Source organism: Bradyrhizobium sp. CCGB01 (assembly GCF_024199795.1).
Classification (GTDB): domain Bacteria; phylum Pseudomonadota; class Alphaproteobacteria; order Rhizobiales; family Xanthobacteraceae; genus Bradyrhizobium.
In genome coordinates this window covers 1,995,378-2,053,048 of record NZ_JANADK010000001.1, presented here as the reverse complement: position 1 = coordinate 2,053,048, position 57,671 = coordinate 1,995,378, and the positions used below count along the sequence as shown (strand labels likewise).

At 59.9% G+C, this 57,671-nt stretch carries 38 protein-coding genes, 1 tRNA gene and 13 pseudogenes (2 of these 52 cut by a window edge); 22 read left to right on the top strand and 30 right to left on the bottom strand.

Annotated elements, in window-relative coordinates; all coding sequences use genetic code 11:
* On the bottom strand, positions 1 to 80 hold the start of the coding sequence (fliI, locus tag NLM25_RS09230; RefSeq protein WP_254116552.1) for a flagellar protein export ATPase FliI. It extends 1,246 nt beyond the left edge of the window; only the first 80 of its 1,326 coding nucleotides appear in the window; the start codon lies at positions 78 to 80; the stop codon falls past the left edge of the window.
* A gap of 414 nt (positions 81 to 494) precedes the next feature.
* Between fliI and ctrA the strand changes: the two genes are divergently transcribed.
* The 4 genes from ctrA to NLM25_RS09210 all read left to right on the top strand — a co-directional run bounded on the left by ctrA (position 495) and on the right by NLM25_RS09210 (position 3,335).
* On the top strand, positions 495 to 1,196 hold the full coding sequence (gene ctrA / locus NLM25_RS09225; protein WP_008138878.1) for a response regulator transcription factor CtrA: 702 nt from the start codon (positions 495 to 497) through the stop codon (positions 1,194 to 1,196).
* 170 nt (positions 1,197 to 1,366) lie between these two features.
* On the top strand, positions 1,367 to 1,771 hold the full coding sequence (locus NLM25_RS09220) for a DUF350 domain-containing protein (protein ID WP_254136706.1): 405 nt from the start codon (positions 1,367 to 1,369) through the stop codon (positions 1,769 to 1,771).
* Position 1,772: 1 nt separating this feature from the next.
* Positions 1,773 to 2,171 carry a hypothetical protein gene (locus NLM25_RS09215; protein WP_254136705.1) on the top strand — a complete coding sequence of 133 codons (399 nt, stop codon included), beginning with the start codon at positions 1,773 to 1,775 and terminating at the stop codon, positions 2,169 to 2,171.
* 3 nt (positions 2,172 to 2,174) lie between these two features.
* Positions 2,175 to 3,335, top strand: coding sequence for a glutathionylspermidine synthase family protein (locus NLM25_RS09210; protein ID WP_254136704.1), 1,161 nt, complete (start codon positions 2,175 to 2,177; stop codon positions 3,333 to 3,335).
* Positions 3,336 to 3,504: 169 nt separating this feature from the next.
* Here NLM25_RS09210 and NLM25_RS09205 read toward each other — a convergent pair whose 3' ends face one another.
* The 6 genes from NLM25_RS09205 to chpT form a co-directional block, all read right to left on the bottom strand.
* Positions 3,505 to 4,377 carry a protein-glutamate O-methyltransferase CheR gene (locus NLM25_RS09205; protein ID WP_254116548.1) on the bottom strand — a complete coding sequence of 291 codons (873 nt, stop codon included), beginning with the start codon at positions 4,375 to 4,377 and terminating at the stop codon, positions 3,505 to 3,507.
* Positions 4,374 to 5,576, bottom strand: coding sequence for a chemotaxis response regulator protein-glutamate methylesterase (locus tag NLM25_RS09200; protein WP_254136703.1), 1,203 nt, complete (start codon positions 5,574 to 5,576; stop codon positions 4,374 to 4,376). Before NLM25_RS09200 ends, NLM25_RS09205 begins: the two co-directional genes overlap by 4 nt.
* A gap of 75 nt (positions 5,577 to 5,651) precedes the next feature.
* The gene (locus NLM25_RS09195) at positions 5,652 to 6,017 is read right to left on the bottom strand and encodes a PleD family two-component system response regulator (RefSeq protein ID WP_007600538.1); all 366 of its coding nucleotides are present in this window, start codon (positions 6,015 to 6,017) and stop codon (positions 5,652 to 5,654) included.
* Positions 6,018 to 6,088: 71 nt separating this feature from the next.
* On the bottom strand, positions 6,089 to 6,559 hold the full coding sequence (locus tag NLM25_RS09190; protein ID WP_254136702.1) for a chemotaxis protein CheW: 471 nt from the start codon (positions 6,557 to 6,559) through the stop codon (positions 6,089 to 6,091).
* Between the two features lie 21 nt (positions 6,560 to 6,580).
* Positions 6,581 to 9,355: a hybrid sensor histidine kinase/response regulator gene (locus NLM25_RS09185; RefSeq protein WP_254136701.1), complete on the bottom strand. Its 2,775-nt coding sequence runs from the start codon at positions 9,353 to 9,355 to the stop codon at positions 6,581 to 6,583.
* A gap of 195 nt (positions 9,356 to 9,550) precedes the next feature.
* Positions 9,551 to 10,204: a histidine phosphotransferase ChpT gene (chpT, locus tag NLM25_RS09180; protein WP_254116544.1), complete on the bottom strand. Its 654-nt coding sequence runs from the start codon at positions 10,202 to 10,204 to the stop codon at positions 9,551 to 9,553.
* A gap of 171 nt (positions 10,205 to 10,375) precedes the next feature.
* Here chpT and NLM25_RS09175 point away from each other — a divergent pair, with 171 nt between their 5' ends.
* Positions 10,376 to 11,206, top strand: coding sequence for a 3'(2'),5'-bisphosphate nucleotidase CysQ (locus NLM25_RS09175; protein WP_254136700.1), 831 nt, complete (start codon positions 10,376 to 10,378; stop codon positions 11,204 to 11,206).
* Positions 11,207 to 11,214: 8 nt separating this feature from the next.
* Here the strand turns inward: NLM25_RS09175 and NLM25_RS09170 are convergent, their stop codons facing one another.
* A complete protein-coding gene (locus NLM25_RS09170; RefSeq protein ID WP_254141140.1) occupies positions 11,215 to 11,700 on the bottom strand; it encodes a YHS domain-containing (seleno)protein in 486 nt (161 codons plus the stop codon).
* A gap of 139 nt (positions 11,701 to 11,839) precedes the next feature.
* On the opposite strand from NLM25_RS09170, the gene NLM25_RS09165 reads away from it, so the two are divergent.
* From NLM25_RS09165 to NLM25_RS09155, 3 genes are all read left to right on the top strand, one after another.
* Complete coding sequence (locus NLM25_RS09165; RefSeq protein ID WP_254116542.1) at positions 11,840 to 12,445, top strand: DUF1134 domain-containing protein; 606 nt, start codon at positions 11,840 to 11,842, stop codon at positions 12,443 to 12,445.
* 119 nt (positions 12,446 to 12,564) lie between these two features.
* Positions 12,565 to 13,857, top strand: coding sequence for a hypothetical protein (locus NLM25_RS09160; RefSeq protein WP_254116541.1), 1,293 nt, complete (start codon positions 12,565 to 12,567; stop codon positions 13,855 to 13,857).
* 160 nt (positions 13,858 to 14,017) lie between these two features.
* Positions 14,018 to 14,092: transfer RNA gene (locus NLM25_RS09155), tRNA-Val, on the top strand.
* Positions 14,093 to 14,761: 669 nt separating this feature from the next.
* On the opposite strand, the gene NLM25_RS09150 is transcribed toward NLM25_RS09155, so the two are convergent.
* Positions 14,762 to 15,037, bottom strand: a complete 276-nt coding sequence (locus NLM25_RS09150; RefSeq protein ID WP_254136699.1) for a hypothetical protein — start codon at positions 15,035 to 15,037, stop codon at positions 14,762 to 14,764.
* A 263-nt stretch (positions 15,038 to 15,300) separates the two neighbouring features.
* Here NLM25_RS09150 and NLM25_RS09145 point away from each other — a divergent pair, with 263 nt between their 5' ends.
* Positions 15,301 to 15,504: a hypothetical protein gene (locus NLM25_RS09145; RefSeq protein ID WP_254136698.1), complete on the top strand. Its 204-nt coding sequence runs from the start codon at positions 15,301 to 15,303 to the stop codon at positions 15,502 to 15,504.
* Between the two features lie 127 nt (positions 15,505 to 15,631).
* Here NLM25_RS09145 and NLM25_RS09140 read toward each other — a convergent pair.
* Positions 15,632 to 16,450: pseudogene (locus tag NLM25_RS09140) on the bottom strand (IS5 family transposase); the annotation flags it as partial.
* 1,652 nt (positions 16,451 to 18,102) lie between these two features.
* Positions 18,103 to 19,302, bottom strand: a pseudogene (locus NLM25_RS09135) (ABC transporter substrate-binding protein).
* A 2,087-nt stretch (positions 19,303 to 21,389) separates the two neighbouring features.
* Between NLM25_RS09135 and NLM25_RS09130 the strand changes: the two are divergent.
* The 3 genes from NLM25_RS09130 to NLM25_RS09120 all read left to right on the top strand — a co-directional run bounded on the left by NLM25_RS09130 (position 21,390) and on the right by NLM25_RS09120 (position 25,347).
* Positions 21,390 to 22,148, top strand: coding sequence for an acetoacetate decarboxylase family protein (locus NLM25_RS09130; protein ID WP_254116537.1), 759 nt, complete (start codon positions 21,390 to 21,392; stop codon positions 22,146 to 22,148).
* 641 nt (positions 22,149 to 22,789) lie between these two features.
* Entirely contained in the window at positions 22,790 to 23,551 is a 762-nt protein-coding gene (locus tag NLM25_RS09125) for a glucose 1-dehydrogenase (protein WP_254136697.1), read from the top strand.
* Between the two features lie 32 nt (positions 23,552 to 23,583).
* Positions 23,584 to 25,347 (top strand): oleate hydratase, encoded by a 1,764-nt coding sequence (locus NLM25_RS09120; RefSeq protein WP_254136696.1) that lies wholly within the window; start codon positions 23,584 to 23,586, stop codon positions 25,345 to 25,347.
* 396 nt (positions 25,348 to 25,743) lie between these two features.
* On the opposite strand, the pseudogene NLM25_RS44400 reads toward NLM25_RS09120, so the two are convergent.
* The 6 genes and pseudogenes from NLM25_RS44400 to NLM25_RS09090 form a co-directional block, all read right to left on the bottom strand.
* Positions 25,744 to 26,142 (bottom strand): annotated as a pseudogene (locus NLM25_RS44400) (transposase); the annotation flags it as partial.
* Complete coding sequence (locus NLM25_RS09110) at positions 26,121 to 26,345, bottom strand: IS66 family transposase (protein WP_254141139.1); 225 nt, start codon at positions 26,343 to 26,345, stop codon at positions 26,121 to 26,123. The gene NLM25_RS09110 and the pseudogene NLM25_RS44400, both read right to left, overlap by 22 nt.
* Before the next feature lie 61 nt (positions 26,346 to 26,406).
* Positions 26,407 to 26,640, bottom strand: a complete 234-nt coding sequence (locus NLM25_RS09105) for an IS66 family transposase zinc-finger binding domain-containing protein (protein WP_256570888.1) — start codon at positions 26,638 to 26,640, stop codon at positions 26,407 to 26,409.
* Between the two features lie 485 nt (positions 26,641 to 27,125).
* Positions 27,126 to 27,323, bottom strand: a pseudogene (gene tnpB, locus NLM25_RS09100) (IS66 family insertion sequence element accessory protein TnpB); the annotation flags it as partial.
* Positions 27,324 to 27,469: 146 nt separating this feature from the next.
* Positions 27,470 to 27,760, bottom strand: a complete 291-nt coding sequence (locus tag NLM25_RS09095) for a transposase (protein WP_254136693.1) — start codon at positions 27,758 to 27,760, stop codon at positions 27,470 to 27,472.
* A 727-nt stretch (positions 27,761 to 28,487) separates the two neighbouring features.
* Complete coding sequence (locus NLM25_RS09090) at positions 28,488 to 29,921, bottom strand: MATE family efflux transporter (RefSeq protein WP_256570674.1); 1,434 nt, start codon at positions 29,919 to 29,921, stop codon at positions 28,488 to 28,490.
* A 1,727-nt stretch (positions 29,922 to 31,648) separates the two neighbouring features.
* On the opposite strand from NLM25_RS09090, the gene NLM25_RS09085 reads away from it, so the two are divergent.
* From NLM25_RS09085 to NLM25_RS09050, 9 genes and pseudogenes are all read left to right on the top strand, one after another.
* Entirely contained in the window at positions 31,649 to 32,320 is a 672-nt protein-coding gene (locus tag NLM25_RS09085) for a response regulator transcription factor (protein WP_254116530.1), read from the top strand.
* A 94-nt stretch (positions 32,321 to 32,414) separates the two neighbouring features.
* Positions 32,415 to 32,795: a response regulator transcription factor gene (locus NLM25_RS09080; RefSeq protein ID WP_375167882.1), complete on the top strand. Its 381-nt coding sequence runs from the start codon at positions 32,415 to 32,417 to the stop codon at positions 32,793 to 32,795.
* A gap of 637 nt (positions 32,796 to 33,432) precedes the next feature.
* Positions 33,433 to 33,747 (top strand): annotated as a pseudogene (locus NLM25_RS09075) (transposase); the annotation flags it as partial.
* A 1,652-nt stretch (positions 33,748 to 35,399) separates the two neighbouring features.
* Positions 35,400 to 35,930 carry a VirK family protein gene (locus NLM25_RS09070; RefSeq protein WP_254136691.1) on the top strand — a complete coding sequence of 177 codons (531 nt, stop codon included), beginning with the start codon at positions 35,400 to 35,402 and terminating at the stop codon, positions 35,928 to 35,930.
* A gap of 1,198 nt (positions 35,931 to 37,128) precedes the next feature.
* Entirely contained in the window at positions 37,129 to 37,257 is a 129-nt protein-coding gene (locus NLM25_RS43880; protein WP_256570673.1) for a hypothetical protein, read from the top strand.
* A 99-nt stretch (positions 37,258 to 37,356) separates the two neighbouring features.
* Positions 37,357 to 37,923, top strand: a complete 567-nt coding sequence (locus tag NLM25_RS09065) for a hypothetical protein (RefSeq protein WP_254136690.1) — start codon at positions 37,357 to 37,359, stop codon at positions 37,921 to 37,923.
* 51 nt (positions 37,924 to 37,974) lie between these two features.
* Positions 37,975 to 38,535 (top strand): annotated as a pseudogene (locus NLM25_RS09060) (S8 family serine peptidase); the annotation flags it as partial.
* A gap of 24 nt (positions 38,536 to 38,559) precedes the next feature.
* Complete coding sequence (locus tag NLM25_RS09055) at positions 38,560 to 39,084, top strand: S8 family serine peptidase (protein ID WP_254136689.1); 525 nt, start codon at positions 38,560 to 38,562, stop codon at positions 39,082 to 39,084.
* A complete protein-coding gene (locus tag NLM25_RS09050; protein WP_254136688.1) occupies positions 39,035 to 39,496 on the top strand; it encodes a hypothetical protein in 462 nt (153 codons plus the stop codon). Before NLM25_RS09055 ends, NLM25_RS09050 begins: the two co-directional genes overlap by 50 nt.
* Before the next feature lie 216 nt (positions 39,497 to 39,712).
* Here NLM25_RS09050 and NLM25_RS09045 read toward each other — a convergent pair whose 3' ends face one another.
* Together NLM25_RS09045 and NLM25_RS09040 are read right to left on the bottom strand one after the other, a co-directional pair.
* Entirely contained in the window at positions 39,713 to 40,726 is a 1,014-nt protein-coding gene (locus tag NLM25_RS09045) for an Ldh family oxidoreductase (RefSeq protein ID WP_254136687.1), read from the bottom strand.
* Positions 40,727 to 40,743: 17 nt separating this feature from the next.
* Positions 40,744 to 41,557, bottom strand: a pseudogene (locus NLM25_RS09040) (3-keto-5-aminohexanoate cleavage protein).
* Positions 41,558 to 42,152: 595 nt separating this feature from the next.
* On the opposite strand from NLM25_RS09040, the pseudogene eno reads away from it, so the two are divergent.
* Positions 42,153 to 43,443 (top strand): annotated as a pseudogene (gene eno, locus NLM25_RS09035) (phosphopyruvate hydratase).
* 802 nt (positions 43,444 to 44,245) lie between these two features.
* Here eno and glcF read toward each other — a convergent pair.
* The 11 genes and pseudogenes from glcF to NLM25_RS08980 form a co-directional block, all read right to left on the bottom strand.
* A pseudogene (gene glcF / locus NLM25_RS09030) lies at positions 44,246 to 45,605 on the bottom strand (glycolate oxidase subunit GlcF).
* 2 nt (positions 45,606 to 45,607) lie between these two features.
* Positions 45,608 to 46,792, bottom strand: a complete 1,185-nt coding sequence (locus NLM25_RS09025) for an FAD-binding protein (RefSeq protein WP_254136686.1) — start codon at positions 46,790 to 46,792, stop codon at positions 45,608 to 45,610.
* A pseudogene (locus tag NLM25_RS09020) lies at positions 46,792 to 47,523 on the bottom strand (FAD-binding oxidoreductase); the annotation flags it as partial. The pseudogene NLM25_RS09020 and the gene NLM25_RS09025, both read right to left, overlap by 1 nt.
* Positions 47,524 to 47,652: 129 nt before the next feature.
* Positions 47,653 to 48,525: a dihydrodipicolinate synthase family protein gene (locus NLM25_RS09015; protein ID WP_254136685.1), complete on the bottom strand. Its 873-nt coding sequence runs from the start codon at positions 48,523 to 48,525 to the stop codon at positions 47,653 to 47,655.
* A gap of 153 nt (positions 48,526 to 48,678) precedes the next feature.
* A pseudogene (locus NLM25_RS09010) lies at positions 48,679 to 49,612 on the bottom strand (dihydrodipicolinate synthase family protein).
* 36 nt (positions 49,613 to 49,648) lie between these two features.
* Positions 49,649 to 50,434: pseudogene (locus tag NLM25_RS09005) on the bottom strand (SDR family oxidoreductase).
* Between the two features lie 422 nt (positions 50,435 to 50,856).
* Positions 50,857 to 52,890: pseudogene (locus NLM25_RS09000) on the bottom strand (methyl-accepting chemotaxis protein).
* A gap of 112 nt (positions 52,891 to 53,002) precedes the next feature.
* Entirely contained in the window at positions 53,003 to 54,418 is a 1,416-nt protein-coding gene (gene pyk / locus NLM25_RS08995) for a pyruvate kinase (protein WP_254136684.1), read from the bottom strand.
* A 64-nt stretch (positions 54,419 to 54,482) separates the two neighbouring features.
* Positions 54,483 to 55,268, bottom strand: coding sequence for an SDR family NAD(P)-dependent oxidoreductase (locus NLM25_RS08990; RefSeq protein ID WP_254136683.1), 786 nt, complete (start codon positions 55,266 to 55,268; stop codon positions 54,483 to 54,485).
* 23 nt (positions 55,269 to 55,291) lie between these two features.
* A complete protein-coding gene (locus NLM25_RS08985; RefSeq protein ID WP_254136682.1) occupies positions 55,292 to 56,317 on the bottom strand; it encodes a TRAP transporter substrate-binding protein in 1,026 nt (341 codons plus the stop codon).
* Positions 56,318 to 56,358: 41 nt separating this feature from the next.
* Positions 56,359 to 57,671, bottom strand: partial view of a TRAP transporter large permease subunit gene (locus NLM25_RS08980; RefSeq protein ID WP_254124186.1) — the 3' portion only. Its footprint extends 538 nt past the window's final position; only the last 1,313 of its 1,851 coding nucleotides appear in the window; the start codon falls outside the window, past its right edge — the gene reads right to left on this strand; it ends in the stop codon at positions 56,359 to 56,361.

The following is a 57,671-nucleotide window of genomic DNA, read 5'->3' as shown; positions in this document are numbered from 1 at the left end:
ATCAGGCCGCGAACGCCGACCACACGGCCGTAAATATTGACGCCGTCGATATCGCCGATCTGTTCGGCAAGCGCCTTCATAAGAGAGCCTTCATAAGGGGGACGACTTCATCCTCAGGGCGATCGTGGCAAACCCTTAAGTTTCGCCATATTTCTGAACGGCGCTTAACTTCGTGTTTACCCGCATCGTTAATCATTGCGTCACTGTCTTTGTGACTGAGCGTGACTCCCCTTCAGAAGAAGGCTGAGTCGCGGGAGTCGGTTAGGCCCGTCTCTTAAAGTGGAACTTGAACGGAGCTGGGTGACGAAAGCTGCTTCACACGCAAGACCTTAGGGCGATTCGACAAAAATTGCACCGGGGGGACTTGCGTTCCAGAATCAGGATTTGTTAACCATCTGTTGTCAGGATCCGAATCAGTTGTTCAAAGGCGTTTTGTTGAGTGCCGCGAATGCGGCCGACCTGACGCCCGGGAGCGGCGACTATGGGGAACTGGCATGCGCGTTTTGCTGATTGAAGATGACAGCGCCGTCGCGCAGTCGATCGAGCTGATGCTGAAGTCTGAGAGCTTCAACGTCTACACGACCGATTTGGGGGAAGAGGGCGTCGATCTCGGTAAGTTATACGATTACGACATCATTCTTCTCGACCTCAACCTGCCCGACATGTCCGGCTACGACGTGCTCAAGCAGCTCCGGGTCTCCAAGATCAAGACACCGATTTTGATCCTCTCCGGCCTCGCCGGCATCGAGGACAAGGTCAAGGGTCTCGGCGTCGGCGCCGACGACTACATGACCAAGCCCTTCCACAAGGACGAGCTGGTGGCCCGCATCCACGCGATCGTGCGCCGCTCGAAGGGTCACGCCCAGTCGGTCATCCAGACCGGCGACCTCGTCGTCAACCTCGACACCAAGACGGTGGAAGTCGGCGGCCAGCGCGTGCATCTGACCGGCAAGGAGTACCAGATGCTGGAGCTGCTCTCGCTCCGCAAGGGTACGACCCTCACCAAGGAAATGTTCCTCAACCACCTCTATGGCGGCATGGACGAGCCGGAGCTGAAGATCATCGACGTCTTCATCTGCAAGCTCCGCAAGAAGCTCGCGAATGCCTCCGAAGGCCGCAACTTCATCGAGACCGTGTGGGGCCGCGGCTACGTGCTGCGCGAGCCGCACGAGCACGAAGAGCGCATTCCCGCCTGATCCCTGGGTTTACGTCGCGAGCCCCCGGGGCTCGCTCCTCCCAGCCTGGACCCCGCCGCAAATGGCGGGGTTTTGTTTTTTGGGGACGCGAACGCGGCCTCATCGTCCTCCCGGCATTGAACCGCTATCCTTCCCCTGCCGACGAATGGTCGCTGCACGATGGGGGAACGATGATCCTGCAATCACTTGCCGGCCTGCCCGCCTTCCTGGTCTATTTCTGCACCGGCCTGATCGCCATCGTGGCGTATCTGTTCGTCTATACCCGCATCACTCCGCACGACGAGTTCCAGCTGATCCGCGACAACGAGCCGGCCGCCGCGATTGCGCTCGGCCTCAGCCTGCTCGGCTTCGTGGCGCCGCTGGTGAGCGCCATCGCGCATTCGGCCAATGTGCTGGACTGCCTGATCTGGGCGATCATCGCGCTGATCGTGCAGATCATCGTGCTCTTCCTCGTGAAGGTGCCGGTGCCGAACCTGTCGGCGCGGATAGCCGCAGGCGAGCTTGCGCCGGCCATCTGGCTCGGGCTGTCCTCGCTCGCGGCGGGGCTGCTGAACGCCGCCTGCATGATCTACTGACATGGCCGACAAACCCTCCAAAAAGGAGTTCGGCAAGCGCCGGCTACCGGCCGAGCCGCCGCCCTTGCGGCCGCCAGTGAAGCGATCCGGCCATGTCGCGCTGCTGGTGATGGGCACGCTCGCGGTCGGCACCACCGCCTACACGCTGATGCCGCGGACGAGTTGCGAGCCCCCTCCTCCCGGGGCGGATCCGGCGGTGCAGACGAGCACCGCGTGCAGCAGCAGCAGAAGCAGCTCCTCGGGCGGCAGCGGCGGATCGGGCTCGTCGTCGCGATCGAGCTACTACAGCAGCGATTCCTCCGGCCATTCCTCGTCGAGCACGTCATCCGACTCGGGCCATAGCAGCGTGAGCCGCGGCGGCTTCGGTTCGTTCGGGCACGGCTTCTCGGGCGGCGGCTGATCCATGCAACGCATCACCTGCCTCGAGCGCGACGACTGGCGAGAGACCGCCGCGCAATGCGGCTTCGCCTTCCACACCATCGGCGGCGAACGCTATTGGGACGAGCGGGCCTATTACGGTTTTACGCTCGACGAGATCGAACGCGGCATCGAGACGCCGACCGGCGAGATCGATGCGATGTGCCTGGAGCTTGCCGGCCGCGTCATCGGTGACGAGCGCCATCTGCGTCGCTTGAAGATACCGGAAGCGTTCTGGAGCTTGATCGCCGAGAGCTGGGACCGCGACGACCGCAGCCTCTATGGCCGGCTCGACCTGAAATTCGACGGCCAGAGTCCTGCAAAACTGCTCGAATACAACGCGGACACGCCGACCTCGATCTTCGAGGCCGCGGTGTTTCAATGGACCTGGCTCGAACAGGCGATCGAACGCCGCATCGTCCCCGCGCGCGCCGATCAGTTCAACTCCATCCACGAGCGGCTGATCGCGGCATGGAAGGAGATTGCCGCGGGCCGCCATGTTCATCTCACCGGCACCACCGGCAACGAAGAGGACGCCGGCACGCTCGCCTATCTCGAGGACACCGCACGCCAGGCGGGACTCCCGACCACGCTGCTCGACATCGAGCAGATCGGCTGGCGCGACGAGGGCGGCGGCTTCGTCGATCTCGGCGAGAACGACATCGCGCTCGCTTTCAAGCTCTATCCCTGGGAATGGATGTTCCAGGACGCCTTCGGCGCCAAGCTCACGGGCGCGCCGACGCGCTGGATCGAGCCGCCGTGGAAGGCGGTGCTCTCCAACAAGGGCATTTTGCCGCTGCTGTGGGAGATGTTTCCGAACCATCCCAATCTGCTGCCGGCCTTCTTCGAGGACGATCCGCGTGCCGCCGAGCTCGGAACATCCTACGTGCGCAAGCCATTGCTGTCGCGCGAAGGCGCCAATGTCACGCTGGTCTCAAGCGGCATGCCGCTCGACGAGCAGGCCGGCCCCTACGGCGCAGAAGGCTTCGTGCGGCAGGCATTGTCGCCGCTGCCGAATTTTTCGGGTTTCTATGCGGTGGTAGGAAGCTGGCTGGTGAACCACGAGCCGTGCGGGTTATCGATCCGCGAAGACGAAAGCCCGATCACGGGCAACCGCTCGCGATTTCTGCCGCATGCGATTTTGTGAGGTGCGTTCTTTCCCTCTCCCCTTGTGGGAGAGGGTGGCTCGCCGCGATAGCGGCGAGACGGGTGAGGGGTCTCTATCCTCACACACATCTCGCATTGGAGTTTGCTGAAGCAACCCCTCATCCGGCGCTTCGCGCCACCTTCTCCCACAAGGGGAGAAGGAAGAAAAATCACCTTGCAGCTGCGACCTTCAACGATGGCGGCATCAATCCGCCCATCGGACGTCCCGAGCGCGCGGGGTTGAGCTGGTAGAGGCCGCGGCGCTCAGTGATCGGGCGGAACGCATCGGTGATGCCGACGACGGATTCGGCAGCCCCCAGCAACAGCGTACCATCGGCTTCCATGCCCTTCGCCATGCGCTCGAAGATCACGGCCTTGGTGTCCTGGTCGAAATAGATCAGCACGTTGCGGCAGAAGATCACGTCGAACGTGCCGAGATGGGAGAAGTCCTGCAGCAGATTGAGCTGGCGGAACTGCACCATCGCGCGAATGTCGGGATTGAGCTGCCAGAGCTCGCCGGCCTGTGTAAAATACTTCACCAGGTGCTGGATCGGCAGGCCGCGCTGCACCTCGAACTGGCTGTAGATGCCGGCCTTGGATTTCTCCAACACCTCCTGCGACAGATCGGTGGCGACGATCTCGATGCGCCAGCCGGCGAAGGCCGCGCCCATCTCCTTCACGCACATCGCGATCGAATAGGGCTCCTGCCCGGTCGACGACGCCGCCGACCAGATGCGCAGCGATTTGCGCGCGGCGCGCGCCTGCAGCAGGCCCGGCAGGATGGTTTCGCGCAAGTGATCGAACGGGATCTTGTCGCGGTAGAAGAAGGTCTCGTTGGTGGTCATCGCTTCGACCACGTCGGTCGCAAGCCGGCCGTCGCCGTTCCTGATCTTCAGCACGAGATCGGGAATGCCGGGCAAGCTCGCCTTGCGGGCGAGCGGCAGCAGCCGGCTCTCGACCAGGTACTGCTTGTCGGCGGAGAGATCGAGGCCGGAACGCTCTTTCAGGAACTTGCGCAGATACTCGTAGTCAACCGGCGTCACGAGCGGTCTCCCGCGAACAGGCGGTTGACCTTGGCGCCGATCTGGTTGAGCGGCAGGATCGCCGCGCAGATGCCGGCATTGGCCGCCGCGCCCGGCATGCCCCAGACCACGCTGGAGGCTTCGTCCTGCGCGATCACGTTGCCGCCGGCAGCGACGATATCCTTGCCACCGCGCATGCCGTCCGAGCCCATGCCCGTCAGGATCACCGAGAGGATGTTGCCGTGCCAGATGTCGATGGCGGAAGTGAAGAGCGGATCGACCGCGGGCTTGCAGAAATTGACGGCGGGACCGTCATCGAGCGCGATCGCCGCGTCAGCGCCACTGCGCACGACACGCATGTGCTTGCCGCCGGGTGCGAGATAGATCCGTCCCGCCTTCACCGGCTCGCCGTCGACCGCCTCGGCGGCCGGCTTGCGGCTCGCGCGCGCCAGATGCTCGGCGAGAATGGTGGTGAAGGTCGGCGGCATGTGCTGGGTGATCAGCACCGGGAAGCGGTCGATCACCGGCCCGAGTTCGGTGACGAGCGCCATCAGCGCCTGCGGACCGCCGGTCGAGGAGCCGATCAGCAGCACCTTCGGTGCATGCGCCGAGAACGGGCGCGTGGTCAGCGGGCCCGACGACAGGGCATGTATGGCCGGAGCCGCTGCGGGCGTAGCAGGCCGCGCGATAGCGGGTGCACGTGCAGCCGGTGCAGCAGGGCTCGCGGGCGCCAGCGGCGGGCTCGCGACCGCGGGCTTGCGGCGCAGCCGTGCACCGAGGTGACGGATCTTCTGGATCAGGTCGTGATGAAAGATGTCCGCGGCCGACGCTTCGCGCGTCGACTCCGGCTTCGGAATGTAGTCGGCGGCGCCGAGCGACAGCGCCTTGAAGCTGATCTCCGCATTGCGGCGGGTCAGCGTGGAGGCCATGATGATGACGAGATCCCGCTTCTTCGCCAGCAGTTGCGGCAGCGCCGAGAGGCCGTCGAGCTCGGGCATCTCGATGTCGAGCACGGCAACATCAGGGTTGATGCGTTCGAGCTGGTTGACCGCTTCGAGCCCGGTGCGCAGCGAGGCCGCGACCTCCATGTCGTGCTCGGCACCGATCCAGCGCGAGATGAGGCCACGGATGACGACGGAGTCGTCAACGACCATCACTCGCAGCGGCCCGGCGTCTCGCGACGTGCCAGTGGTCGAATTACCTGCGAACGCAACACTCATTACTCACCAACTCAGACTGAAACGGTTCAGTTGAAAACAATCGCCGAAGGATCCGTTCAGCCTCCGGGAGTTCGCTCAGATAAGTCCGACTTCCTGGAATTTCGCCGTCACGATGTCCTTGTCGAAGGGCTTCATGATGTATTCGTTGGCGCCGGCATGCAGCGCGCGTGCAATATGCGCAACGTCGTTTTCGGTGGTGCAGAACACCACCTTGGGCTGGTCACCGCCGGGCATGCGCCGGAGATGGCCGAGGAATTCGTAGCCGTCCATCACGGGCATGTTCCAGTCGAGCAGCACCGCATCGGGCAAGCCGCGCTTGCAGGCCTCCAGCGCCTTCTCACCGTCCTCGGCTTCGAGGATCTGGAAGTCGAGGCCCTCCAGGATCCGGCGCGCAACCTTGCGGATGACGCTGGAATCATCAACGACGAGACAAGTTCGCATGTGAACCTCTGCTTCCTCCCCTTTGCGGGGGCACTTCCAATTGCAAGTCCGTCAACGGCGATGCCGCCGTATCAGGCGGCCATCATCTCGGGCGCGAGCTCGAGGACGCGATCGACGTCGAGGACGACCATGAGCTGGCCGTCGAGGCGATGGACGCCGCCGGCGAGCTTGGCCATGCGGGGATCGAGGTTGACGGGGTTCTCTTCCATGCCGGCCTCGGGCAGGCGCAGCACTTCGCCGATCTGGTCGATCAGCAGGCCGTAGGATTCCCCGCGCAGGTCGACGCCGACCGCCATGGGGGTCTTGCCGTCCTCGTCCCTGGGCAGGCCAAGGCGCGAACGCATGTCGACCACGGTGACGATGCGGCCGCGCAGGTTCAGCACGCCCGCGATCTCGCGCGAGGACAGCGGCACGCGGGTGACGCGCTCGGGCATGAACACGTCCTGGACGCGGGAGATCGGCAGGCCGAACAGCTGGCCGCCGATCATCGCGGTGACGTATTCGACCATGGCGCCTTCGCTGGACTGGGTCTTGTTGCTCATCTCGGTATCTCCTCGTCCCCTTTAGGCCGCGGCCCGGTTCAGCTCGGAGGCGCCGGCGGCGCCCGCGGTCTGCTCCTTCAACGCCGCGATCAGGCCGGGACGGTCGAACTTGGCGACATAGTCGTGGAAGCCGGCCTGTCGGCCGCGCTCGATCGCCGCCGGCGACACCAGCGCGGAGAGACCGATGATCGGCATCGAGCCCAGATTGTTGTCCGAGCGGATCACTTCCGCGAACTCGAACCCGTTCATGTCGGGCATCTCGATGTCGGTCAGGACCACATCGAAGGTTTGCGCGCGCAGCGCCGCCAGGCCCTCCTGCGCGGTCGGCGCGGTGCGGACACGGTAGCCGGCCGCCTTCAGCACCGGGGCCAGCATGTTGCGGAAGAACGCGCTGTCGTCGACCAGCAGCACCGACTGCGAGTGCATCGACGGCTTCATCTCCTTGCGGGTGAACCAGTCGGCGAACGCCATCGGCAGGAAGTGGCCGACGTCAATCACCTCGGTGGCCTGGCCCTTGATCACGGCCGAGCCGAGAATGCCGGAGGAGGAGCCGCCGACCTCGATGTTGAGCCGTTCCTCGACGATGTCGATGATCTCGTCGACGACGAGGCCCATGGAGCGGCCGTCATCGGCGAACACCAGGATCGGCTGGGCGCCCTGGCTCGCAATGGTGACGCTCTCCATGGCGACGAGTGGCATCAGCTGCTCGCGGTACTGCACCATGTAGCGGCCGTTGCTGAACTCGATCTTGTCGGCCGGGAGCTCTTCGAGGCGGGTGACGAGCCCGAGCGGGACCGCCTTGGGCTGCGACGAGCCGGCGCGGAACACCAGCAGCGAGGTGGTCTGCTCGCCCGATCCGATGTGGTGCGCCCCGTTCTCGTCGGCCATGTCATGGGCCGAGGAGCCGGCGGCGCCGAGCGCCTTGGCGATGCCGTTGGGGTCGATGATCATGATGACCGCGCCATCACCCAAAATGGTATTGCCGGAGAACATGTCGATGTGACGCAGCTTGGTCGACATCGGCTTGACCACGATTTCTTCGGTGTGGAACACGCCGTCGACGACGATACCGAAGGTCTGGCTGCCGACCTGGGTCACCACGATAAAACCGTTCTCGGGATCGGAGGCGGCGCCGTCGTCGATCTTGAGCAGCTTCTTGAGGTGGATCAGCGGCAGCAGCTTGTTGCGCAGGCGAAGGACCGCGGTGTCCTTGATGCGCTCGATGCGGTGCTCGGAGTTGGCGCGGGCCCGGACCAGTTCGACGACCGAGAGCTGCGGGATCGCAAAGCGGTCACCGGCGGCTTCGACGATCAGCGCCGAGACGATGGCGAGCGTCAGCGGGATCTTGATGGTGACGGAGGAGCCTTCACCGGCGACCGACTTGATGTCGATGGTGCCGCCGATCTGGTCGATATTGGTGCGCACCACGTCCATGCCGACGCCGCGGCCGGAGACCGACGTGATGGCGGCCGCGGTCGAGAAGCCCGGCGCGAAGATGAACTTGTGGATCTGGGCTTCGCTCATCTTCTCGAGCTCGGCCTCGCTGACGAGACCCGAGGAGATCGCCTTGGCCTTGATCTTCTCGGTGTTGAGGCCGCGGCCGTTGTCGGCGATGCAGATGATGATGTGGCCGCCCTCGTGATAGGCGGACAGGCGGATGGTGCCCTGCTCGCCCTTGCCGGACGCCAGACGCTCGGCGGGGGTCTCGAGGCCATGGTCGGCGGAGTTGCGCACCATGTGGGTGAGCGGGTCCTTGATCAGGTCGAGCACCTGGCGGTCGAGCTCGGTGTCGGCGCCGTGCATCTCCAGCTCGATCTGCTTGCCGAGTTCGCTCGAGAGGTCGCGGACGATGCGGGGCAGCTTCTGCCAGGCATTGCCGATCGGCTGCATGCGCGTCTTCATGACGCCTTCCTGCAGCTCGGCGGTGACGTTGGACAGGCGCTGCAACGGCACCTTGAACTCGGTGTCCTCGTTGCGGCGGGAGATCTCCAGCAGCTGGTTGCGGGTCAGCACCAGCTCGGAGACCATGGTCATCAGATGCTCCAGCGTGTCCACGTTGACGCGGATCGACTGGTTGGCGATGCTGGCGCCTTCGCCGGCGCCCTCGTCGGCCATCGACTTCTTCGGCGCGGCCTTTTCCTTGGGCGCCTTGGCTTCCTTGACAGCGGGCGCTTCAGCGACCGGCGCGGGCTCGGCCTTGACGACGGGCGCCGGCGCTTCGATCGCGGTCTCGCGGAAGGCGCGCTCGAGCTCGTCGAGCGAGACTTCGCCGGGACGCAACGGGCGCTCCAGGGTCTGGTCGATCAGCGAGCCCGTGGTCATCGCTTTTGCGGGCGCAGGCGCCGCAGCAACGGGCGCTTCCGGCACCAGCGGCGGCGCTTCGGCGACGGGAGCAGCGGCCCCGGCAGCCATGGCCGCCATGCCCTGCTCGACCATCGCTTCGAGCTTGTCGATGAGGTCGCGGTCGTTGCCTTCCGGCTCGGCTTCGGTGGCTTCGAGACCTGCGAGGATCTCCTTGATGCGGTCGATCGAGGACAGGATCACCGTCACGGCCTGCCCGGTCACCGGCATGCCGTCGCGGAATTTGCCCATCAGCGTCTCGCCGGCATGCGCCAGCGCTTCGAGCCGCGGCAGCCCGAGGAAGCCGCACGTGCCCTTGATGGTGTGGACCAGGCGGAAGATGTTATCCAGGATCTTGGCGTTGTTCGGCTCCTGCTCGAACTTCACCAGCTGATTGTCGACGGTGTCCAGGCTCTCGCTGGTCTCCGTCAAAAACTCCCGCAACAGATCATCCATGAAAACAGGCCTTCATACAGGGAGGGCGCGCACGATTTGTGATGCGCCATTTCGGAATGAGGCCAGCTTCACCGCAAAGCGTTTAATAATGGTTGAGTATGTGCAAAAGAACGGAACCAACAAAGAGATAAGGCGCTCCGGACAAGCCGAAGCGCCTCGTAAAGATTCGATTAACGTTTGAGAGCGGCGGCGCGACTACGAAGCGGTGACGGTGATGGCTTCGCCTTCGTGCGCGAGCTTCACCGTGAGCCCGCAAGCCTCCGCCAACAGCCGCGTATAATAAGGCTGGATCGCGTGCGCATCCGCGGCAGGTCCCCGCTCACCGCTCAGGAGCTCGGAGATGTTCTGCGGCAGGCGCGCATTATGTCCGGTCGCGGTGATGCGGAAGCTCATGGTCTCGCCGTCGCCGATCGGATCGACCGTCAGCATGCCGCCGCGCGGGATCGTGTGCTGGGACACAACCAGCATATTGAGCAGCAGCTTGACGCGATTCTTCGGCAGCAGGAGCCGCGGCAGGTTCCACGTGATCGAGCACTTGCCGTCCTCGATGTGGCCGCGCGCCATGGTCTGGGCATCGCCGAGATCGATCTGCGCGCCCGACGAGCCGGCGGCGCCGAAGGCGAGGCGGCAGAACTGGAGGCGGGCGGAGGCGGTTTTCGCGCTCTTGCGAATCAGGTCGAGCGCGAATTCGCGATCCTCGGGCTTGGGATCGTCGTCGAGCACCTCCAGCCCATTGACGATGGCGCCGACAGGGCTGATGAGATCGTGGCAGACCCGCGAGCACAGGAGCGCGGCGAGTTCGAGCGCATCTGGAGCGGTAGCGGTACCGGGTGACGAAGCGTCAGACATAGAGGGTTCCTGGAATTGCACGGCGCGGACGCGGCGAATCACGCATGCTTGACGAATGCCGCGGGTTCTAACATTCGCAAGCCCGTGGCAGCTAGCTTGCGATCGGTTTGAAGCGGCCATAAGGCCACGGCGAATCAGTTGCGTAGGGATGGAATTGCCGATGAATGAGGCATGCAGGTGAAGCGGATCATCGACGGGGCGGCCGCTATCGGCCTGATGGAGCCGCTTACCGCGCTGGTGGTGAAGGCGGGCGAAGCGATCCTCAGCGTGAACCGCAAGGCGATGCGGGTCGACGGCAAGCACGACGGCTCGCCGGTCACCGAGGCTGACCTTGCCGCCGACCGCATCATCGCTGACGGCCTGGCGCAGCTGGCGGGCGACGTGCCGACGCTGTCGGAAGAGCGGACCCAGCTCGCCTCGCCGCCATTTCGCGACAGCTTCTTCCTGATCGATCCGCTCGACGGCACCAAGGAATTCGTCGCCGGCCGCGACGAGTTCACCGTCAACCTCGCCCTCGTGACTGAAGGCGTGCCGCTGCTCGGCATCGTCAGCGCGCCCGCGCTCGGCCTGCTCTGGCGCGGCATCGTCGGCCGCGGCGCCGAGCGCGTCAGGTTTGACGGCGCGACCATCGGTGCTGCCGAGCCGGTTCGCAGCCGCACGCTTCCGGCGCAGGGCGAGCCGTGGATCGCGGCGGTGAGCCGCTCCCATGGCGACCTCAGAAGCGAAGCGTTCATCGATGGCCGGCCCAATGCCGTCAGGAAGACGGTCGGCTCGGCGGTCAAATTCGGCCGGATCGCGGAGGGCAGCGCCGACATCTATCCCCGCTTCGGGCCCACTTGCGAATGGGATGTCGGGGCCGGCTGCGCGGTCGTGACCGCCGCCGGCGGCAAGGTCACCGACGGCAAGGGTGGCGAACTCCGATTCGGCCAGCGCGGCGACACCGGCTTCATCATCCCGGAGTTCATCGCCTGGGGCGACCCGCAGGCGGTAGGCCGCTACTGACCGAGCTGCTATTGGCTAAGTTGTTCCTGGAGCGCCGGCCAGCGCTTGCGCACCTCATAGAGGAAGCGCTCCGGGTCGGCGGCGAAGGCATCGCGGTTGGCCTCCCGGCTGAACAGGTACAGCCGCTGCGCCGCGATCACGTAGAAGCGGGGGTTGGCGGCGACGGCGACGCCCCGGGCGATGTCGGCCGGATCATACCCGCCGAACTGCGGTCCATAGATCTCGGGATGGGCCAGGAAGGACGCCCGGTTGCCCTCGTTGCGGAAGCGCCAGACCGCGCCCCAGAGGTTGGCCTCGAACTCGGCCGTCCCCTGCAAGGCGGCGCCATCGACGAAATAGGCGACGGGGTCGAAACCCTCGATCGCCACGCCGCTGAAGCGATTGACGACGATCCGCTCGGTGGTGGCTGCCGCGGCCGGCCCCCCCGCGCAGGCAACGCAGATGCCCGCCAACAGGCAGACGAGGAAGCCGATCAAGGCAATTCCGGGGCGCAAAGGGCTATCTTCCTGCCGTTGTGCCGTCATAGTTGCTGCGGATAACATCCGAGTCGAGGGGACATCCGGCGCAACCTAGAGCCGTGCCTGTTGGCGCCAGGTTAAAGAAGCGACGGGATTCGATACCAGGGGTTCTTTTATGACTTTCGCATCACGCCTTGCTGCGGTCGCGCTTGCCGCGCTGGTCGGCTGGATCGTCCCGGCCTCCGCCCAGCAGGCGCCGCCGCCCAATCTGCCGCCGCCGCAGCGGACCCCGACGCCCAGCACCTATGGGCCGGACGAGCTCGTGACCGCCGGCCACCGCTTCTTCGGCAACGTCTCGCGCGGGCTCGCCTCGATCATCGAGAAGGCCGTCAGCCAATGGGGCCTGCCCAACGGCTACATCCTGGGTGAGGAAGGCTCCGGCGCCTTCGTTGCCGGCCTGCGCTACGGCGAAGGCACGCTCTACACCAAGAACGCCGGCGACCTCCGCGTCTACTGGCAGGGCCCCTCGCTCGGCTTCGACTGGGGCGGCGACGGCGCGCGCACCATGACGCTGGTCTATAACCTGCCCGCCACCAACGCGATCTACCAGCGCTTCGCCGGCATCGACGGCTCGGCCTATATCATCGGCGGCTTCGGCATGACGGCGCTCACCGCCAACAACATCGTGCTGGTGCCGATCCGCTCGGGCCTCGGCCTGCGGCTGGGAGCCAATATCGGCTATTTGAAATTCACCCCGCGCGCGACCTGGAACCCGTTCTAGGTCCGTCGTCCCCAGTCGATTTCCGGATTCACGTTAACAACAGGGCGGGGCTGGCTTTTTGCCGGCCCGCCATGCATTGTCTTTGGTAAATTTTTCCTTAGCTCTGGGAGTTCTGGCCCATGGTCGAACCGATCATGTACCTGGCGATCGGTTTCCTGCTCTCGATGCTGTGCGGGCTTGCCATCGTGCCGCTGGTGCATAACCGCGCGGTCCGCCTGACCACGCGCCGGCTCGAGGCCGCCACCCCCCTCTCGATGGCGGAGATCCAGGCCGACAAGGACCAGCTCCGCGCCGAATTCGCCATGTCGGCGCGACGGCTCGAGATGAGCGTCGACCAGCTCAAGAACAAGACCACGAGCCAGCTCGCCGAGCTCGGCAAGAAGAGCGACGCCATCAACCGCATGAAGATCGAGCTCGGCGAGAAGAACGCCACGATCTTCGCGCTGGAGGCGCGCGAGAAGGCGGTGAAGGAGCAGCTCCGCGCCACCGAGGAGGAATTCAACGCCAAGACCGAATCCCTGCGCACCGCCGAGATTGCGCTGACCGACAAGCAGGGCGAGCTCGCAAAAATCAATTCCGAGCTGTCCGACCGCTCGATGATGGCGGAAAGCCGTCAGGTCGAGCTGGTCGCGGTCCGCGCGCAGATCGAGGAATTGAAGAACCGCGTCGGCGACGCCGAGAAGGAGTTCGTGGCGACGCAGGCGCGGCTGACGCAGGAACGCTCGGACTCGGAGGTCGCCTCGCGCGAGCTCGGCGACGCGCGCGGCCGCGTCGAGAATCTGAGCCAGCGCGTCAACGAGCTCGATCGCCAGCTGATCGTGCAGGTGAAAGAGGCCGAGATGCTGTCGGGCCGCGTCGCCGACCTCGAAGGCCGCCTCGCCACGCAGGGCAAGCTGCTCGCCGAGCGCGACTACGAGAACAACCAGCTGCGCCAGGCCAATGAGGGCGGCGAACGCACCATCAAGGAGCTGCGCGTCGAGATCGCGGCCTTGAGCGGCGGCAAGTCGTCGGCGGCGTTCGAATCAATCCGCGCGGAAAAGACCGCGCTGGAGGAGCAGCTGCGCACCGCGCGCGACGAGCGCGGCAAACTCCAGCGCGACATCAACGCGATCCAGCAGCAGGCCGAAAGCTCCTGGGCGACCGAGCGCATGGAGAACGCGCTGTTGCGCGAGCGCATCAACGACATTGCCGCCGAGGTGGCAAAGCTCGCGATGCAGCTCGAAGGGCCGAACTCGCCGATCGAGGCCCTGCTTGCGGCCGAGGCCGGCCAGCCTCCGAAACCGGCGCCGCGCCCGGCCAATGACGCCGCCGGCAATGGCATGGCCACCCTGCCCGAGGGCGGCGGAACGCTCGCCGAACGCATCCGCGCGCTCCAGGCCCACGCCTCCCGCGCCCGCCAGCAGGGCGCGTAGCCGGGCCCAACCGCGGATTCGCCGCAGAATTACGTGACCTGCAAAAGGTTTTCCGGCCTCAAGGCGCCTGGAAACTTGACACCTTCGGCCCGCACTTCTAAATCGCGGGCTCCGATGCGCCGGCCGGCCGAAAAGGTCCGGCCGTCTGCATGATGGTCCCGGGCGCATAGCTCAGCGGGAGAGCGTTCCCTTCACACGGGAGAGGTCCAAGGTTCGATCCCTTGTGCGCCCACCATTCGCTGCTCAAGTTCAAAGACTTAGTGGGCTAATTCCCCGGGAGTGTGCCCCGAGAAAACGTGGGCACAGCGCGGGCACACGAGATCTGCCAGGAAAATTGCAGCACGGGCCACAGAGACGGCGCCAAAGTAACACCATCATGCTAGAAGAGACTGCTCGCGGTTATGAGGCCGCCATGACACGCGCCCGCACCGAGCGCAGCTCGCCGTCCTTTGGCAAAACACGTTCATCGCCCACCGCCGTCGCGGGCCGCGCAGGAAGCTTGGCATTTGTCCGCCGAGTGGAGAAATATCGAGTTCGTCTTATCCGGATGCAGACGAGCGGCACCGCCTTTATCAATCTGCCGCCGGTAGCGGGACTACGCTTCGATGCCGTAGCCCCGCGAAATGCGGGAGGTGTTGGTTGCACCGACAACTAGGTCCCCCCCGATGACGAGAACCGATCTATGGGCGATCTGGTCTCTGGGGACCGTGGTTTGGCTTTCGAATCCGCCGAACGGACCGATTAGGCCATCCTGGAGCGATGTCCTGGGGTGGTGGATGACGACTCATTGAGGTTGCGATCCTTCCGATCTGGGAAGGAAACCACGGGCAGCCTCCCCTGGACCGGGTTCTGGGCGCGTGAGCTGCTGTGCTGGTGCACAAACGACTCCTTCGTTGCCTTCTGCTCAGAACACGACTTGCTCGGTTTCGTTGTCAATCTTATGCGCCGATACCATTTCCGCAATCTCGGGCTCGAAACGCGTTTCGTCACCGGCTAAATCGCGGAAGCTGGACCGGCACGCGTGCGGCGTTATGGCCGGATAGACTGCCTCAAGGGTGTGGAGCGCGGCATTCATGCCGAGCGGCTTGGTGTGGTCCCGGCGAACATGTACGCATGGCGTTCCCAACCTCTCGTTGTCCGGACGTCGCAAGCGGTTGAGTAACAGGCGCTTCAGGCGCACGAACTCGCGCTCCGTGATAGGCTGAGGTTTCCTCGGCGGCGCAAATGGCAAGCGGATATCGTCGATTACCTACGCGCCGCGCCTCGGCGTCCGCGCCGACATCAAGTCCTCCTCACGGACCTGCTCGATCTCGTGAAACAGGGGGCCTCAAGGCGCCATCCGATTGGCTTGAACGTTGCCGCGGCGATGCGGCCAAATGGACCGCACATCATCGCGAGCAACTCGCGGCCACTGCCGGCAACGCCGCCCTGTCCCCGCTTGCGGTGCTCGACGAACTCTCGCGCTATGGCGGAGAGATCACGCTGGTCGCCGACACCGGCTACATGGCGGCCTGGACGGGCGTGCTGTTTCCGACGGTGCGCTACGACGCGTTCTTCCGCGCCGTCGGATCGCTCGGCTGGGCCCTTCCCGCCTCGCTCGGCGGTCATCTTCGGCGCCGAGCTTGCCGGGGTCTTTGGATGCCCTAACAAGCACAGCCGACGCGAGAACTGCTGCGGTCTGGAGATCCGAGCCTCAGAGCATGATGCCTAGGCCGTAGCGCGGCATCATGTCGATCTTAGAGCCTGACTCAAAAAGGCCGGCGAACGCTTCAGGGCGCGGCGAGCGCGTTGTCAGCAGCCTGAGATGGGCAACGTGAAGCCAGGCAAGCTCCGTTGCGGCGGAGCCTTCAAAGTCTCTGGTCAAGCGTCGGCAACGGCCGAACCACGCAAAGGTGCGTTCGACCACCCAGCGCTTGGGCAAGAGCTGGAAGCCTTTGACCCCTGGTGGTCGCTGGACGATCTCGATTGTCCACGGCCCGCAGGGGGACAGCGCGTTAGTCAACTGCTTGCCGCGATAAACCCTATCGGCAAAGACATGTTGGAGCCTGGGAAAGCGATCTCGCAGGTGCTCGAGCAAGGGGACAGCGCCATGAACATCCTGAACGTTCGCAGGATGGACATGGGCTGCGAGCAGAAGGCCATTGGTATCGGTAACGATGTGCCGCTTGCGCCCATGCGGGCGCTTGCCGGGATCGAAGCCGCGAGGCCCTCCGGCCTGCGTTGTCGAAGCAGTTTGGCTGTCGATGACGGCAGCCGTTGGCGTTGGCTTATGGCCGAGCTTCTTCCGTGCCCGCCGCACCAGGATTCGAACGATCCGGTGCCACCTGCCGCTGTCGCGCCAATCGTAAAAATAGCCCTGCACCGTCGAGTATTGCGGGAACTCCTTCGGCAAGGCTCGCCATTGGCAGCCGCTCGACAAAATATAAAAGATTGCCTGCACGATCTCGCGCAGATCGACCTCCCGCGGCCGGCCCAATCGGCATCGAGGCGGCATCTTCCGAGCGATCAGCGCCCACTCGGCATCGGTCAGATCGCTTGCGTAACGCAGTCCACTGCGCTGATATTGGATACGAGCGGCTTTGGTCCACGGCATGGTGTCCTCCTTCGAATCTTCGCAAATCCGAAGGAATCACAGGCCCGCCAAAACCGCTCACTTTTTTCGGTCAGGCTCTTAGGAGAATCGTACACCGGTGGAACGGACTTCAGCCAACGGTGCAACGGTTCGGGATGATCGTCAAAGCCTTCTACCGGGAGGCTTGTCTCCATCGTGGCGACGTCGAGCAGCATCGGACCGTCATTGTGTGCATAGAATCGAGGACAAGCGCCTCGTGCCCGCGCACCAAAACGTTGTTGACGTGAAGATCGCCATGAATGCGCGTGTATTTGACTGGCTGCTAATGCACATCATGAATAGTCGCTTCAGGTCTTTAAATCGTAGCTTGACCACCAGCCGAGCGCCCAGTTGACCGTCTTGCGAACGTCAGGGTCCCATCGCGCGCCCGCGCAGCGAGCGCGTCACGGGCACACGGATCGGCGATCTCACCGAGCGCCGCGGCGGCGTCCTTGCGCAGCGACGGAAGCGCATCAGCGAGAAATGGAATGATCGAGCCGACCGCATCAAGCCACTGGACGAAAGTCAACCTCATTGACTTCTGGTGCAAAATAGTGCTTCGGCATTGCAACCATGAACCGCGGAGACGTAGACCCCGCCAGAGCTGGATCTAAACTGGCCATTGCCAGTTGGAGAAAGTTCGTCAGCTCAGGTCTCACTTGAAACTAGCAGATAGGGCTGCAACAGAACATCCAAGCGTGCGTCACCTGGTTGTTCGGAAGTGTCCTCTGGTCCTGCTACATGCGTACTTCATGAGCGCCGACGGTTGATACCGGAAAGATCGTCAAATGACCTCGACCGAAACAATCAACTTTTCTGCTAGCGAGGCTACAACATCTTCATTCGGCATACTGCTTGCATCGTTTAGTGAGAATTCCCGCTGGGATTTGTTGATCTAGGTTTGTCTCGGCGGTGCTTTGAAGGGCTTCGGGTCCACCTGTTGTTTTCTTCTGCCAAATTGCAGGTGACGCCGTGTGACTGCCATGAGTTTCAAGAACGTGCAGTATCTAATGGAACCATCTCATCTCGCTAAGGTAGTGCACTCGATCGACCGGCGAGTGGTCCTCCAGACTGCAGGGTATCTGTTTGCCGGGTGCCTGTTTGTGCTGCTAGCGCAGCCCGCGCGGCCCTCGATCCGCACAACTGAGACACTCCCAGACTCTGCGACTAATAGCGCGGCGCCTACGCTGCATCACGGGCTTCCCGTCGCTCGGGACGCTCTCGACAGTCTGGACGATGAATACAAGGCGGTTGACGCACGTTCGCCTCCCGCCGAGCATTGTCGCGTCACGAAGTCAGACTTCAGTAATGTTCAGTTGGGCGCAAACTATGCAGAGGTTGTCCGAACGTTCGGCTGCGCGGGCACTCTCAAATCGAGCGAGCTCGTCGAGGGCATCACGTTTCACGTGTTTGCATGGAATAATGGAAAGGTTCTAACGCTATTTGTAAACAGGAAGCTATCGATCGCATCGCAGTCCGATCTGTAGCTGTAACGGGGACTGCGCCTCCAATAAGCTCCGGCAGTTACCCTCCGGGGTCGGTAAGATAGCAAACGGTGATGGCTATTTCTACCGCGCATTGGCTGACCTGGCCCACGATGGTCGGGCAGTTTTCGAAAGGCCGGATTGCTCCGCTCACGACCTCTTAAGAAGATCGCAGGCGCTGTCGGCGGCTGACCGCCAGGCATCTTCGGCGGGGATGGTCGCCGTGATCTCATAATAGTCATATGGGTAGTTCGACTCGCCCGGCGCCTTGATACGCGCGGCATAGAGTGGACGCATGACCTGCCCATCGGAACGGATGCGAACATTCTCCATCTCAAAATCACTAATGGGAGTGTTCTTCATGTGTTGCACGACTGCCCCGCCATCATCGGTCTGGGTCGCAGCAATCGCCTTGAGATAGTGCGTGACCGCGCTGTAGGTGCTCGCCTGCGCCTCGTTTGGGACCCGGCCGTCGAACGCCGCACCGTAGCGCTGCGAGAAGGTTCGCGTCTCGTCCGTCATGTCCCAGTAGAACGGAGTGGCTAGGCGCACATTCCGCAGGGATTCCAGGCCTACACTGTGCGTCTGATTTATCAACAAGCCCAACGGCACAAGCTGCTGATTCTTGATGAGCTCGAATTCCAGAGCCTGTTTCAGAGCATTGGCTAAGTCCGCTCCCGAGTTCGCAAAGGCGACAACCTTTGCTCCGCTCGATTGGGCGGTCAGGAGGGGCGACGAAAAATCGGAGCTATTTAGCGGATGCAGGACGGAGCCAACGACCCTGCCCCCGTCGGTTCTGATAAAGTGCGTCGCATCGGCCTGCCACACTTTTCCAAATGAGTAATCAACGGTGATAAAGAACTACGTATCTAGTCGTCGAGCGAGGAGCGTTTTCACCGTCGCCTTTGCAAGCGCATAGGTGTCCATTGCCCACTGTCTCGTCATTGGAGAGCATTTCCCATTGGTCAACACCGAGGCCGCCGTTCCAGCGAGGAGATAGGGCTTCCTCCGATTCTTCATGACGTCTTGTACTCCCAGCGCAACTGACGATGCCGAACAGCCCACGATCGCGTCCACCCGCTCATTATCCAGCCAGCGTCTCGCAATGGCGACGCCGATGTCGGGCTTATTCTGATCGTCGGCTACGATAAGTTCGATCTTGCTGCCGTTGATAGCTTCACCAAAGTCGCTGATTGCCAACTGCGCCGCGAGAACCGAACCGGTTCCGCAATTGTCAGCATAGGGGCCGCTCCGGTCATTCATGATGCCGATCTTGATGACTCCGTCCGAAATCCCCTGTGCCAGGACCGGCGCCGCGAACGGCGCTCTGACGTCGAAGAAGATCGCCATGATGGCGACAAAGGCAATCGGCAGCCGCATATGCTCACTCTCCCTCATAGTCCGGAATATATTCGATCTGACTGTTGTGGCGATTCAGTTCACGCCACGAGTCGCAAACTTCGGTGGTCAGCCTTATCGTCCTGCAAGCAAACTGACCGGTCGCCCCACGGAAGTGTGGGAAAGCCCGGGGTGATGGAGAATTGTATTTCGAGAGGTCCGGCGCCCGCACCTACCAAGACTGGTCGGCCTCCTGGACCAACGCTGCGTGGATCAATCGCCTCGCCTTCCGCAAAGCAGCTGGGCCGCGAGACGAACGCCACCGCGCGATCTACACTGTGGCAGTCAGCGTGTACGCGCACTTCCTGAAAGGGATCGCGCTGATGGAAGCATCGCCGTGGCAGCGATTCTGGAGTCACACCCAACACACCTCAGGGATACTAATGTCACGCGCATAAGTCGATGTTTGTGAGGTGTTTCTTCATCCATTGAATGATGCGGAACCAGGAGCTTTAGTCGCCCGCGACGGCTCCTGCGGGTTGCCCATCCTCCGGCTGCAGAGCGGCGCGGACTCACTGGCTCGCCCAGCTGTTGGCACATGATCTACGCCGACTGTCCGACTTCCGACTGTTTGGAGGACTTGATACGCTCGCTCGGCAAACTTCCCTTAAATGGTCAAGTTCTCGCAGTTGGCACGAGGCTTGAAGGGGAGACCTCATCCAGCGGCTACTAGCGGAGCGATGACTTAACATGGCGTCGGCCTCAATAGCACATCATGAAAGATGCTCTCGATGTGGTTCTGCCTTGGTCTGCCTCGAGTGGCATGAACGCAAAGATGAGCAGGAAGTTCAAGATCTTTGGCGCTGCTGGAACTGCAGGAACGAGTTTGTCACCGTCACCACTTCTGATGATACGGATCCTTCTGCCGCCGAAATCACGAAGCTATTCTTTACCAGCCTGCTAGTCTGATCGATGACGCCCGAATGGCTCGCAAGGATACCGTTCGATGCAATGTGGCCGGTTCAATGGGAGATCGGATCCAACGTTTCAATGGTGGATTGCCGAATGACTTACTTTCGCAAGAGCTCCGCTGGTCGGAGGACAGTGGTTCGCGCTGCTCGGCTTCTTAGTAACGGCTTGGTCGGCTCGCCGCTCAAATCGCTGGTCACGAATGCAGATTGCAAGCCGGATAGACTTGGCATTCAACTATCTCATATGTAGCCACGGCTGAGGGCCTCATGCAACGCCTCAACGGAGTGCGGCGGCACCCACTAAGGTCCCGGCGCCAGCGGCACCACCTTACTCAAAGGCTTCAGCAGCGTACGGCGCAAGTTCGACCAGCCGCGCAGAACACCTGAACATCGAGATTATCCTAGGTCGTTGCACTTTCGGACCCCGTAGCCTTCATGAGCGTGCGGCGTGAGGGCGCGCCACCAGCGCACGCCTTCCGGCGGTCTTTACGGAATGCCGTTTCCGATCCTGAGTCTACTGACGATAACACCATGTTCATGAATGAGGCCATGAAAGTGTATTGCGAGCAGCTGGTATTTATGGGCGCGGTAAGCTCATAGATGTCGATAGCGATTGCCTCCCCACAATGAAAGCACCTCCAGCCGTACTGTGCCCCAATCGGCCGTAGCAAAGGTATTTGGTTTCTGACCGCGCCGCCAATTTGTGTAATTGGACATTTAAACCCTAGGTAGCTTTCTACTCCCAAAGCTATCCGGATAGGGCCAGCTGGCAAGCGCTTAATCGCGAACGATGGCACGCAACTTGCTGCGCTATGACAACATCGCTGAATTCGGTCCAACTGCCTTCCTCCCAGATGTCGAGCGGGCTCATGGCCTCGAAGGAGACACGCCCGGTCAACGACGCATGTTGGTGTGTTGCTCTGCAGCTGCAATCGCATTTGCGCACGGTCTTCGCCGCCAGCTTGTGAGCGTCTAGAGTATGAAACTCTTGGCTACAGCAGAACAGGTGTCTCCGTAGTCGGAAATTATGCAAACGGATTCGACTACGATCACAACTGTTGCATCATCAGTGGCCGTGCTCTCGATTTTCACGAAGCGCCCACAGGATGCTCAACCGGAGGGTAAATTATGATGGAAATCAGAGGCATTCCGTTCGACGCGCCCCTTTATCATGGGGATGAAGAGCATGGTAGCGCGTTTCTTAGCTGCCAAGCCGTGCAAGCCATCTTCACAATTGCAAGCGACGTAGGGCCTTTATTACCAAAGCAGCTCAGACCTGCCGCAGATCCCGCGGTCGGAGTCGTAGGTATAGCAAGCTACGGCTCAAGCATTGTCGGACCATATCTGGAGCAGTATTCTGGAATCGAAGTTCGTGATTCCGGTGGGGAGACTGGCTTCTATATTCCTTACATCTATGTGACTGCGAACGATGCGGCCCTCGCCTCCGGACGCGAGGCGCTCGGTGCTCCCAAAAAGTTTGCGCACATCGCATTGACCCGGGAAAGTGGCCTAATTCAGGGGACGCTTGAGCGTCCAGCAGGCAAGCGTCTCCTAACCATCACGGCTCAACCAGACACGCGCCTGAAAGCAACTGCACGACAGATGTATTCGACGCACAACAACTTCTATTCGCTTCGGCATCTGCCTCCTATTACCAAATCCGGAAAAGGAGCCGCAACACAGCTCGTAAAGTGGTGCACGGACCGAGCGTTTCGACGAGATGAGTCGGGCGAAGAAGTGCTATTCACGGGCCTCATTTCACTAACTTACGACTCGCCGTCAGCCATCGATCCCGTGCACAATTTGGTGGTTGGCCAAATCATCCTTGGAACGTACGAGGAGTACGATTCCAGGCTCCGTGCGATCGATCTCCTTTCGGACGTGTAGGCCGCCGTCGCTGAAGAGAACTTTGGCGATAACAGCCTACGATGTTAACTTGAGACGACAGAAGTTGGAATCACCCCTTTCGTTCAAAAGAAGCTTGGAATCCGGGCAAACCGAGGCTTGCCTAAGCTGCGCTTCGCTTGTCGCCCCCTTCTCAACCTGTCTGATTGATCCCATAACGTCGGGAATCTGACACGATGTCCAACTTGATCGCTGTGACTCGGCCACAAGTCGTGGCCAAAGTCATTTAGACCACCCTGCCTGCTCCTGGCATGGGCATTGCTGGTGCTGGTTTGTCGCACGATCATGGGCAGCGCCGCACCATGGTACGAAGAGAAGAGTGGTAGAGCGTGGGAAAGACATCCCAATTGCGGCAGAACTCCGAAGTTATTCGAGGCTGCCATGTCACTGGTGGGAGCATCGCGCCGAATCTGAATTCGTCGTGGCCACCGGCCGACTACCGACTGGCTGTAACGAGCATTGTCTTCAACTATCCCGCGGGAGAACGTCATGTACTTTGTGTCTCCTTACTGCGTGGAGCAGAGCCAACTCTCACTTGCAGTAGTATCTCACCGGTGTCGCCGGCTTGGCGCGGCGCCCTCTCCACAGCTTTTAATCGATAGCCCCGGGGCGAGGACTATGTCATGGGACGTGTAAACGAAAAAGTTGTTCTGGTGACTGGTGCGGCGCGAGGTATGGGAGCGGCCCATGCCCGCTTGCTGGTTGCAGAGGGCGCTCGAGTCGTAGTCACCGATGTCCTTGATCAAGACGGCGAGGCTCTCGCTTCCGAACTGGGGAATGCCGCCATCTACGTGCACCAGGATGTTAGCGAGCCGACATCCTGGGCAACTGTGATCGCGGCAGCACAGGCCACCTTCGGTACCTTGCATGGGCTCGTCAATAATGCTGGTGTCACGAGCCGGGCTTCGATCGAGCAGTTCCCACTCGATCTATGGAACAGGACCCTGGCAGTTAATTTAACCGGCGTATTCCTCGGCATTCAGGCGGCGCTGCCAGCGATCCGGCTTGCAGGCGGTGGTTCGATCGTCAACGTCTCATCGGTCGAGGGACTGCGAGGCAGCCCTGGCCTTCATGCTTATGTGGCCTCCAAGTTCGGCGTGCGCGGAATCACCAAGTCTGCCGCGCTGGAGGGCGCAGCTTCCGGCGTCCGTGTCAACTCAGTTCATCCTGGCCTCGTCAACACGGCGATGAGCGAGCGCTTGGATCCCGCCCTCTTTCCAATTCCGATGGGACGAGCAGCCGAGCCGCTGGAAGTGTCTCAGGCGGTCGCATTCCTGCTTAGCGACGAGTCCAGTTACATGACCGGTGCTGAGATAGTCCTCGATGGTGGCTTGACAATCGGCGTCCCATATAAAGGGGCTGCGCTGGAGGAAATGTTTTCATGACATAAATGCTGGCCAAACGGAGGAAACACGCCGTGTATTACAGCAGTGGAAACTACGAAGCCTTTGCCCGTCCTCGCAAACCTGATGCTGTCGATAAGAAGACTGCTTGGTTCATCGGTGCTGGTCTGGCGGCGCTTGCCGGTGCGGCATTTCTCATTCGCGACGGGCATATGGCCGCCAACCGAATCACAATTCTCGAACGGTTGATGCTGCCGGGCGGCGCGCTCGATGGGATCAAGCAGCCCGAAAAGGGCTTTGTCATTCGGGGTGGCCGGGAGATGGAAGACCATTACGAATGTCTATGGGATCTGTTCAGGTCGATCCCATCCCTGGAATTGAAAGGCGCCAGCGTGCTCGATGAGTTCTATTGGCTCAACAAGGACGATCCGAACTACTCGTTGCAACGAGCGACGGTGAAGCAGGGGGAGGATGCCCATACCGACGGCCTTTTCAACCTAACCGGGGAGGCGCAACGGGAGTTGATCGCCATCTTTCTTGCTGACCCTCGGCAGATGGAGAACAAGCGCATCGACGAAGTGTTTGGGGAGGCCCTTCTAAGAAGCAATTTCTGGCTTTACTGGCGCACAATGTTCGCGTTTGAAGAATGGCATTCCGCGCTGGAAATGAAGCTGTACCTCCATCGATTCATCCATCACATAGGCGGACTCCCCGATTTCAGGGCACTGAAGTTTACCAAGTATAATCAATATGAATCCCTTGTTCTGCCACTGTGCAACTGGCTGGCCAAGCAGGGCGTCATGTTTCAATTCAGGGTAGAAGTCACCGACGTCGATTTCGAGATCCGGTCCGGATACAAGCAGGCCACGCGCATCAACTACCAGAGGGACGGTGTCAACGGTGGAATCGATCTTTGTGCCGACGATCTCCTCTTTGTGACGATCGGGTCTTTGACCGAGAATTCTGATATCGGCGACCATCAAACCCAGGCAAAGCTCAATGAAGGCCCTGCTCCTGCATGGGACCTCTGGCGACGTATCGCCGCAAAGAGCCCGGCGTTCGGACGCCCGGAGGTTTTCTGCGGCAACATCCAAGCGACCAAGTGGGAATCTGCGACCATCACGACCTTGGACGCGCGCATCCCAAGATATATCCGCAACGTCGCCAAACGCGATCCGTTCAGCGGAAAAGTCGTCACGGGAGGCATCGTTACGGTGAAGGATTCGAGCTGGCTGCTCAGTTGGACCGTGAACCGCCAGCCGCACTTCAAGTGTCAGCCAAAAGACCAAATCATCGTCTGGCTCTATTCTCTCTTTGTCGATAAGCTCGGTGACTTCGTCAAGAAACCGATGCAAGCCTGTACAGGCGCGGAGGTTACGGAGGAATGGCTTTATCACCTTGGTGTGCCCATTACGGACATACCGCAACTTGCCGAGACCGGCGCAAAAGCGGTCCCTGTCATGATGCCCTACGTCACCTCCCTTTTCATGCCGAGGCAGGCGGGCGACCGGCCAGACGTTGTACCAAAAGGAGCTGCCAATTTCGCATTCATCGGACAATTTGCCCAGTCGGCCGAGCGAGATTGTGTATTCACCATCGAGTATTCGGTTCGTACCGCAATGGAGGCTGCCTACACCCTTCTCAACATCGAACGGGGGGTGCCACAGGTCTTCAACTCGACCTACGATGTTCGCAAGATAATTGCCGCCATTGCTCGACTGCGTGACAACAAGGAAATACAGGTTGAAACAGCGTTCCTCCCCAAACTATTGCAGCAGGCGGTTGAGATTCCCGGACTAGCAGAACTGTTTGATGAAGATCATGTGATCTCTAATTGATGACAGAGACGGCGAGCGTTCGGCTTGAAGTCGGCCTTGGATTGTGGACCGGCCGCTTAGGTAGTGCAAATCTGCCGTGCCGTCAGGTCGATGATCTGACCTAGCACGTCCGGGATGCGATTCCAGACTCGCTTTGGAAGAGATCGATGATCGCCAACGTGTCAGCGCCGCTCTCGCGGTAATGCTCATACCAGAGATAGACCGCGCGCGGGTAGGCAGCTGCCAACAGTCGACGACCAGTATTGTGGCGACCCACGCTCGTGATTGCCGCTGATGCGACGCGGAGACCAGACTAACAGACATGGATGGAAGCGGAGCTTGCCAAGGACATTGGCGCACTCTGGGCGCGATTGTGTGAGAGCGACCTAATTTGTATGTAAGCGCTTAGCTGCCACCCTATTGATGCTGGCTTGACGTTTTGCGGGACCGCCATGGCATTGAGTCGTCGATTTTGCTTTGGGGTGGCTGGCGATGATCGCCGTGAGCGTACGGCGATGTAGGCGACCGGGTTGACGTCGTTGAGCTTACAGGTTGCCGCGATGGATGCGAGCAAGGCCCAGTTTTCGGCCCCGACCTCATGACCAGCAAAGAGTACGTTTTTCTGGTCAAGCAGATCGGCCGGATCGCGTTTTCAACCGGATTGGTGTCGAGCTCGAGCCGCCCGTCATCGAGGAAGCGCGTCAGCCCTTGCCAATGATTGAGCGCGTAGCGGATGTCATCAGCGAGCGTCGAGCCGCTGGAGATCATCGACAGCTGTTTCTCGAACCACGGATTCAACGCCTCGACGAGGGCAGCGAGTGTTTCTTGCGTGCGGCCAGCCTAATGTCCCGCGATGAACCGCGTGCCATGGCTTCGGTGCCGTATTGACCACGCCCGGGATCGAGCACCGGCGCCGTAGTTTCATCCATGAACAGGCGATCCGCCGCTGCCAGATGGCGCCGCATGCGATCGGCAACGGGTTGCAGATGGGGGCAGGCGCGGCCTGACCAGTTGCCCAGTGTCGCCCGATCAAGCCGGATCCCCTGGCGCGCATCGATCTCCGTCCTGACGGTAAAACGCTTATGGTCGCAATCTTGGGACGATCACCTGCGCAATCGCCGCTGCGGTCGGTAGTCCGCCAGGCACGACATGCTCCGGCGCTTGCGCCTGCACGACAGGGCCGGAGCAGCGGCGGCAGATGTATTTCGGGCGGCGCGTGACCAGCACGCGCCATTCTGCCGCGATCACGTCATGGCACTTGCTGACGTCCTCGCCGGTCTTCGTCATCGCGCCGCAACCGCACGGACAGAACATGCTCGCAGGCTCGAGGATCCGCTCCACCCGAGGCAAAATGGGCGGGCAAGCAGCCCCGATTGCGATGGCGGTCCTGATCCGATCCAGAAAGCGATCGGCCCGTGATGACCGGCGCAGCCTTCTCCTGGGGCCGCGTCCAGGACGCCTTGCGCGATCTCCACGTCTTCGAGCGGCAAATGATACTTGATTTGGCCGCAGCTTCTCGGAATTCTCTCCGAACTTCTCTCGGTGTAGCTCGCCGAGAATGACCTCCAACGGGCGTCGCGCTTCTCCCGACTTTGCCAGCGCCGCTTGATGTTCGCTCAATGCTGCCTGCGTTTGCGCTAAAGGCGCCCGCAGCTGTTCATTCTCGTCGCGAAGCGTCGCGGTGCTCATGCGCCATGTCGAGCCCATCTGCGCCGCCGGCGGCATGCCCAACTCGGCACAGAGTCATTCTGCCGCACTTAGCCAGCGATCTGTGGATCGCCGCGCTTCCTCCGGGCGGATCAACCGCCAATCCAGGCATTAAACAGCGCGGCGAACATCGCCGGCGATATCCGCATCACGCCGCCCGCAATCTTTGGCCACACGAACTTGCAACCCTCGAGGCGTTTGTGCACCAGCATCAGGCCCGTTCGATCCCACACCATCTTGATCCGGTCCGCCCGTTTCGACCGGAACACGCCGGCTGCACCGCTGAACGGATCGAGACCAGCATCTCCTGCACCTTCGCAGCAAGCCCATCGAGCCGTCGACGGGCCGCGTCGCGATGCAAATCTTCAGTTGGGAGCCGGGGACAATCATCGTGACGCCCGCACCGCGCGGGTCAATCGAGACAGCTGCTCCCCATCTATCGCCCGTCCGTCCGCACGGCGTCACCAATCGCGATCTCGAGCTTGACTGCCGGAGCGTGACGCTCCTCTAACGCCCCCTCCACGACCATCGGCGTGAACGGCGGCTGCGGAGCCTCGCGCGACGGTAATTCGCCGCGCTGTCGGAAGCGCCGTCGCCAATCGTAAATTTGCGAGCGCGTCGCTCCGTGCTTGCGTGCCACCTCCGCCACCTGAGCGCCGGGCAGAAGACTTTCGGCGACGATCCAAGCCCGCTCGGCCTGACCACACGCGACGCTCGGACGATCCATCAAGCACTTCAAGCCGGCTGACTGCTCCAGGCCTAACTGTTGAGCTGTCCAAATAGGCATCTTTTGCCGACCAATCCCGCCCCAAGCCTCCATTCAAGCCGGAGCTTCCTCGCACATCTAACTCAATGCCGGAGCCAGGGTATTGGCTGAGCGCTTACTCTCGTATCCGGCATACGGCAGGCGCTCGAGCCCGGCGCATACGAGGACATAGACAAAGCTTCTCAAATGCCGGGAATGCCGGTCGCTGCGCAATCGGCGCTCTGAGACTGGTGGGACATGGAGGTCTCGGCTTCTTTTCCCGACAATGCTTGTCTCAGGCATTTTGCATGGTTCGAATGCCGCATTCGCGGCGCACTGCCGTCCGGAATGCTGTCGCCTCCCGGTTTGGTCAACGGCGCGGCCGCCGACCGAATCGGGAATAAAGCGCTTCAGGCGAGATTGACCGCAAGAGATCAGATGCCCATAGCGGAGAGACGGCGGCACTCGGTCGCTTCCGCTCCCTGGAGCCAAAACGATCTGGCCGGAAGGGCGGCTTAGTTTTTTCGAGCGCCATTGCCTGATTTGTCGGCCAAATGTATAATGAATGGGTTCGATGCCGCGATAAATGCTGGACCAAATGGATAAGACAAGCCGATACTAGCATGATCTTTCGAACCGGCAGGCTCGCTTAGTAAGGGCATGAGCTAATCTGACTGTTCCAGGAATTCTGGCTGGCCAACAGCCTGACTTACGAGATTGACGGACACCTCTGAACGGCAAACCTGCTCGCGAGCAGCAGAAAACGCAGAACGAGAAGGCCGGCGTAGACGGTGGTCCCAATCGATAATCCAATCCAGATACCAATGGCACCAAGCCCAATCTTTAAGCCAAGCACGTAGCTAAGGGTGAAGCCGATCGGCCAATTGGCTATGCAACCGAACAGAAGCGGGACGCGGGTGTCCTTCAGTCCGCGCAGACCGCCCGCCGCAATGTGTTGCGCGGCGTCACTGATAAAGAAGCTCCCGCCGATCAAAAGTAGATTAGCCGCTAGCTCTGTGGTCGCACTCGCATCGATAGTCGTTTGGTCCAGAAACAGGCCGGCGATTTCAAAGCGCATCGCTACGACCGCGATCGTGAGTATCGCAGCAGCCAGAATGCCCAGCAGTAGAGCGATCAGCCCTGCCCTTTTGACGCCGGGACCGTCACCACGACCGACTGCATGACCGACGCGCACGGCCGCCGCCGTGCTGATGCCTAAGGGAACTACATACAGCATCAAGTCGATCTGAAATGCGATCTGATGGGCAGTGAGTGCGCTGATGCTGACCAGGCCTGCCAATAGCCCCGCAGCCGAAAACAATCCATATTCCAGCAAAACAATAAGCGAGATCGGAAGCCCGGTCACGATCAACCGTCGCATAATGAGCCGATCGAAATGGCACAGTTGCGCAAGCGCATGATAGTCACGGAATGGGCGGCACATTGTGGCGAAGCACAAAACGGCGAGGAACATCGTTAAGTTCACGAAGGAGCTCGCAAGGCCGGCACCGAATAGCCCAAGCGGCGGCAGGCTCATCTTCCCATAGATCAAGACATAAGCCACAAGGGCATTGACGGGGATGGCCCCAAGCGTAATCCACAAAGCCGGCTGCGGTCGGTGGACCGCGGCCATGAAGTTGCGGAAACCCTGAAACAAAAGTGCTGGCAGCGCTCCGAAAGCTAATCCGAAGAGGTATTGCTGCGCGAGCCGCGCCACGTCGGGTGCCTCGCCGAAAGCGAGCAAAATATGCTGTCCGTGCAGGGCAAACGCCACGATGGGAAGCGATAGCAGCAGCGCGGCCCAGAGTCCCATGCGCAGCGTGCGTCTTACCGCGGCAAGGTTCTGCGCCCCGAACGCCTGGGCTGCCAGGGGCGCGATCGGCGCCAGCATACCAACGCCGAGAGTGAAGCCAATAAGATAGATCGACGCACCCAGCGCTGCCGCAGCGAGGGCATCAGGTCCGATGCGCCCGATCAAGGCAAGGTCGGTCGTCATCATCGCGACCTGCCCAAGCTGCGTCAGCACCATCGGCCATGCGAGCTTCGCAAGTTCGGAGAGTTCGACCGCGAGTAGATGGTATTCCCTGCGTGTGGTCAGTTTATGCTGGAAATCTAACGGTGTTTTTTCGACTCGTTTGTCCATAGAAATAACGCTGTCCGGTTTGCTTTGCCGGCCCAACAACCTGTGTTTCACAGAGAGGAGGATTAGCCTCCCTGCTCCGAATTCGCGTTGATCGCCGAAGCGATCTCACATCAGGACTTGCGCAAGACGATGGGGGGCGCCCCGCGTCAACGCGATGCATCTGGCATTAGGCTTCGGCCTACCCGCTGCTCCCCGACTGATGGGAGCAAATCCCTCATCTGCGGTTACGGGCGCTAAAATACCCCGAAGCAACGTTGCACACATAAGGTTGTTAGTATCATCGGTCACCACTGTGAATGTTTGGGCTTTTGTCCTGAACAATTCCTTCTGTTCAAAACTCATGCCAATGCGAAAGAACTTGAGTTAGAAGGCGATTTGCTGAAGCGTCGTGTCGCGGCCTTGACAGCATGTCGCAAATCCAACAGCCGTCATCAGGATGCTTGGTCTCGATTGCAATCGTTTGGGGCAAGCTGTTCAGGAGTTCGACGCATCCCTCTCTCCGGCACCGACCGTTAGAAGGTTGGGCTGCAAAATGTCACCACACTCCTTTCGCAGTTGGCTTGATGCGCCTGCCTTCCTACGTCAGAGCCCAGTACTGCTCAGTGCCAGCGCGTGAGGGCAGTGTCGTCTGAGGGTGAATGGGAGATCAAACGCTTGTTCATTGGATTCTTCGCGGCTGGTCGGAGCCTCGCTTTCTCCCGGCCTTCGAACAGTCGCGGAAAACGACCGCCCGTCATACTCTGCCCTCAAACCACGAAGGAACACACTTCACGTAAGATCGCGGGTCCGCATCTTGCGCGCCTCTGTCTTAAGGCATCCGGCAAGAACGCGGAAAGCCACCTCCCTTAAGGCGTGGAGCTTCAATTCAGTTAAGAGAATGTACCCGAGTGGCGCAAGACGAGGCCAGCAAAGCCATGAGGGATGCAGTCGGAGCCGCGCAGCGTCTTCACAGGAGAGCGGATGATTGATCGCAGTCGTTGTCTTCAAGACGTCCCGCAGGAGGGGCCGTATTCGTCGGCGCGGAGCGCGTTTGACCCCGGCGCGTTCGGCGAGGGACAAATCCTTGTGAGCAAGCGGTCGACGCGAGGCGGGTCGTCTCACGAGAGGTCGCTGCGGCACCAGACCGCACGCGCAGCAAAAAAACGGAAAAGTCAAGCGCGCGAAAGCTGGACTTCCTCTTTAATCTTCGCCAGAGGATCATGAATTCGGACCCGGGAAAGCGCTGTTTCAGTTCCTTTGCTCCGGCCCAGGCCCCGTCTTTGGTCGCGAATTTTGCTTCAATCGGCCATCCACTTCGAGGGAAGTTTTGGAGTGGCTGCTACCACTTCGGCGCGTCGGTCTGATCGTTGACCTGGTCGCCCGGCCCTCGCCCGCGGGCCGAAGACCGACACGTTGCAAAAGCAATGATGCAGCAGTCACTCCTGCTGTCTTCAGAGTGCTGGTCGGAGCCTTCGCGCCACGCAGGCCGCAGGGGTCGCACCTTCGTGCAGTCTTGCAGCGAGACCTTCGTCTACTCAGGGGCCAAGCGGGGCCTGCATCGTCCTTTTGCCGCAAACGAATCGCCCATATAGTTGAAAAATGGGAAGTTCTGCGCTCAAATTAGGAAATTGGGGAGTTCGGCCGCACAGGCAGTTGCGAGCGGCATCAAGACCTTTCTTTGCACTTTCTAACCGGAGATTTGGCGTGACATTTCAGATTATCGTGCGCCTGCATCCAGAGGATGCATCATGAGGGAGCTCTCGCAAGACATGCGATCGCGCACAGGTCCTGATGAAGCGATTGTCTTGGTCGTCGACGACGACGCTTCTATGCGGCAGGCGCTCACAAATCTCTTTGAATCGGTCGGGCTTCAGGTCGAGGCTTTCGGCTCGGCGGCGGAGATTTTGCAAGCCAACCCGCCCAAGGCGGCGAGTTGCCTCGTGCTGGACATCCGTCTGCCGGGATTGAGCGGCCTCGAGCTTCAGTCCGATCTTGCCAAGGCTAATATCCACACACCCATTATCTTTATCACAGGTCACGGCGACATTCCCATGACCGTCCAGGCCATGAAGAGTGGTGCGGTGGACTTCCTGACCAAGCCGGTGCGCGAGCAGGACTTACTCGACGCGGTCCAAGCCGCAATCGAACGAGATCGCAAGCGACGCGATCTCGAGAAAACGGTCTCCGAGTTGCGATCCCGCTTCGAAAGTCTGACGTCGCGCGAGCGCGACATTTTGTCACTTGTCGCATCCGGCCTATTGAACAAGCAAGTGGCGGGCGAGCTTGGCCTTGCGGAAATTACGGTCAAGATCTATCGCGGGCAAGTCATGCGCAAAATGGGCGCGAAATCGTTGGCCGATCTCATAAAAATGAGTGAAGCGCTCGGAATTTCCCGTCCAAAAGGGGACGTACAAACCTAAGTATGATTTTCAATCCTGCGCCGCGCCCCCAACTTAAAATTTGCAGCCGCAACCGCGGCAAGCAGTTCCCCGATCGGCAGCCATCATCTTGTCAATGCCTTCCGTTATCTCGATCGTCGACGACCACCCATCAGTTCGCAACGCAACAAACAACCTTCTGACGTCGTACGGGTACATCGTCCACACCTTTGTCTCCGCTGATGAATTTCTCAACTCGGCGGAATTGCGCGATACTTCCTGCGTGATCACCGATGTCCAGATGCCGTGCATGAACGGACTTGATTTTCTCGGGCATATGCGCAGCCTCGGCCATAACGCGCCTTTCATATTCATCACGGCCTTCCCCAATGAAGCAGTCCGTGCTCGCGCCATCAAGGCGGGTGCGATCAGTTTTCTTGCAAAACCGTTTACCACGCCAACGTTGATCACATGCTTGAAGATTGCGCTGGAGGGACCGAACGGTACATGCGGATAACGGCTCAGCCGCGTCAACCACCATGCCAAGTCCAAGCCTATTTTGAAACCAGCGCCCTGACCACCGCCAGATTTGCGATGACCATCCGGTTGCGCAGCCATCGCGACCAGTGAGATCGGACAAAGATATTGAGCGTATCGCCGACCGAGGGCGAACGAGAGCCCATGGCGCGCCCCAAACTCCCATTTTCTCAGACGATCTCCGCTATCAAGAGTCCAATTTGAGAGGCCCGGATGTACCTCAGCCCGACTAGCCCACGAGGCTTACATCGCATCTCTTGGCTGAGAAACGGAACCGTCTGATCTTGTAAGCAAGCATCAATTGCAAAATCGGAATCGACAATCCAGACGCGGAACGGATTTTGGGCCCTCCACCGAATGGCACGTGGCATCTTCTGTCAAGGTCGAAGGTTCATTAAACCTGTCCGGCAAGAACACATCAGGACGATCCCAGCCAATGAGTATGTACAAACCATCACCGCGCTCCCCTGAGGAATCCTTATTTCGTTGATGAGATGATCCTTTCATAAGCGCCTGCCTTGCATCCACGCGGGAGGATAAAGCCGCAAATTTTCCATCAAGGCTCTTCGAAGCTTGGGGAACGATCAAATTGCGAAAATCAGACTCAGGGTCGGCTGCCGTGGGGCGGCGCTGATCCGCCAGGCGTCGCCTACGTCTACGCTCCCGATCGCAAAGCCGACCGACCGATCGCCCATCTGGCAGGCTTCAAGGGAATCCTGCAGGACGGCTATGCCGGCTACGCCAAGCTCGCCGAGCGGGGCGAGATTGCGCTTGCTTTCTGGGCGCATATGCGGCGTAACTTCTACGAACTCGCTACCCTTGGCCCGGCGCCGATTGCCAGTGAGGCGCTGAAGCACATCGCCGCGCTTTACGCCATCGAGAAGGACATCCGCGGCTGCAGTGCCGAGGAGCGGCGCCTCATCCGACAGCAAAGTCTACTCGGTCCTGTAGTTTCAGGTCGCCTAATTTGCCGCAAAGGACGTCCAATTCCAGTCACCCAATTCATTCCAGAAAAGCCAATGAGCAACCGTGCGGTTAGCAAGCCTCTGAGACGTAACGCAGAGGTCGCTTCCTCACCCTGCCGTCAAGGGGCAGGGCGAGGTCAGCGGTACTGCAGTTTCGGCCCTGTTTAAACCGCAGTAGTGCACCTGGTTTCTTCAAGACGGTTAGGCCGCTCTTGCCGCAACTTTGGCATCCTGCGGAGTGGCTCCAAAACGACCGCCGGTCGAAGAGCCACAAACTTCTTTTGACTTGGTCTTTTCTTCGCTGGGCATCGGCGCGTTCTCGCCCCCAGCCCAGCATCCTGTCGAACTGCTCATGTTCAGCTCCTTCCATTGGCCTCCATTGGCCTAGTGTGTGAACGAGCAAGCGTCGTGCCAGCGCACCTCGCCAGCATAAGGGCGTGATTGCGCTTCGATAGCTCGCAATCGCGGGCGACGTCTTAGATCTCACACTTTGTGCGCCCGTGTCAGACTCCGAACGGAGCTGGTGCAGCCGGCTCCTTGTCGTACAGACGTAAGCCCAGGCTGAATTCCGCTCCGGCCCAAGGCTTTCTTCCCGCCCAAAACTTCGCTCCGGCCCGGGAACAAGAGCTCACAATCTCCTTTTCGAAGAGTTGGCCACCCGATCGCCTGGCCTGTCTGCCCGAGTCCCCTTTTCAAGCAACGATCATGCCATTCAAGGAGACCGCAGCACTGTCGAGCTCGAAGGAGGTCGGCTGACCGGGGCTGGTCGAGTTGGGCGCGTGGGACCAGCAGCAGGATCGATTTTCAATTGGCTGATCGATGCTCGATTCCAGGCGATATCTTTCGCCACATCTGCCCTGTCTCATCCGTTGCTTGCACTCGTTGCCGTCATCTAAGCACGGCACTCATCTTTGCTAGACGGAAAACACAAACGAACTCCCAGCGTACAACTTCACCCTGCGTAGGATTCAAGCCACATCGTAAGCCATGCTGGCATGAGATAGTTGCAGTAGCTGCTGCGTCAGCTTGCTTGCTACATTCAAGTTACATCACCACCCCTCCCGGTGATGTAGGGGCGGACTCGGCGCATCCCCCGATCCAGTCGTCGGTGCCGCCCCGCTCAATCTTAGCGACCGACCATCAGTAGGACGATGCGACACCCGGCCGCCGCGGCTGCGAGGCTCCAGGCGGCATCTTTTGGGTGTACGCATGCGCAACCTATGCTCGTACGATGACCAGCATATCTGTACCGGGCGAAGCGATGGATGAAGTCAGATGGAGCCTTTAGCCACGCGCAGTTTATCCAATTCCGCTGTGCGCGTGTGTGAGTGCGAGACATGAGCCGTGGCGCGGGACGTGCGGACCGATTGCTTACAGGCATTTTTTGGAAGCCCTTCCCGAGACCTGGGCAACTCCGCCTGCATTCATCTCAAGCAACCGGTCTTGTTAGTTTACCAACCGACGATTGACAGCGCGAGCCCGGAAGCAGCAGAGAGGATATCACAAATCCTGACATCACTTCGGAAATCCTTACGTACGAGGTTGTGACGTTAGGTTAGTCTCCCAACCATTTACGAGCAGTTGCGGCACATGCTCTTGTCCAAAACCGAACGTGCCTGATGTCGTCAATCCGCGAACTGGTTGCGAACACGACATCAGGCACGTTCGGTTTGCGCGGCGCGCGATCTTTTGAAGGAGAAGACCGTATGCAGTTCAGTGGCAGACGACTGTCGTTCCTGCTGTCGTCGTTGCTCTTGGCAGCAAGCGCGAGCACGATCGTTAACGCCGATGAGCCCTCACCGAAATATGCCGAGGTGCTCGGCGCCCTGCAGGCCGGCAAGAACGTGAAGCTCATACTGGACCTCAGCCATTGTACCACAATCGACGGCAGCAAGCCCGGGCCGGCCGTGCAGGGCGGATTGGTTCTCAGCGCCTTCAGGGTGAGCGCTCAGCACGGCATCAGCTTCGCCAATGCGCATCAAACCGTGGACACCTCGGGACACCCTGTTACGGAATACATTCGGCACAGTCTGAACCGCGAAGGCAAGCTCACCGTGCGAGCCTCCAGGCTAGCGGCCGGGGCGACCGAAGTCGTGAACCAGGGAGATTTCGTCTGCGAACTGCCGGATGGCGCGAAGTTCGTCTGGTAGTCCCACGAAGAATTCGCATGACCGCGGGTGCGGTTTTGCTATCTCTGATCCCAAAGGCGAATTGGACTTATATAAAAGCCACAGATTGCAGCGATCGTGCGACAGCCGGTTGGCTTCTGTCCGTCTCTTGGGAGTTCGTCGACACGGAAAATTTGCTTCAGATGTTGAAGCGCCATCTTACGGAGGTAGAGCTGCGCGCCGAAATAATTTGTGGCGCGCTTATTTGCGTTATCGCGAGGAGCTGCTAGAAATAATGGCTTGAAGCCCCACTGCCGGAGCGATGGAAGGTCAACGCAGCTCTACGTCGAAAGTCACTCCCCTGGGACTGATGTTGCCGCGCCCGGTTTTTTGCAAGCGCATCGAGTAGTCTTGTTAGCGCAATTACTCATGATACGGGAGTTGCCGGCCGAGGGCGCTGCTACCATTTGTGATTGCTCCAACACACCTGACGCTGCTCGACATCGAGGATTAGTTTTCGGCAGCCCATCGTTTGATCCGACAACAGGAAAGGACAAGGAATTTTCTGCTTTGATCTCAATAGCCCATGGCAATGCCGTCCCGACGGGGGTCAGCTCCACCTCTGAGAAGTCCACGTTTTCGGTCGGTCCATATCGCCTGCGCAGTTCCGAGTGGATTTGGCGCCCGCTTGGGAAGATGGCCCAAGGCAAGAAGTCCCTTAATAACCGCAGCCGGAACTGTTCCTTCGACCTTCCAGCACATAGCTGCGAGCGAAGATCCGCGATTGGTCGATGGCTTCCTGCACTGACATTTTGTGATCGAGTAGCGTTGTCACCATATTTTTCGAAAGGATCGCCCGGCAAGAAGGGTTGCCTGAGTCGAAATGACTCACTCAGGGGCGATAACGGCAGGCGCCTTTGCATAGGCGAACGTGCTGTGTCCGCACGGGCGCGGAAGCGATGAAGTCAGGGAAGGCACGGAACGGTTTCATCAGGATCGATGAGGGTGGAGGGGGAGGACCTCGCAGCCGACGCCACGAGTGACCTCTTAGAACATGCACCTTTGGCGAGTTGCGCGAGGCTGCAACCATTAGTAGTTTGGGAGAGCAAAAAGGTTACTGACCAAACTCATTCGAAGAAGGTCGATGCCTACATCTAGCAACCCCAGGTCCATCCCCTTCCTAGGAGCTCGAAAGCTTGCCTGACCGCTATCGGCGGAAGTGGATGAGCTGCAAGCGCGATTGAGCGCTGAGGAAGCAAAGACGCAAAAGCTTGCCGAAATTGGCCGCAGCTTGGTTGCGGATGCGAAGGCAATCCAGGCAGAACGTGATCACGCGCTGTCGCAACTTGCTGCACTCGGCGAACTGTAATCTTGGAACTAGAAAAGCGAAAGGAAGAGGCGCAAGCTGAAATCACGAAGTTAGACGCGCTTAAGCGAGGAGGAATGGGTTAAAGTTGGTCTCACGGTTTTGGCCAACGAGCCGGGCCAAACGCTCATCCTTTTCGCCGACGACGTTGAACTCAGGGCGTTCCAAGAGAGGGTCACAGCCTATAATGGCGAGAAAGCGGAAAACCAGAAGAACCAACCCTGCGCGGCGCTAAATAAAGCCATTGAAGCCGTCCGGACAATCAACGCAGCGGACCGAATTGGCCCGGTGCTGCGGCGAGAGGGCTATGACAACTCGGACGACATTCCGGAACCGGTTGAATCTTACGATGTCGAGCTTTGGCCCGTTTCCGACTTCACCGCCGATCTGTTTATCCATCGCGTCATCCTAGGTCAGCAAGGAGGAACTCTAGTTAGCTACCGGGGAAACTCTGCGCTTCTGATGCGCGTGCAAGCCTCGGGCCCCTGCATCCGCTCTCTCTTAGAGTTGCCTGAGGTCGCCGCGATTGATCGCCCTCCAACTCCGGACTGGCCCGAGCTTCCCGCCGGCGAGATCGAGCCGAAAGTAGCTGCCGCCGACCGAGACGCTTTGACCATCGCGGTGATCGATAGCGGCCTGACATCCGCTCATCCGTTGATCGCGGGTTAGTGGGTAGCGGCATTTGGCGAGCCGGCAGCCCTAGGCGATAGCGATGAGAAGGGCCACGGCACTCCGGTCTCGGGCATCGCGATCTATAAAAACATTCGCCAGCGGCTGTCAGAGGCACCCTTTCAGCCGAAATTCCGCATCGCCAGCGCACGAGTTGTAAACGCAGAAGGACGCTTCGACGACGAAGAACTCGTTCCAACTCAAATGGAAAACTCCATTCGCAGGCTGCATGATGAGTTCGGCTGTCGTGTTATCAACATATCATTAGGCGGTATCAAGCGCCCGGTAGGTGCGAAGCCCAGCGCATGGGCATCCACTTTGGATTCTCTTGCCCGAGAACTGGACATCCTAATTGTCGTCTCGGCCGGCAACACGTCGGGCGGCGATCTCGCGTCGCTTGGCGACGGTATCGTTGCGACTTATCCGGACTTCCTGCCTAACGACGCAAATCGCATTCTCGAACCATCGAGCGCAGTCAATGTGCTTACGGTCGGATCAATCGCCCATTCAAATGGCCTTTCTGCAATTGATGTAGATAACGTGGGTGTTCGCTCCATCGCCGAACCCTATCAACCATTCACCGTTCACTCGCGCGGGCCCTGGCGCCAATAAGGTTCCTCAAGCCGGACCTGGTTGATGTCGGCGGAACAGCGATCTTCGATGGTCCGACCCAACGTCTTCAAAGTGGGTCTAAGCGAGCCAGCGCGGGTTTCAACGCACCACGAGTATTTACAACAGCTCCTGAAATATCATTCGGGAACCTCGTTCGCCGCTCCGCTCATTAGCTACAAGGCTGCGATGCCATTCGAGAATTTTCCCGACGCATCGGCAAACCTCATAAGAGCGCTACTCGCTTTGAGCGCCGAACATCCCGGCTCTGCCATCGATTGCCTGAGAAATGATGATGACGCAATCTACAACCTTCTAGGTTACGGCCTGCCCGATGTGGCAAGAGCGCTTGAATCCGAAGACAATCATGTGATCATGTTTGCGGAGGACACTCTGGCAGCGGACGAGTTCGCAGTATACGAGGTCCCTACCGCTCTCATCGAGCGACGCTTCGCGGGCAACTTCCGCGTGACGCCGCAGGAACCCCCGCTCGCGCTGATCAGTGTCGACAACGCCCTGGGCCCGTCAGGCAATCGAGGATGCGGGGTTTGAGCGCATCATCGAGGCAGGACTGGGCAAGGGACCGCAGGATTGTCTCGGAATCGACCTGCACACGATTCCGGCCGCGCGCGGCGCAAGCACCATCTGGCAGAGCACCGCCACCGGCGAGGCCGAAATCTCGCAGCCTGCCTATCGCCGGTTGCTCGCGAAACGTGGTGACCAGTGCGGCACCGTTCGCCTTGCGGGCCGAAGCATTGGGGCGCCGTTCGTCGGTGCGGTTGCCGCAACCCTCGTGGTCGCGGAGTTCATGCGCCTTGCGATGGGCGCGCGCCGGTACGAGGTCATCTCGTGCCACTTGCGCGATCTCGGCAACCGTACTGTCATCCAGGGCGCGGCGTGGACACCCTACAATCCTGGCACCGTCGCCCTTGATGGCCTGCCCCCGCGTGCCGAACGCAAATAGCAAACGAAAACATCAACAAACAATGAAGTTCGCTCACCATTGACCACCTTTAACGCCGTTTGTTTACGGGGTTTCGATGGTCAATCGGTGGTCAGTAACGGCTTGCTCATATTGATGAAGAGCCGTCTAACTGCGCCAAAGTCCAAGCGTTATCACGCCCCACGGCTATGCTTCAGCTTCAGAGGAACGTGGTACTGAGCCGCGATCGGAGAAGGTTTAGCGGCCAAGGCGGCCGATAGGAACGCCATCGGCCAAGTTGACCAATTTGGCCAAGTACTCTTGCTCTCCCGGCAGAAAGACCTGCTCCGAGCCAGGCGCCCTTCTTACGCCCTTGATGTCGTCGATGCCCTTCCGCATACGAGCCGCATATGAAGCCGGTTCGTCGAATGCTGCAACGGGCAACACGCCGAACAGATGTCCGCTGTTTTGCGGCTCGCTGGTTTTCTCGTAGAGATCACCCACGTCCCGGCCGAAGAAGGCGCCCGACAGCATGGTGCTTAGAAGCCCGACCGTAAGGGTAAGAGCATATCCCTTCGGACCACCAACCGGAACCACGACTCCCTTCAATGCCTCCGCTGCATTGGTGGTTGGCAGGCCGTCGGGACCAGTGGCCCAACCGACGGGAATAGGTTTTCCCTCTTTGGCGGCAACGATTATCTTGCCTCGCGCAGCTACGCTGCACGCCATGTCCAGAACAATCGGAAAGTCGCCGGGCGCAGGAAAGGCGACGGCTAATGGGTTGTTGCCAAGGACAGCTTCTGCGCCGCCCCAGGGCGCCATGTGATCGATGGCGCCGATCGTGAATACAAGTCCTATCATCCCGTTTCGAGCGGCCATCTCGGCATAGTAGGCGGCTGCTCCGAAATGGTTGCTATTGCGAACAGCGACGAAGACGCAGTTCCCGTCGGACGCTTTCTTGATTGCGACCTCCATTGCACGGACGCCCACGAGATGTCCGAGACCATTGTGGCCATCGACTACGGCAGTCGTGCGCGTTTGGCGTACGGTGATAATGTCCGGCCGGGCATTAGTTCCACCATCTATCAGCCGCTTGATGTAGATAGGGAGGCGGACTACGCCATGGGACCCGACACCTCGAAGATCAGCCGCGATCAAATTGTCAGCGACAATCTTCGCATCATCGCGCGGAACACCAAGCTTAGTCAGTACGCCGATGCAGAAGTCGTTCAGCGCTGGCTCCGGGATTCGGATGAGGTTATTTTCGTCCATCCTATTCAAGCCTCTACTCACGAGAGCCCAAACATCGCTCTAGTCTCCGCTGGTGTCGCGATCTCGCGTCCCATGGCGCGCGCCAAGCGCACAATCTCCCGCACCACCTCGCCGTTATCGGGGGTGCCAAGCTCTGGCCAGCCATAATCTCCGAGGCCGACCGCAACGTGTCCGCCGAGCTCAATCGAGGCTGCAGCTGGCCCCATGGGATTTCCGATCTTGTTGCAAACGGTCCACTCGATGGGCGCCTTCGGTAGGAAGTCGAGATGCGCCATCAAGCCCTTGATGGTGCCTGGATGGCCGCCGAAGATCCCCTGATCGGTGAGCTCGAACATGAAGTAAGCCGGTTCGTCCACAAGACCCATTTCGCAAAGCGCCTCGAAGCCGCGTGTAAATGCGACCGTCCAGCTCACAAACTGCGGCTTGACACCAAGCTCTGGCAAGCGCTTGGCGAAAGCGATTATCGTCGCGGTGTCGTTGCGATATGTCTGCGTATCCGTGACGTAGCGACGCTCGCTTGCATCATAGCGATCGATGTTGGTGTTACCCGTATCGATTGGCGCAAGATCCAGTCGCGTAGCGGGATCGCGTGCAAGTTGCTCTATGTGCTCGAGCCGCGCCATCGTGTCTGCTGAGTTGGATATCTGGCCCAAGGTAGGAAAGACGAGGCATTCGCACCGGGCACGGATAGCTCGAATCGCCTCATGGCGTGCCATCGGAGTTGCGCGCATGAAAATGAACTATGCTCGCGCCCGCCTCACATGCTTTTGCGGCTTCGACGCCAATTTTGTTTGGTGTGTAAGGGACATGAGGGTTCGCGATACGCGGCATGTACTCGATAATGCGAGCTTCGATGATGAGTTTCTTGGGCTGCAACTAACCCTCCCTTAGGCCGCTTTGACATGACTGTTATACTGGAGCGCCGTGAACACTTCTCGAATTTAGTCTGTGAGTTTTATTCACGGTCATCTGACAAGAAATCGATTGTCATCCCTCTTGTTGCGCATGACAAAATCTTCTGAAATCCGTCAGCGTGCTACTGCGCGAAATGCGTGCGGCGAACTCGTGCGCTTTTTGATCGAGCTGTTAGCGAGACATTTCGAGGTTCGGATTGACCGTGACGGCGAGCGGCTCAGTTAGCACGCAGCGATACTGGCTGCTCGCCCGGCGCGGATTGGCTTAATCGGCTCGACCCGATCTACGAGTGGCACCTGACTATTCTTATGCCCGACGAACGCTGCTACCGGAACTCGATAGGGACCGAACTGCGTGGAGAAATCCAGAGATACTTCAGGCCGCATTCCATTCGGCCTTGCTGGGTAACGAAGCGTTGCACGTTGCAGGATGCCGAGCGAACCGGCGCACGCATGAGCCGGCCAAACAATTTCAACCCTCTGGTCGAACAGACCTAAGAAGGAGATGAGCGATGACCATCATCGACCGTGTGCGCGCACAAGAGATTTTCGATAGCCGAGGGAATCCGACGGTCGAAGTCGACGGTTCTCAAAAGCGGCGCGCGCGGGCGGGCCGCCGTTCCCTCGGAAGCGTCTACAGGCACGCGAGAAGCTGTCGAACTGCGGGACGGCGATAGGCGCCGATTTGGCGGTAAGGGTGTCCTGAATGCAGTAGCAGCCGTGAATGGGGAGATAGCCGACGCGCTCCAGAACCACAACGTGCTCGACCAGATCGCGACCGACCGCATCCTTCGTGAACTCGATGGCAGCGACAACAAGAGTCGCCTGGGGGCCAACGCAATCCTCGGCGTCAGCCTAGCATGTGCAAAGGCCGCTGCAGATGAGTTGGGCGAGCCGCTGTGGCGATACGTGGGCGGCGTTGGAGCCCGCGTGTTGCCTCTGCCGATGATGAACGTCATCAATGGCGGCGCCCACGCGGACAACGCCATCGACTTTCAGGAATTCATGATAATGCCAGTCGGCGCTGAGACATTCTCGGACAGCCTGCGCATTGGCGCTGAAATCTTTCATAGCCTCAAGAAGGCGCTGAAAGATGCGGGTCATAATACGAACGTAGGCGATGAGGGCGGCTTCGCACCCGATCTGTCAAGCACCGATCAGGCGCTTGCATTTCTAGTCAAGGCCGTGGAGGCGGCGGGCTTTCGGGTTGGTGACGAGGTGGTGTTTGCCCTCGACGCGGCCTCGAGCGAGCTTTTCAAGAATGGCCGCTATGAGCTCTCCGGCGAAGGTCGAACGATGGATGCGGCTGGCATGGTGCGGCTCTACGAGGAACTGTGCGCCCGTTATCCAATCGTGTCGATCGAAGACGGCATGGCCGAAAATGATTGGGAGGGATGGCTGGCTCTCACCGGCTCGCTCGGATCAAAAGTGCAGCTCGTAGGTGACGACCTGTTTGTGACTAACCGGGCTATGTTGGAGCAGGGCATCGCGCGAGGAGTAGCTAACGCGCTCCTTGTTAAGGTCAATCAGATCGGGACCTTGATGGAGACGCTTGATGCGGTTGAGACCGCCCATCGCGCCGGCTACGCCTGCGTGATGTCACATTGTTCCGGCGAAACGGAGGACGCTACCATAGCTGATCTGGCGATAGCGACGAACTGCGGTCAGATCAAGACCGGCTCCCTTTCGCGTTCGGATCGTCTGGCCAAGTATAACCAGCTCCTGCGGATTGAGCGGGAGTTGGGTCAAAGCGCCCGTTTCCTTGGCCGATCGGCCCTTGCAACCCGCTCGGCCTCGAATTAGAGGTTTGCGCACTTCTATGTCATCAAACTAGGTGGGTGTCTTTGAATGACGCACTACCGCCCGGTGATGCTCGTGATCTTCAAGCATGAGGTTGACGGAGGAGTCAGCCGACGAAGCCGTCGGGCAAGCGCACAGCCAATTTCGAGGGCTTCCGTCGCTCGTATGCTACACTTTCCTTCGCACGGAACGGACTGGCGGCTTGCCCGCCGGGCCGATGGAAATTCCGAGGTCACGGTGGGGAGCGATGAATTTGTCCGAGACGCCTCTCCCATAGGTCTGAGCGATTCTGCACGGACATCCGGGAAGATCGGCCCTTTGCCTTCGGCTAGAGCGGCGACTTTCTCGATCCTCCATGGCATAGTGTCGACCTGGCAGCCAGACTAGCCGCATCGCTGAGGGGACTGCGCCGCAGGAGGCGCGTTCCTGGTAGCGGCCGACCACGGCAATTGTGAGCTAATGCGTCCATCCGTCAATGATGGTCGCTGCTTCGCAGATAAGGATAGCTTACGAGAGCTCCGAGGAGACAGGGCCGAACCGTTTCTCCAGATGCGGTCTGCAGCACTAGCTTCGTGAGCGGCCGTGTTGGCTCGATGATATCGACGATCTGGTGGCGGACGGGGTGCTCTCCTGACCCGTGACAATAATCATAGGCGTGACCGATATACGCATTGTCTGTGCCGATGGAAAATGTCAGCGTCGTGGATGCGCGGTGCGAAATGTACAAGCCAGTCAGCCAGTAAGCGCCATAGATGCGATCCAACACGAAGCTTGGGAAAGGACTAAGAACTCCGACGTTTGATTGTCAGTGTGATCGGGGAAGCGCTAATGCGCCCTCTGAACCTCGCCCGCCTCTCAGTTCGGCGGACAAGGACTTCGGCGCTGGCCCTCCGGTCGCCCAATCGAGCAGTTCGACAGTATGGAAGATCGGTATGCCGGCGCTATCGCCGATCTGCGATGCAGCCGATGTTGCCTGTCGCGATCAGGTCTGGATCTACACGCCGGATGTTTGCCATTTTTCGTTCACCGAGACGTTTCGCGATGTCGGGCTGAAGAATGTTGTAGGTCCCCGCCGACCCGCAGCAGATGTGTCCCTCTGGGATATCCTTCACCGTAAAGCCGGCCCGTTTAAGCAACGCCTTCGGATCCTCAGTGTTTTTCTGCCCATGGTGCATCGAACAAGCCGAATGGTAAGCGACGACGAGATCGCGCGTTTCTGACGAGAAGCGCAGTTTCATGGGCGAAAGGAATTCGGTGATATCTCGCGCGATTGCGGAAACCCGGCGTGCCTTCTCTGCATAGACGGGATCGTCACGGAACATGTAGCCATAATCCTTGATCGCCGTTCCGCATCCGGACGTCGTTATGATGATCGCGTCCAGACCTTTGCCATCCATCTCCGTGATCCACGCGTCGATGTTTTTCTTTGCAAGCTTGTGCGATTCGCGTTCGCGTCCGAGATGATGGACCAGAGCGCCGCAGCATCCCTCACCCTTGGCCTGCACAACTTCGACGCCATGGCGGGTCAGGAGCCGGATGGTCGCCTCGTTAAAGTCGGGTCGTAGTACGGGCTGCGCACAACCGCCGAGAATTGCAACACGGCTGCGCTTCTCGCCTATCGCCGGAAAAACACCAGGCCTTTCCGAGGCGGACCGAGGCGGCACATGAGGCGGCGCGAGATCGAGCATCGCGACAAGCCGATTTCCAACATGCGGCAAACCGGCCAAAACATTCTTCAACGGCCGGACCATCTGCGCCGCAGTTATCGCAGCACGGAAGCGATGCGGATGCGGAAGGATCAATGCGAGCATGGCCCGGACGAGCCGGTCGTGCAGGGGCCGCCGGTACGTCTCTTCAATGTAGGCCCGCGCGTGATCGATAAGGTGCATGTAATGCACGCCAGACGGACAGGTGGTCATACATGATAGGCACGATAGACAGCGGTCGACATGCTTGACGACAGGAGCCGTCGCCGGTTTGCTGCCTTCCAGCATGTCCTTGATCTGGTAGATGCGCCCGCGAGGACTGTCGAGCTCATCACCAAGCAGCAGATATGTCGGGCACGTCGCGGTGCAGAAGCCGCAATGGACGCAGCTCCGCAGAATCTTTTCCGATGCTTTTGTCGCGGGGTTCTGCAGTTGTTCGGCGGTAAAAGTCGTTTGCATCGTTACAACTCGGGGAACATTCGGCCAGGATTGAATATGCCAGCCGGATCGAGAGAGGTTTTCAACCCGGCCTGAAGCCGCGCGACGGCTTCGACCGGCGGATCAAATATATCGACCGCAGCACGGACTTCTTCGGGTGTGCGCACGAGGGTGGCATGTCCACCGGCTTTCCGGATCGCCCCACGAATTGTCGCTGCACCGGCGGAGTCGGCAGTTGGGCACGCCAGCCAGATCAATCCACCGCCCCAGTCAAAGAACCACCCGGCCTCGACAGCCCGAGCAATGCGCGCCGCGACATCAGGACCTTTGCTCGGCGCGGTCGAGATGCGCCAGATTGCGGCATCGCGCGGCTCCGCGAGGACTGTTGCATCGCGAATCGCCTGCCAAAGACCCCTCCCGGTGTCGTCGGCAAGCACCTCGGCCGCGCCGAACCGCTTCAGGAGCGACAGCAGTTCACCGAGGCGATATTCAACCGACTCGGGGAAGCCCTCGACCCGGACCAACGTACGCGCGCCGCCACCGACTACCGCGGGCAGGTGCGCCGCACCGCTGACATCATAGGGCGCGCCGAGCGCCGCCGACAGCGCCGCGATGGCGGTTTGATCCGAGAGGTCCGCCAAGCACAATGTTGCGCAACGTGGCGCGCTCGGGACGAACTTGAATGTGACTTCGGTCAGGAAGCCAAGGGTAGCATACGCGCCGACCATGATTTTGACCAGGTCAAGGCCGGTCACGTTCTTCATCACACGGCCGCCGGATTTGATCGCCTCGCCGCGCCCGTTGACGAACCGCAGCCCGAGCGAACTATCGCGAGCCGCTCCACAAGCGATTCGACGTGGTCCCGACAGGTTCATCGCGGCGACCGCCCCGATCGTCGGTTCACCGTCACAGCCCAGCAGCGGGCGGTAGTCGAGAGGTTCGAAAGCCAGCTCTTGCCGATGCTCCGCGAGCAGCCGAACGATCTCGCTGAGAGAGGCGCCAGGCTCAGCGGAAATCACGAATTCCGCCGGCTCATAGAGCGTGACTCTTGTCATTTGCGATGACGAAAGGATCGAATCGAATTGCGCCGGCCTGCCGAAAGCGCGCTTTGTCCCACTGCCCTGAATCGCCAGCTGAGTACGCCGCGCAGACGCTTCTCTAACGATTTCACAGACGTCAGCCTCCGACGTTGGAGTGTAGCGTGTCATTCCTCGCTCGTATCGAACCCGAACAGAACTGGCTTAGCGCCTTCCGCTGCACAACGAATCCGCAGGACGGCTTCGGTGACTACGCCGAGTTGGCCTTCCGATCCGACGATTAGGCCGAGGAGGTCATAGCCAGCACTGTCGAGGTACTCGCCGCCAATCTCAACGATCGTTCCGTCTAGCAGGACGAGCGTCACGCCGAGGACGTTGTTGGTCGTCACGCCGAATTTCAAGCAATGCGCCCCACCCGAATTCATGCCGATGTTGCCACCTATTGTGCAGGCGAGCTGGCTCGATGGGTCGGGTGCATAGAAAAAGCCTTTGTGCGCAACCGCCTGGCTCACCGCAAGGTTAGTTACGCCCGCCTGCACTCGGGCGGTCCGGTTCACGAAATCGACATCCAAGATCTCATTCATCTTCGATACGGCGAGAACGATCGCATCCTCCTGCGGAATCGCACCGCCTGCGAGCGATGTACCGGCGCCGCGCGGAACAACCCTCACGTGATTTCGCGCACAGAATTTCAGGACGGCGGACACCTCCGCCGTGGTCGACGGCAGCACAACCGCAAGCGGCACGCGCCGATAAGCTGTAAGCGCGTCGGTCTCGAAGGCGCGGCGTTCGTCTTCGGACACGATGAGCGCTTGCGGGGCAACGAGTTGGCCAAGACCGGTCAGAATTTCGTCGCGGCGGCCGAGTACGGTCTCGTCAGGTATTGGGAATGCAATCGGCATGGCTCTTCCTTCACTCCGCCTCGGCTAAATTGGTCTTTCGCTGCCATCGGCCAAGCGGGTTCTCGCCATACCAAAACACGAGAGCGAGCGAATACGCCGATCAGGCACTACCGACGGCTCGTCGCCTATTTAGTTCAGCTCTGGCAGTGCAGCTTCCAAGGCCTTTGCTTGGTCTGCACTCAGTGAAGCCAAAGGGGGCTGCAAGCGTCTCCAGAACGGATCCGCATGAACGAGTGAAACTGCCCATTTGACTGCAGGTACAAGGGGAAACCTCGACAGAATTTCGCGGATCGCCATGGCCTTGTCGCCCGCACGTCTGCCTGCGTCAGTTCCCCTCGATCTCCAAGCCTCCTGCGCCAGAGCGCCACTCACATTGGTGGTAGCGGAAATGCACCCGGCAAACCCATGCTCGTTCGCTGACGAAAGAGTTCCTTCAGAGCAGGGAAAAACATCGATTCCCGGCAGACGCCTCGCCAGCTCTCTGGAGTATGCTAGATCGCCGGACGAATCTTTCACGCCTCTCAAAACGTTTGGATTCTTCAGCTTGACGCGTTCCACGATGTCGATCGTGTACGGCACACCTGAGAACTGCGGAATATGATAGAGGTAGAGCCTCGTTTGCTTCAAACCTGCTTCATCGATGATCTTTTGCACGTAATTCACGACGGTGTCCTCAGTTATGCCCTTGCAATAAAAGGGCGGCACGAGGAGCGCACCTGCGAAACCCATATCCTCGGCGGCTCTTGTAAGAGCAATAGCATCGTCAACTGCCGCCGCGCCCGTACCAACCATAAACCGGGACATCGGCAATCCCGCCTTCGATACGTGGGACATCGCCTCCACGCGCTGTTGCAATGCGAACGATGTCGCTTCGCCGGTCGTGCCAAGGAGATTGACTGCGTCGCATCCGCCCGATTCGAGCAACCATCTGCAATGCTCGATCAATCGAGGTTGATCGATTTGCCTCCTAGATCCGATTGGCGTTGCAGCAGCCGCAATCACTCCAGCTCATGCTTTCAACCTCCAATAAGACCAACCTGCAGGAACAAGCAGGTTGGTCACAGGCTGCCGGCGTTTCCAACGCAGGCCACTATCATGCAGCAATCCTGCTGGCATAAAACGGTCCGCCGGGTTTTCATGGACCGCCTTACGCACCTACCTCGCCAGCACCGCACGCTTATCGTTGCGCGCTATTCGATCTAGCAGGTAGTCAATCTCTTGCTTTGCCTGGGTAGAGAGCGCGAGGGCGGGCTTGCGCTGCGCATCTGAGGCCAGAACGCCTCTCCGCCTCAGGACATATTTGCGTACGGCAAGACCGAGCGGTCCTTGCTGCTGCTCGTACCGCAGGTAGGGCAGATGCGCGCCGAAAAGGTCGTGCGCTTCGTCGCAGCGTCCAGCGGCGGACAGCTTGACCACGTCGACGAGCATTTCGGGAACGGCGTACCCTGTGTTGGCACCATCGGCGCCACGCTCCATCTCGAAATCCAGGAATAGGCCGCCGTTGCCAGTCAGGATGGCAATGTGGCGCATTGAGCCATCGCGCTCGAATCCACGCAGGGTCGTGATCTTCTCTACTCCCGGCCAATCCTCGTGCTTCAGCATGACGCACGATTCGTTCTCCGAGACGATCCGGCGAATTACGGCCGGGGTCATCACGACTGAGAAGGTCAACGGATAGTCCTGAAGCACGAAAGGAATGTCGGAGCCGATCGCTTCAGCGGCCTGACCGAAGTAGGTCACAATCTGATTGTCGGTTCTCAACGTGTTCGGCGGTCCAATCATGACGCCGGCGGCACCGAGCTCCATGACCTCTCGCGCAAGAGAGCGCATGGCAGCGAAGCCCGGCGCCGACACCCCGACGATGATGGGTACGTTAGCGCGTCGAATGATGCGCTTTGCGATCGCGATCGATTCTTGATGGTCGAGTTTGGGTGCTTCGCCGAGCTGGCCCAGAATTGTGATGCCGTCGACACCACACCCTAAAGAAATCTGTCATGCGATCCAGAGACGATTCGTCGACCCGACCATCCTCGTGGAAGGGTGTTGGGGCAATTGGAACCACTCCCTTTATGCCGCTAGTTAGAACCACGCTCTTCCCCCATGCTCAAACTCTCAATTTGATCTACTAAATGCTGGCAATCAGGCCTCCCTCGATCCGAATGACTGGCCCTGTCACGTACGACGCACGTTCACTGGCCAAAAAGGTCACGACATCGGCGTACTCTTCGGGATTCCCATAACGGCCCAGTGGGATTGCCCCTGTACTCTCATCGGAGACTGCTTCTACTGATCAGTTTTCGCGTTCAGACTTGGCCTGACCCAAGAAGAGAATTCGCTGCGTCGCGATGCGCCCGGGCAATACGACATTTGCGGTAACGCCGTCGCGCCCGACCTCGCGAGCGAGGGACTTCGACCACCCGACTAGCGAGAGCCGCAGTGAGTTCGAAATATCAAGTTTTGGGATGGGCGCGACCACCCCGGATGAGGTGCTTGTGATGATCCGCCCCCATTTGCGCTCACGCATGCCCGGAAGGACACGATCGGCAAGCGCAATCACCGACAGCACCATCGCCTGAAAGTACTTATTCCACACCTCGCTCGTCTGCCCAAATGCTGGAGTGGGTGGAGGCCCGCCCGTATTGTTAATGAGCACGTCAACGGGGCCAAACGTTTGCTCAATCAACGCAACGTTCCCCTCAATCGAGGAAAGGTCGGCTAAGTCGCAAACCACCGGAAGACAGTCTGCGCCTGCTGCGACGATGTCTTGCGCCGTGAGGTCGAGGCTCTCAGCATTGATGTCGCCAAGGGCGACGCGCGCGCCCTCTTCGGCAAACGATCTGGCAATTGCGCGTCCAAGGCCGCCGCCCGCACCAAGAACGAGCGTCCTTCTGCCACGCAACCCCAAGTCCATCCGCGTTCCTCCGATTATTCTTCAAGCCGGCTTCCGCTCCTATTGTCGGTCAAATGCCTTTGCGACACGCCAAATGCGTTGGGCTCGAGCGGTGCCCGGTCTTCGAAGCGAAGAAGCCTCACTAGGCGCGATGAGGATAGGACATGGCAATCGATTAATTTTAACATCGATGTGAGTTAACTTTGCAGGGTTCGCAAATTGGAATGTATCGGAGAGAGAGCGAGCCAGGCACAACGCTCGGAGAGCAGCCCCGAGCCTCCGGATTGACAAGACGTGTGAAATGCAGCCGCCCCTGATCGTAATGGCGGCAAGGTAGCCAATTTAGCTCCGAAACGCGGCGAGTACCCACAAAACGGTCGGAAGCACACGTGAGGTCGCCACCATCGATCACAAGTACGTGAGCGGGACGCGATCGAAATCCGCTAAGCCGCGCGGATATTGGCCATGAAGCGGTCCAACTCGGCGCGAAGTCGGGTGCTCTCAGTCGACAGCGTACTGGCCGAACTCAGCAGCTCTTCGGAAGCCGCTCCCGTTTCGGCCGCGCCCCGTGTTGACCTGGTCGATGTTAGTGACCACAGCCTGCGTGCCCTGCGCGACATTCTGGACGCTGCGCGCGATCTTTTGCGTGGCGGCGCCTTGCTCCTCGACAGCGCTCGCGATCGAGGCAGCAATCGTCGAGATCTGACCGATCGTAGCACCGATCTCCTTAATCGCCCCGACCGATTCAGCCGGTGCGTCTTGCATATTGGCAATGTGGGCCGAGATCTCGTCGGTCGCCTTCGCCGTCTGGCTCGCAAGCGACTTCACCTCACTTGCGACCACGGCAAAGCCTCGCCCTGCTTCGCCAGCGCGCGCCGCCTCGATGGTGGCATTGAGCGCCAAAAGATTGGTCTGCTCGGCGATCGCAGTAATCAGTTTCACCACGTCACCGACATGTTGGGCTGCACGGGACAGCTTGCCGATGCGGTTATCGGTTTCCTTGGCCTGCATCACCGCAGCTTCTGCGATGCGGCTCGAATCGCGGACCTGACGCCCGATCTCCCCAACTGAAGCCGAGAGCTCCTCCGTCGCCGTCGCGACAGCCTGCATGTTCGAGGAGGTCTGCCCGGAGACGACCGCGACCTGGCTAGACAGGTTTTGCGTAGTCTCCGCGGTGCGCGTTAGCGTGGCGTGCGGACTCGAGCTGCACGGCCGAGGTCGAGACGTTGGACACTATGGAGCCGACGGCGGTCTCGAAACCATCGGCAAAATGTATCAGCTCGGCGCTGCGGGAGGCCGCTTGCTTCTTGCTCTGTACTTCGCTCAAAGCGGCATCGCGTTCGGCTTTCGCGATCGCCTGCAGCTTGAACTCTCCGACTGCACTGGCCATTTCCCCGAGTTCGTCCTTGCGGCCCAGCCCTGGCAACACCACGTCAAAATTACCCGAGGCCAACTCTCTCATCGCCGTGGACATCGCAACCATAGGTCGGGAAATCCCGATGCCAAGCAGGAAGGCGAGAACCGCGCCGAGCAGCGTACCGCCGGCCCCGAGCATCGGATAAGTTGCTCGGTCTGACCGATCGTTCGCCTCGACTCCGTCTCCAGTCGTTGTTGCTCGGAAATGAGATCGGACGTCATCACAGTTGCGCCTTGCATGATCATGCCAGCCGAGGCGCTCATGTCGATGACCAGTTGATCAATCATCTTTGCGTTCGCCGCAAGCTTCTCCAGTGCCCCGCGATAGGCAGCCAGCAGCGCCTCGGCCTCCTTAAGGCCGGAAACGATCTTCTGATCCTTCGAATAGATCGCTTTCAATGAATTCTCCCGCGTTCAACGCTGCCAGCGCGCTTGCTTGGACCGACTCGTCCGCGTTGAGGAAGAAGTTGCTTACACCCGCAGTTGCGGTCTGGAATTGCGTATTGACCCGCTTTGTGCCGAATTCGATCGCTTGCGTTTCCGTCTCGGATGTACCGAGGCGACTTTCTTCGAGCTTGTATTTCAGAGGCTCGCATTACGCATGAGCTGGTCGCGCACGATCAGCGCACTATCGCGCTTGACCGCGAGGATCCTGCCGAATGTCGCAGAGAACTGAGAGAATTCCTTTGCAAGCTTTTCGAGGCTTGCCAGTCGCGCTGGCGACTTGACGCTCTTGATCGCTAGATCGATCGCCTTCTTAAGGCCGCCCTCAGCATCCAGCGCAGCTTTCGCGTCATCGTCTCTTCCGGACATCACAAAGTACCGGGCGACTGAGCGATACGCGAGCAGCTCGCGGTCGATGTTGCGGGCTAAATCGGCCTCCGAGACACTGGCCTGGTAGGAGCCGACACAATTCGAAATACGCTCAAAGCCGAAATAGGCGAAAGCCATGCTGCCGGCCGAGACGCTAAGCACCGTCGCGAAGCCCACTACGATTTGGCGCGGAACCGCAGGGTCGGGAAAGCCGCGCGCTTTGATTTCAACGTGGTAGGCCCAGCCATTCCTCACCCCTTGTTCTCGTGGCAGCCACCAGCACTTCGGGATTTCTCCCAAAGACAGGCAGAAAATGTGCGCAGGTCGCGGCCTGCGTTCAAGACGGGCCGCTTCAAAGATTCAAGGTACCGCGATGACCCGGATATTGTTGGTGGTTCCTGCCTGGGCGAACGGTATTCCGGCAACGATCACCACGTTATCTGAGCTCTGGGCGAAGCGCTCTCCGACTGCAGTAGAGACGGCGCGTGACACCATCTCCTCATAATTGCTCACGTCGGACGAGAACATGCTGTGCGTCCCCCAAAGAAGACACAGACGACGGGCTGTTTCCGAGCTCGGGGTAACAGCAAGCACAGGCACATCTGGACGGCGGCGCGCGATGCGCGCCGCGGTCGTGCCTCCGGACGTGTACGCGACGATGGCCGCCGCATGGATCGCTGAGGCCAAGCCCGCCGCAGCGGCAGCGACCGCGTGGGGTGGCGTTTGCTCTTCTTCCGGGCGCAAGGCATCGACAATGGAACGATACATCTTGTGACGCTCGGTGCTGCGGATGATGCGATCCATCATCTCCACCGCCTCGAGTGGATAGCGGCCGACGGCGGACTCCGCTGACAACATCACGGCGTCGGCTCCATCGTAGATGGCAGTGGCGACATCGGACGCTTCCGCGCGAGTCGGCGTCGGCGAAGACACCATGGAGTCCAACATCTGGGTGGCCACGATCACAGGCTTGACCGCCAATCGACAGGCTCGCACCAGCTCCTTCTGCCGACCAGGGACGGCTTCGTGGGGAATCTCCACGCCAAGATCGCCCCGCGCCACCATGACTGCGTCTGACAAGCCTATGATGTCGTCGATCCGATCGAGAGCGGCCGGCTTCTCGATCTTCGCGACGAGCCCTGCGCGATCTCCGATCAGCCCCCTCGCCTCGAGGAGATCTCCCGGTCGCTGGACAAACGACAGCGCGACCCAATCGACGCCGAGCCGAAGGCCGAAGTCGAGGTCAGCCCGGTCTTTTGAGGTGAGCGGAGACACATTCAGGATTGTCCCCGGGAGGTTAACGCCCTTGTGGTTGGAGAGCTTCCCACCAACGATTACCTCGGCATGGAGACTGTCACTGAAGAGTGCCTTAACGCGAACGCGCAGGCGACCATCGTCGATCAGCAGATCGTGACCAGGTGCCGCGGCCGCAAACACCTCTGGGTGCGGCAACGGGATAGCATTCCGATCGTCAAGAGCGTCTCCCTGGGCGAATCTAATGATTTCACCCGCCGCTACCGTCAGGCTTCCATCACGCAAAGCACCGATCCGGATCTTAGGACCCTGAAGGTCAAGCAAGATGCCAATTGGCCTACCCGTTTCAACTTCGAGGGCGCGTATCGCCGCGTGCACCTTGGCGTGGTCCTCTCTCGCCCCGTGACTGAAGTTGAGGCGAAAGGTGTCGACACCAGCCTCGAACAACGTTCGAAGCATCTCTGGCTCCCAGCAAGCTGGCCCAACCGTTGCTACGATTTTCGCTCGGCGGTTTCGGCGCACGTGAATAGCCTCTCAATTGACAACCTGGGCTCGCTCCGAACGAAACGGCCCCACAAGGACCACGCTACCGGGGAGGCGTCTTGTCCGGCCCGAACATCAGGCCAGCCTCACGGAAGCCGCCGTCGACGTTCAACGTGTGGCCGTGGACATACCTGCTCTCGTCCGATGACAGGAAGACTGCTGCGTCAGCGATCTCTTCCGGAGTTCCGTAGCGGCTCATCGGAATCAGATATTCATACGCTCGACGCGTTGCCGAGTCGTGCGCGGTCTTCGCCATCTCGGTTTCAATAGCTCCTGGAGCAATGTTGTTGACGTTGATGCGGTACTGAGCAAGCTCGACCGCCATGACCTTTGTCAGCAACTCCAACCCGGCCTTTGCCGCGCCATATGCGCCGCGTCCGTTCCCGCCGCGCTGACCCGAGAGCGACGCGATGTTTATGATCTTGCCGCCGCGCCCTTGCTTAACCATCTGGCGCGCCACGGATTGAGCCACAATGAACGCACCGGTCAGGTTGATCGAGATCATTCGTTGCCAGTCCTCAAGCTTTATGTCGAGGAACGGAGTGTTGCCACCGATTCCGGCATTGTTGATCAGAATGTCCAATCCGCCACAGCGGCTGGTCAATCCGTCTATCAATTCGCCCACGGACCGCTGATCGGCCACGTCGACTTTTAGCCCAAAATGGTCACGATCGGCATTTTCGAGAGCCGCCGCCGCCGCTTTAGCGCCGTCCAGGTTGAGATCCGCGATCACAATGCGAGCCCCCTCGCGCGCCAATGCCTTCGAGATCGCGAAGCCGATACCGCGCGCTCCCCCGGTGACGAGCGCCACCTTATTGTTCAATCTCATCTCGATAACTCCCGCAATCGTGTTCAGGTCAGCTTGCCGGTCGTACGCTCAAGTATCGTCCACAGTTCCTCGCCATACTTGGCTCGCCATTCTTTGTAAAAGCCGGCCGTTCGAAGCGCGTCACGAAATGCGTTGACGTCTGGTTCGTTGAAAACGAGACCCTTCTTGCTCAGATCACCGCGAAGCGACGTCGCCAGTGTCGCCATATCCTTCCTCTCGGACAGCGCCGCATCGTTGATTGCGGTGGCAACGATGTCCCGAAGATCCTTCGGAATGGCCTCCCAGTTCCGCTTGTTCGCCACGCAGAAGAAAGCGTCCCACATGTGACCGGTCAGAGCACAGTACTTCTGAACCTCGAAAAGGTTGGCCGTGAAGATGTTCGCCAACGAGTTCTCCTGACCGTCGACGATCTTGGTCTGAAGTGCCGAGTAAAGTTCGCTGTAATTGATAGCCGTTGGCGCCGCACCGAAAGCTTGGAACATCGACGTCCAAAGTGCGCCCACTGGCACGCGGATCTTAACGCCCTTTAAATCGGCCGGAGTATTGATCTGCTTCGTGCTCGTCGTGATGTTGCGAAAGCCGTTGTCCCACATCTTGGCCATGGGGACGAGGTTCGCCTTTCCGATATTGAGGCGCAAAGCGTCGCCAAGTTCGCCGTCCATCGCCTTCCAAACAGCATCGTAGTCCGGAAAGATGAACCCAAGTCCGTAGATTGACGCAGACGGAACGATTGTCGACAGGACGTTAATCCCTGAGTTGAGGAACAGATCGAGCCCGCCGGCACGTAGTTGCGACAGCATATCTGTGTCGCCACCGAGTTGATTGTTGGGAAATACATTAATTTCCACTCTGCCCTTCGTTTCGGACAGCACGCGCTGAGCTGCTTCCCTTGCGCGAGCGGTGATCGGATGGGATTCAGCGAGGTTAAAGCCCCATCTGAGCGGAAACTCCGCAGCACTGGCGCGCCTGATCGGCAGTCCGATGCCAGCTGCCAAAGCCACCGAAGTTGCTCGCTTCAACAACGTCCGGCGATTGACAATATCTTTCATGGCTTCCTCCGTTTAACTCGCAATATCGCGCGGTTTGGCGGTTACAGAAATCCCGTCGAAATCCATGGGACCAACGCTACGATTGCGAGTCCTATCAATAACGCCGCTATGTAACCCACTATGGGCTTCATTCCAGCATCAGGATTTACGCGACTGATCGCGCAGGCCGCGTAGTACCCAACGCCGAAAGGTGGTGCGAACAAGCCGACGCCCATCGCCAATATGACGACCATCGAATAGTGAACGAGATCGATACCAAGCGCCTGGGCGATCGGGAAAAGCAGCGGCCCAAAGAGGACGATGGCTGGGATGCCCTCAAGAACGCTGCCAAGCACAACAAAAGCTACGATGGACACAGCCATGAAGCTCATCGACCCACCCGGCAGTGCCTTCATCGCGATAGCCAGAGAGCGGGAGAAGCCCGACTGAGTCAGACTCCAAGCCATCGCCGTAGCAGTACCGATGATGAAGAGAATGGCACCGGACAGGCTCGCGGTCTCGACCAGCATCGGCTTGATCCGGCGCCAGTCGAATTGTCTGTAGAATAAAGCACCGACCACGATCGAATAGAATATGCCGATGGTCGAAACTTCGGTCGCCGTCGCGACGCCCTCGATCACGGCGGATCGAATAACGAACGGCAATGCGATCGCCGGCAAGGCAACAAGGAACGTCTTACCGATCTCAGCTGCGGGCGCGCGGCGCGCGAGGCTGCGGTCCTCGTTGCGGTATCTCCACCCGATCACGCAACAGAGAGTGACTGCCAGAATAACGCCAGGTAGAAGGCCGCCGGTGAACAGAGCCGCAATAGAGACGCCGGTGACCGAGCCGATCGTGATGAGGACGATGCTCGGGGGGATGGTCTCGGTCTGAGCACCGGTCGCGGCGAGCAGCGCGACTAGGTCGCCTTCGTTCGCACCTCTACGCTTCATTTCCGGGAACAAGACCGGTGCCACCGCGGCCATATCCGCGGCCTTTGATCCCGAGATACCGGAAACGAGATACATCGCTCCAACGAGAACATACAGAAGGCCGCCTCGTACGTGCCCTAACAGGCTGGCGAGGAAGGCGACCATAGCCCGCGCCATGCCTGTCATTTCGATGAGTTGTCCGAGAAATACGAACAGTGGCACCGAAAGCAGGATCAAGTGGCTCACACCCTCGTCGATGCGCCCCACGATGATGAGCGGCGGAGTTCTGGTGGTGAGGATCAGATAGCCAAATGTCGCGAGGCCGAAAGAAAACGCTATCGGAACGCCCGCGAGGACCGCGCCTGCAACCACGATCACAAAGAATATGATCAGATTTGCATTTCCAAGCGGACGAAAGAGCGGTTGAAGGAGCCAGAACGCGG

Coding starts and splice junctions, on each gene's coding strand:
- ctrA (WP_008138878.1), top strand. CDS start 495: ATGCGCGTTTTGCTGATTGAAGATGACAGCGCCGTCGCGCAGTCGATC.
- NLM25_RS09220 (WP_254136706.1), top strand. CDS start 1,367: ATGATCCTGCAATCACTTGCCGGCCTGCCCGCCTTCCTGGTCTATTTC.
- NLM25_RS09215 (WP_254136705.1), top strand. CDS start 1,773: ATGGCCGACAAACCCTCCAAAAAGGAGTTCGGCAAGCGCCGGCTACCG.
- NLM25_RS09210 (WP_254136704.1), top strand. CDS start 2,175: ATGCAACGCATCACCTGCCTCGAGCGCGACGACTGGCGAGAGACCGCC.
- NLM25_RS09200 (WP_254136703.1), bottom strand. CDS start 5,576: ATGAGTGTTGCGTTCGCAGGTAATTCGACCACTGGCACGTCGCGAGAC.
- NLM25_RS09195 (WP_007600538.1), bottom strand. CDS start 6,017: ATGCGAACTTGTCTCGTCGTTGATGATTCCAGCGTCATCCGCAAGGTT.
- NLM25_RS09190 (WP_254136702.1), bottom strand. CDS start 6,559: ATGAGCAACAAGACCCAGTCCAGCGAAGGCGCCATGGTCGAATACGTC.
- NLM25_RS09185 (WP_254136701.1), bottom strand. CDS start 9,355: ATGGATGATCTGTTGCGGGAGTTTTTGACGGAGACCAGCGAGAGCCTG.
- chpT (WP_254116544.1), bottom strand. CDS start 10,204: ATGTCTGACGCTTCGTCACCCGGTACCGCTACCGCTCCAGATGCGCTC.
- NLM25_RS09175 (WP_254136700.1), top strand. CDS start 10,376: ATGCAGGTGAAGCGGATCATCGACGGGGCGGCCGCTATCGGCCTGATG.
- NLM25_RS09165 (WP_254116542.1), top strand. CDS start 11,840: ATGACTTTCGCATCACGCCTTGCTGCGGTCGCGCTTGCCGCGCTGGTC.
- NLM25_RS09160 (WP_254116541.1), top strand. CDS start 12,565: ATGGTCGAACCGATCATGTACCTGGCGATCGGTTTCCTGCTCTCGATG.
- NLM25_RS09130 (WP_254116537.1), top strand. CDS start 21,390: ATGATGGAAATCAGAGGCATTCCGTTCGACGCGCCCCTTTATCATGGG.
- NLM25_RS09125 (WP_254136697.1), top strand. CDS start 22,790: ATGGGACGTGTAAACGAAAAAGTTGTTCTGGTGACTGGTGCGGCGCGA.
- NLM25_RS09105 (WP_256570888.1), bottom strand. CDS start 26,640: ATGTTCTGTCCGTGCGGTTGCGGCGCGATGACGAAGACCGGCGAGGAC.
- NLM25_RS09095 (WP_254136693.1), bottom strand. CDS start 27,760: ATGGATCGTCCGAGCGTCGCGTGTGGTCAGGCCGAGCGGGCTTGGATC.
- NLM25_RS09090 (WP_256570674.1), bottom strand. CDS start 29,921: ATGGACAAACGAGTCGAAAAAACACCGTTAGATTTCCAGCATAAACTG.
- NLM25_RS09085 (WP_254116530.1), top strand. CDS start 31,649: ATGAGGGAGCTCTCGCAAGACATGCGATCGCGCACAGGTCCTGATGAA.
- NLM25_RS09080 (WP_375167882.1), top strand. CDS start 32,415: ATGCCTTCCGTTATCTCGATCGTCGACGACCACCCATCAGTTCGCAAC.
- NLM25_RS09070 (WP_254136691.1), top strand. CDS start 35,400: ATGTCGTCAATCCGCGAACTGGTTGCGAACACGACATCAGGCACGTTC.
- NLM25_RS09055 (WP_254136689.1), top strand. CDS start 38,560: ATGTCGGCGGAACAGCGATCTTCGATGGTCCGACCCAACGTCTTCAAA.
- NLM25_RS09045 (WP_254136687.1), bottom strand. CDS start 40,726: ATGGACGAAAATAACCTCATCCGAATCCCGGAGCCAGCGCTGAACGAC.
- NLM25_RS09025 (WP_254136686.1), bottom strand. CDS start 46,792: ATGACACGCTACACTCCAACGTCGGAGGCTGACGTCTGTGAAATCGTT.
- NLM25_RS08990 (WP_254136683.1), bottom strand. CDS start 55,268: ATGAGATTGAACAATAAGGTGGCGCTCGTCACCGGGGGAGCGCGCGGT.
- NLM25_RS08985 (WP_254136682.1), bottom strand. CDS start 56,317: ATGAAAGATATTGTCAATCGCCGGACGTTGTTGAAGCGAGCAACTTCG.